We start from the raw sequence: 56,899 nt of genomic DNA, 5'->3' as shown, positions 1-56,899 counted from the left end.
TCTGGGCTCCTGTACCATGAAGCATAACCCGCGCCTCAACGAAAAGATGGCGCGTCTGCCGGGCTTTGCAGACATTCACCCACTGCAGCCTATCTCTACCGTTCCGGGTGCTTTCGAGCTGATCTCTGAACTCGCAGACTGGCTGATGGAACTCACCGGCACCAACGCTGTGGCAATGAGCCCGAAAGCGGGTGCCCATGGTGAGCAGTGCGGTATGATGGCCATTAAGCACGCAATCGCTGCCAAAGGTGAAGAGCGCTCCATCGTTCTGGTTCCGGAAAGTGCCCACGGCACCAACCCGGCAACCGCTGCACTCGTTGGCTACAAGGTTGTATCCATCCCGGCACGCGAAGACGGCACTGTGGCTGTTGAAGCTGTGATCGAAAAAATCGAAGCACACGCAGGTCAGGTGGCAGCTCTCATGCTGACCAACCCGAACACCTGTGGTCTGTTCGAACCGGAAGTGATTGAGATTGCTAACGCAATCCATGAAGCTGGTGGCTACTTCTACTGTGACGGTGCAAACTTCAACGCGATTGTTGGTAAGGCCAAGCCGGGTGACCTCGGCATCGACGCCATGCACATCAACCTGCACAAAACCTTCTCCACGCCACACGGTGGTGGTGGTCCAGGTTCTGGTCCGGTTGTTCTGTCTGATCGTCTGGCACCTTACGCTCCACTTCCATTCATCCGTAAGAATGGTGAGGAACTGGAAGTCGTAGAAACCAACGACCAGCTGAACGAAGGCGAACAGCCATTTGGCCGTATGACCGCGTTCTTCGGTCAGATGGGCATGTATGTACGTGCACTTTCCTACATGCAGTCCCATGGTTCCGATGGCCTGAAACAGGCATCTGAAGATGCAGTGCTGAACGCAAACTACGTGCGCGTTGGCCTGCAGGACCTGATGACCCTGCCATACGGCGTCAAACCTTGCATGCACGAAGTCCTCTTCGACGACAGCTTCCTCAAAGACACCGGCGTTTCCACGCTGGACTTTGCAAAAGCAATGATCGACGAAGGCTATCACCCGATGACCATGTACTTCCCACTGGTCGTAAGTGGTGCAATGCTCATCGAGCCAACCGAAAGCGAAAGCCGCGCGTCTCTGGACCTGTTCGTCGCAACCATGCGCGATCTGGTGATGAGTGCAAAAGCTGGCGAAAAAGACCGCTTCGAAGGTGCTCCATTCCTGGCTCCGCGCCGCCGCCTGGATGAAACCGGCGCTGCGCGTAAACCAATCCTAAAATGGGTGGCTCCAGAACCAACCAAGGTGGAACCAGAACTCGCGTAACAACGCGGTTTCTGTAAAACTTACAGCCCGGCTCTTGCAAAAGACGCCGGGCTTTTTCTTTGCCAGAACTCCAATGGCATCTCCCGGACCACATCCTCAAGAATTGATAGATCAGAATACGTGGATACTGAGCACTCCCCGGTCAGTATACGGTCATGCATGCTCCGCAAAGAATGGGTGAGGTGGGTATGCGTAAAGCACCAAAATGGCGCAGTTGGATGCCAACAAGCAGGCAGCTCAGGTTCAAACTGCAATCAACCCTCGCCAGAACCTTCCCCGCAATCGGCTACCGTTATAACTATTTTCCAGATAACGCCGCGCCGGGGCTGTCTCCGCACCAGCATCTGCTCACCATGGATGAGCGCAGCTCCCGGGATCTACCTCAGCAAGTGCAGGCATTCTTCACGGAACATGGGGCGCTTGAACAGAGTCGCTATCCTTTGCCAATCACACCATCAGGCCACACCCAGCTCAGACTGCATAAACTGGCTGACACGCTAGTCCTTGGCAGCACAGGCGCTACGGTCTTGAAAAGCCAGCACCGCCAGATAGAAGCAGCAGCACCCAACACCATGCGGTTTGCGCGCCTTAAAGATCGGACAATCCAATCTGCGGCGATCAACATGCTCGGCATGGCGACGGGGTATCGCCACTACTACCACTTCCTCTGTGATGTAGCGTTTCCGCTGTTGTTCCTGTTAGAGCATCTGGAACCACGCACATTTCCGCTCAAAATCCTTCAGAGAGAAGACCTGCCGGAGTTCCAGCGAGAGTTTTACGAATTTCTGGCTCAGGATACGCCGCTCCTCACATTGGAGGAGTGCAGAACAAACGAACGCATACACTGCAAAACCCTCTACCATTGCTCACCCGCCATGAACTGTGAGTTCCGGGCACCAGCCAGCGAGCAGGCGGCCTCCATGGTTGCGACGCACTATCTCGCAGCCTACGGGCTCGATATGCACAAGACGCCCACGCAAAAGCTCTACATTGCACGCGATGACGCAAAAACGCGGCGGATACTCAATGAGACAACACTCATCGAGCAACTGGAAGCACGCGGCTTCCAAAGCGTGGTGCCGGGCAAGCTGACACACAGAGAACAGGTAAAGCTTTTCAACAGCGCCAAGATCATCGTGGGTACGCACGGCGCAGGCCTCACAAACCTGCTCTTCACGCAGGCAGGCGGTAAGCTCGTGGAGATCTTTCCAGCAGACTACATCCAAAGTGCATATGCATGGCTCTCGCATGTCAGAGGTTTGGAATATGCCCCCGTGATTGGCGAGATGAGCGGGGCGCATCAGCACTTCACTCTGCCACAAACTGCGATCGGGCAGATCCTGCATGAAGTTGATGCCTTGGAGTTTGCTTAGCGATCTTACAGAGACCTAGACCTCACAACCGCTGCCAATGCGGCGGAACGATCAGGCTGTCATCCAGATTTGGATTTTTGAACCACTTGAGCGGTGCAATTACATGCTTGTCTTCATTGCCATTGAGGAACGCCGCCCACCAGCTGAATGTGCTATTCGCTGTCACGATATGATCGCATGAAGACATAACCATCAGATCTTCATGATCTTTTCCATCCTGCATCGGATCAGCAAAGTAGACGTTTTCTTGCTGAGGAACCACCTCGCGCGCCCGCTCAGGACTGTCTGAAAAAACATAAAACGTCAGCCCTGGCACGCGCTCAGTCAGGAAATCCATCGCGCCTTTGTAGTACCCCGCAGAACACAAACCAAAGTTCTGCAAGTTATGCGCCTGACTGTAATCACCATACCGCACATGCAGCGCAGCTGAGGGTCCGGACTTGATCCGCTGCAACAGCTTCAGGCGCTCCAGAACCATAGGCTTCTTCAGGGTGATCTCGTCGCGCAGCTGTTCCATGATCGAAAATGGAATCTCCCAGGTCTGCCAGTACCCATCCAGATAGGCACTTTGCTTCAGCGCTGGTGTTTCACCGTCTTGCAACAACTCATCCTCACGGATGTAACGCCGCTGATAAAACGGATAGAACTTACGGCACAGCTTAACCGTCTGCCCAAACGATTGCGCAGGCCAGAGGACCGCTGACATCTCGGATTCCGTGGCTGATAAGCCCTGTGTCTTGAACAGGTTAAGGCAATAGGAGCGATTGAAGTACTGGTCGTACTCACTGCGGTCGAAGCGCAGTTTCATCCCTGTTTCAAGCGCGATTTTTCGCCCAAGAGCATACTGAAAAAGCTGATTTCCAATGCCCCCGCGGATACGGACAATCAATGTTGGCTTGAGCTTGCGTCGCCGCGCAGCTCCCGATCTTCGCACCTGAGAAGCAACTGACATACGTCCCCCGCTACACAAATCAGCTTGTTTACCTGTCAGCCTAGCGGAGCTTTGGCAAAGGCTCACTACTAGGTTTTTGGGAGTAAATCTCTGAGGGGCACCCATTTACCGGCTTGGTCTACAGGGATAAGTTGCAATACCAAATCATGTCATCATCAAAACGCCATGCTTGCTGGCAACACTGCGCCCGATATAACCAACTGGATTTGTTTATGAACTACGATTTGCTCATTTGGGATTGTGATGGCTGTCTGATCGACAGCGAATGGATTGGGTGCCAGGTCGAGGCTGAAGGCTTCACCAAAGCTGGATACCCCATCACCACAGAAGACATGATCGCGCGTTTCTGCGGTGTGTCCGCCAACGAAGTTTTCAGTCAGGTGGAAGCTGAGATTGGACGGGATATCCGCAGCCATGAAGCGCTCGTAAATCAGGATGAAGCGCTAAAGGCAGCCTTTGAGAAAGACCTTCAACCAATTGCAGGCATCCACGAAGCATTGCATGAGTTGGACAAACTGTTCCCAAGCATGAAGATGTGCATTGCTTCCGGCAGCTCCATGGAACGACTGGAGTACACGCTCAAACTGACTAATCTTCATGAGCGTTTTGAACACAAATACTTCTCGGCAGATCTGGTCGCAAAGGGCAAACCGGCACCAGATGTGTTCCTCAAAGCAGCCAGTGAGATGGGTGTTGCTCCTGCCAAGTGCCTCGTCATCGAAGACAGTCATCTGGGTCTGAAAGCAGCCAACGCTGCCGGTATGGATGCCCTCGGCTTCACCGGTGCCACTCACGGCACCCAAAATTTGCACAGCCGACTAGACCAACAAAACCCTCTGGCAATCTTCAATGATATGAGAGAGTTAGCAGGTTTGATGCAAAAGCTGATTCTGCTCAAAAACACGGCTTGAGAATGCTTGCTCAGCACAATCTGCCAAAACTTTCTTGACAGCGGCGGTAGGTTGCGGTCATACACTTGGGCATGAGCAAGAACCTGACCATCATTTCTGCAGTTTATTATTATGCGACCGACATATCGGCGGCCGCGTTCCTATAAACTCATGTCAAATTGAGGTCAGAACCAAAAGCCGCCGCGTAGGCGGCTTTCGTGTTTTAGCTCTCCTGCGTGGCGTAGGAGAGAATTATGAAACACACTGTTGTCGATACCACTCGTTGCTTCCGCCCTAAATCCGAAGCTCTTCAGCTGCTGATCGATCGTGGCTTCCTGCATCAATGCACAGACCTTGAAGCGCTGGATGAGAAGCTGCAGGCAGGTCCTATCACCGCATACGCTGGATTTGATGCAACTGCAGACAGCCTGCATGTCGGTCACTTACTGCCGTTGATGGCCATGCGCTGGCTGCAGAAAACCGGCCACAAGCCAATCCTGCTGATTGGCGGCGGTACCACGCGTGTGGGTGATCCAAGCTTCCGCAGTGAAAGCCGTCCGCTGCTCGATGATGCTCAAATCTCCCACAACCTCGCTGGCATCCGCGCGACCGTAGAGCGTCTCTTTGATCTTTCAGAGGGGCAGGGGCAGATCGTCAACAACGCGGAATGGCTGGACGAGTTCCGCTTCCTCGAGTTCCTGCGCGACTTCGGTACCCACTTCACCGTCAACCGCATGATGACGTTCGACAGTGTTCGCTCCCGCCTGGAAGCGCAGCAGCCACTATCGGTCCTCGAGTTCTGCTACATGATGCTGCAAGCGGTTGACTTTGTTGAACTCAACCAGCGCTTCGACTGCACATTGCAGATCGGTGGTTCTGATCAATGGGGCAACATCGTCAACGGCGTGGACCTCGGTCGCCGCTCTGGCAGCCAGCTCTTCGGCTTCACGCTGCCACTGCTGACAACAGCCTCCGGCAGCAAAATGGGTAAGACGGCAGAAGGGGCGGTATGGCTCAACCCGTCCCGCCTTTCTAGTTTCGGTTTCTGGCAATTCTGGCGCAATGTCGATGATGCCGATGTCCCACGTTTCCTGAAGCTCTTCACCGATTTGCCATTGGGTGAGATTGACCGGTTGTCCACCCTCAAAGGTCAGGAATTGAATGAAGCCAAGAAGATACTGGCAACTCAGGTCACTGGCATTGTCCACGGTCTGGCTGCAGCAGAAGCCGCTCTTCAGCAAGGTGAGGCTCTGTTCAACGGTCAGGAAGACCTGACCGAGCCAACCCATGAACTGCCTTTGTCACTCCTAGCCAAACCACTCGGTCTGCTGGACCTGCTGGTTAAAACTGGCTTCGCCACCACCAACAGCGAAGCCCGCCGCCTCATCCGCGGCGGCGGCGTCCGCCTCAACACATCCATAGTTCTGGAGGAAACCCGGATGATCTCTGAGGGAGACCTAAAGCCAGGTGAGAGGCTGACACTTGCTGTCGGCAAGCGCCGTAAGGCATTGGTGGAGTTTGTATAAGTACATTGGGAGCGGTCAGCCCTGAGCTGGCCGCTGTGCCAAGGCCTACAGTTCTTCTCCATTCACCATCGACCAATGATGAGGTTGCAGTTCTCGCAGACTCTTGAAGATCAACTGATTGTCCGTGTTGGAAATGGCAGCGAGAACGTCTCCACCCCAATGGACAAGCCGTTCCTGACAGATCCCACAAGGCGTCAAAACAACAAAGGGGCTATTCTCGTCTTCTCGATAGATGCAAAGAGAATGAGTCACGGCCTCATTCAGCTTATGAGCCTCCAAAATAGCACCAACCTCCATACAGAGAGACAGCCCGTCATTTTTGGTGTCCGGCGCTATACTGGTGAGGATCTTTCCACTGTCAGTCCTGACTGATGCTGCCCCGCCCCAGCCAGTAGGATATCGACGCTCAATCAGCAGCTTGGCTTCATCAAATAATGTTTGCTCAATGGTCATTCTGCCACGCTAAAGCTTCTGCCCCTATCAATCAAATCATGTTCTACAGATCTTGATTAGGTCCTTATGATCTCACCGATTTTGTAGATTGCACTATGATGTCAGGGTGCAACTATTGCTCTGATTTTAAAGATATTTCACTGAGGGGATAGTATGAGCTTATTTCTTACATATTTGGCATTGGCACAGCCAATCGAGCTGACGGCAGCCGAGATGTGCCAGAGCACGGCGAGCACATACCTTGGCCAGCCGCTCCACATTGAGTGCCCCGTAGATGACAGTGATGGAAAAGATGCTAACTTCGTTTATGTAAATGGGCTTCCAGTTGCCATAATGAACATAGGATTCCCGCTGCCTGCTGATGCTTACGAAGAAGCTGTAGCAATTGACAAGCTTTGGCCGGAAGCTGGAGCAATTCTGGCTGAGAGCAAATCACATATCGTTTTATCTGCTCTTGGTTCCCCCAAGGAGCACCAAGAAGTTCTAAGCGCAGCGAAGACAATGACGCTCTTTGCAGCGTATCTGAGCGAAAAGCTACCTGTAACTGCGCAAATCGGCGTTGAGGGTAAAACAGTTATCTCACCGGAGAAGCTTAAAACCTATGCCCAATCACTTGCTCAGGGTGAAGTTCCTTTGTTTGCATGGACTTCGCTAATGTTCTTTAACGGAGGCATGACAAGCGATGGGAAGCAAAAAGCGATAATGGCAACAAATGGTTTTCGTCCATTTATTGGCAGGGAGATTGAAACCTCTGCATCTGCCAATCTGACACCTGACAAAGTTGATTTCGTTTTGAATCTCGGTGTTTACCTCATCAAAAACGGCCCGGTAATTAATCATGGCGATACAGTTGGTGGAACAGTTGAAGAGAAGATCAAGGTTGTTCATAAACCACAGGGATACCGACCGGAAACTCCATCGTTGCACGTCGTGTTACCTGATGCGGATGTGAGTGAGTTGGAAGGTGTTGGTGCCGAGGATCGGTCTGCGCCTCCTCCGTCTCGCAAATCTCTTTGGCCTTTTGGCAAACGCAAGGGGTAAAGCAGCTTTCTGCCAAGTGACAAAAAAAGCCCCCGCCGGTGAGGGCAGGGGCCAAGTCATATGGATATGAAGCAGGATCAATGATGAACCCTGTAAAACAGCCAGACCGTTTGCCTGGCTGAAAGAGCTGCAGCGTTAGCGAGGCATCTGAGAACGAACCACCTGACGCAGAGCGTCCACTGGTTCAAGAGCCTTACCACGCTTGACGTGCCAGAATGTCCAGCCATTACAGGCTTGCTGGCCTTGGACGAGCGCACCCACTTTGTGGATCGATCCTGAATGCTCGCCGCAAATCAAAGAACCATCAGCGCGAACTGTGGCTTTGAAACGTCCCCGGGCATCGGTCAGTTCCGCGCCCGGTGTCAACAATCCGGTTTCCAACAGGTTGCCAAACGGAACTCGTGGAAGAGCACGTTTGCCTTGTGTCATCGCCAGAAAATCGTCGTTGGCTGGTGTCACCCGGTCAATCCGTTCAGAAGCTGCCTTGATATAGGCATCTTCACGCTCGCAGCCCACAAAGTGGCGGCCAAGCTTTTTGGCAACAGCACCGGTGGTGCCGGTTCCAAAGAACGGATCAAGGATCACATCACCCTGATTAGAAGTGGAAAGCAGCACACGGTAGAGCAGGCTTTCCGGCTTCTGTGTTGGATGCACTTTGTCGCCGTTGTCGTCCTTCAAACGCTCATGACCAGTGCAGATAGGCAGCACCCAGTCAGACCGCATCTGAAGGTCGTCGTTAAACGTCTTCATTGCATCGTAGTTAAAGGTCGGCTTGCTCTCCTGTGAAGGGCAGGCCCAGATGAGCGTCTCATGAGCATTCGTAAAACGCTTGCCACGGAAGTTCGGCATCGGGTTTGTTTTCAGCCAAACCACATCATTGTTGATCCAGAACCCAAGGTCCTGCATCACCGCGCCAACACGGAAGATGTTGTGATAGGAACCGATAACCCAGATGGACCCGTTTGGCTTCAGCACGCGGCGAACCGCAGTGAGCCATGCACGAGTGAACTCATCGTAAGCTTTAAAGCTGGAGAACTGATCCCAGTGATCATCGCAGGCATCTACCTTTGAATGATCAGGTCTGTGCAGATCTCCGCCCAGCTGTAGGTTGTAAGGGGGATCGGCAAAAACCACATCCACGCTGTTGTCTGGAAGCTTGTTCAAAGCCTCGACACAGTCACCCTTAATAATCGTATCAAGCCACTCTGGCTTGGTGGAAGTATGGGGTGTCATCAGGGACACCCCTTCTTTACGCTTTACTCTCATTGCGACGCAGCACCTCACGCAATTTCTGAGTGCTATGGTTACCGGATATGGTAAACCACTGGTTAACGGTGGATATCTTTTATTCTTTTAGAATCAACGCTTTATTTACAGATTCGAATATTTGTCTCGAAGTTAACTCCCATTAATATTCGGTCGCGGATTCCCTTGGGGTAGAGGTTTATGAGGAGTTAAAATGGCGAAAATGGAGAGCTAAAATATTTTTTTGAGAGTCAAGCTTTTTTGCTGACTAAAACGAACAAGGTAAACGCACTGCGGGGACAGCGGGCAAATCGGTTAATCAGTATGGCAGAGCTCCCGTAACGGACAGCACAAAAAGAAAGCGCGCCATAATAGACGCGCTTCCCAAATTGCAAATCAGTGTGAGGAGAGGGGCTTACTCAATCCCCATGCAGTTGGCGTAGAAGGTCACAGTTGCTGGCCAGTCAGAGAACACACCGCTCACCTTCACATCCTGCGCCAGCACATCCAGCAGCTCGTAAACGCTGCCTTCGCTGGTGATCGCATCATTGATGCTGCGGTAATACCAGCCACCTTTATTGTGAGAGATGAGGCCGGAGCGCTCCAGAGTCCAGGCGAAGATCTTGATGCCAGCCTCATTGGCAGCCTTCGCATAAGCGGAAGGAACAATCTTCCCATCATCCAGAGTAACAAGCATCCAGAGAGGAGGAGAGATGTAGTTGACGCCCATCTCCTTCAGCTCAGCCATGGATGGCTTGAAGCTGGTTGGATCGGACGTATCAAAGCCCTGCATGCGGAAGCGCCCATCAAGGAACACCGCCTGCTTGCCATACTCTGGCTCATTCTTGATCCAGTAAAGCACATCATCAAGGAAGAAGGACTGAGGGTACACGTCAGAGGCTGGAACACCAGCTGCCTTGTACTCATCAATCAGCTTTTGGGCGTAATCTTCCTGACTAAACCCATCAAATGGCATCTTAACGCTCGGGCGCTTCAGCTCCGGCGTAAACTTGGCACCTTGAGCCTTGAACAGCTCGATGGATTGAGCATGGGTCATCAAAGTCCCGCCAGCACCAGCAGCTGCATAGAGGTCAGTGCGCCAGTCTGCTGTGCCCTTCAGGAAGTCCTCGACTGTTGTGGCGGTTGGATCAGAGGCATCCATCTTGCCCTTCAGGCCTTCAAACTCAGCCAGAGTGATCTCTGAGGTCCTACACTCAGCAGTCGCTTTCTCACCACCCGCAGCCGCCGTGAATGGCGTGACACAGGTGCCTGCCAGATCTGTTGCCAGAATATTTGTGGTGGTTGCCAGATCGTTCTGGGAGTGACGGCAAACCAGCTGCTTGTCTTTGGTAAAGGTAACATCACATTCCTGCACACCAGCGCCCATCACTGCAGCTGCTTGATAGGACTCTAAAGTATGCTCTGGAAACTGCAGCGGCGCACCGCGGTGGCCAATGGAGAAGTTGGAGGTGGTGGCAGGGTTGCCAATACAAGCCCGCAGTTTTTCCTTCAGCGGGCTCTCCTGCATCTGCTCAACGAGAAAAGCAGGGCGAGGGCCCAGCTGTGCAGCCTGCGCGCTTGCAGTAAAACAAGCGCCTGCCATCAGCCCAAGCGTGGCGGTTCGAACAAAGTGCATAAAAAAGATCCCTCCCGATCATTGAATGCTTTTGTGGTGTGGTGCTGAAAAGAGCGTTGCACTCTTCCTCTGAAATCACACCTTTTAATTGGGATGTAGTTTTACAGAATAAACTGAAGGAGATAAGGGTAAATATGTAGTCAGATATTGCAATTCTGTGCGCAGAACTGGATCTGACGCTGCGTGAAAATATCCTCACTCACTAAAAAATAAATCATATTTGTCTGCGGATTGTCTTGACCCTGTCGTAAACATCCCTCAGATATATAGTGACACGAAAGAGGAGAAACCGAACGTGTCGACTATATCCGATAGCGACGTTGTGATGGAAACCCGTTCCATCCGCACGCCTGAAACAATTCCCCCACGATCCTTTAAAGATGCCGCTGAAGCAGTTGAGCACCTGATCTTCCTGTTTGATCGGGCAACAGACTTTTTGCGCGAGAATTTTAAGTCTGCCGCTCAGGGCAGCATGCCGACAAACCGGGTCAGAGCTTTTTATCCGGAACTTCGTTTTGAAATGTCCAGCCACATCCGCGTGGACACTCGTTTGTCCTATGGATTTGTAGCAAGACCTGGCAAATACAAAACCACAATCACCCGGCCTGATTTGTTCAGACACTATCTGGAACATCAGATTGATCTGCTGATCAAGAACCACGGCCTAGAAGTCGAGATCGCTGAGAGTGATCAGCCAATCCCGCTGCACTTCGCATTCTATGATGGCGCCCACGTTGAAGGCGCTCTGCCTGACAGCGCAGAACGTACACTGCGTGATGTGTTTGATGTGCCGGATCTGGCGGTTATGGATGATGCCATCTCAAACGGCACTTACCGTGCTAAAGATGGCTTTGAGCCCCTGGCCCCGTTCACCGCGCCACGCGTAGATTACTCCCTGCATCGTTTGCAGCACTACACCGCAACGGCACCGCGCTACTTCCAGAACTTCGTGCTCTTCACAAACTATCAGTTCTACATTGATGGCTTTGCGCAGATGGCGAAGGAGCTGATCAACGATCCAAATAGCGGCTACGTTGCCTTTGTCGAGCCGGGCAATCTCATCACCTATGCTGGTGATAAAGAGCCACGTGAAGGTGTGGCACCTCCACGCTTGCCGCAGATGCCAGCCTATCACCTGCTGCGGGAAGATAACTCCGGTATCACTATGGTGAACATCGGTGTCGGTCCATCGAATGCGAAAACCATCACCGACCACATCGCGGTGCTTCGCCCACACGCCTGGTTGATGCTAGGTCACTGCGCTGGGCTCAGAAGCAGCCAGCAGCTCGGTGATTATGTGCTGGCACATGGTTACGTTCGCGAAGACAAGGTGCTCGACGCTGACTTGCCAACATGGGTTCCGATCCCACCACTGGCAGAAGTGCAGGTCGCACTGGAAGATGCAGTTGAGAAAACCACCGGCTACAGCGGGTATGACCTGAAGCGCGTCATGCGCACAGGCACCGTTGCCTCCATCGATAACCGCAACTGGGAACTGCGGGACCACCGCGAGCCTGTGCAGCGGTTCTCTCAGTCCCGCGCCATCGCGTTGGATATGGAGTCCGCAACCATAGCCGCCAACGGTTTCCGCTTCCGTGTTCCATACGGAACTTTGCTCTGCGTCTCAGACAAGCCACTGCATGGTGAGCTGAAACTGCCGGGTATGGCGACAGACTTCTACCGCAAACAGGTGGATCAGCATCTGGAAATCGGCGTGAAGACCATGGAGATCCTGAGGGAGATGCCACTAGAGCGCCTCCACTCTCGAAAACTCCGCAGCTTCATGGAAACCGCTTTCCAATAAGCACCATTTGGCAGCAACAAGAACAAGAAAAGCCGGGCCTCGACCCGGCTTTTTGCTGTAAAGAAGCGTTTGTTGCCCCTGAGGTCGTTTCTCCACTCTAGCTAATCAGATTGCTGACTTGGCCTCATATGTCCAGGCGCGATAACCTATGCCGATCTTACCAATCTAATTTTCAGTAGATTTCAATTCATCCTATCAAACAGCTGAGTGAGACTAATTATGCCTTTTAACAAGATCCACGTACCCAAAGCACTGCCTACCCAAATGTGTCGCTCAATCAGCGAGCAGCTGCATGAAAGTCTGGTGGCTACATGCGGTGTTAATCCCAGCGATGACTTCACTTTGGTTTCTCGATACGAACCTGAAGATATGATGTTTCACCCGACTTTCCTCGGAAACAGAGACCCCAAAGCAACCATCGTGATTGAGATCGCATTGCTAGGCGGGCGCTCTGATGAGCAGAAGGAACACCTTTACAAAGACATGCGCCAACGTCTTTCGAACATTGGCTTTGAGCCCGACAACTCCATCATGTTCTTGATCGAAAACAACTCGATTGATTGGTCTTTCAGTGGAGCTGGTTCCGTAAAAACAGTGCTGGGACTGTAAAGCCAATTAGCTGTACTTTCCGGCTAACTTGTTTTGGTCAATGCCTTCCTAAATCAACCCACCCGCCTTCAGCGCTTTCTTCATCACCGTTGGCAGAGCTTCGCCTTCAAGCTCATCGGGAGCAGACCACCAGTAGCCTTCTGGCTCTGCGTAGTTCGCTGGAGCCTCCGCCTGCCAGACACTCATTTCCAGATGGAAGTGCGTGAAGGTGTGCTTCACATCTTTTGCTGTCCGCACCCACTCCGCATGAATGGGGGCGGCTGTCAGATCTTCCAGCGCAGCGTCATCGGACCAGTGTGTGGTGATTGGCTCACTCATCCCGGCAAGCAGGCCTTTGTCCTCTCGCTTGCGGAGCAGAATGCGTCCTTTATCATCTCTCAGAAGGAAAGCCATGCCCCGCCGTGTCGGCTTCACCTTCTTCGGCGCTTTGCGGGGCAGCGTGTCTGCAATGCCTTGCTTGCGGCCTTCGCAAACTTCCATCCATGGACAGATGCCACAGGCCGGTGATTTGGGAGTACAGATGGTGGCGCCCAGATCCATCATGGCCTGTGCAAAGTCGCCGGGGCGGTCATGGGGCGTCACCTCAGCCATCAGCGGCTTCACTTCAGCCTTGAGGGCAGGGAGCTCTGTCAGCAACGCATGGCGGCGCGAAAGCACCCGCTCCACGTTGCCATCCACCACGGCTGCATGCCGTCCAAACGCAATGGTAGAGATCGCCGCAGCGGTGTAAGGACCCACGCCAGGCAGCTTCAAAAGCCGCTCTTCCTCCTCGGGAAAACGTCCATTGTGATGCAATTGGACATATTTTGCACACTTATACAGATTTCTTGCACGGGAATAATAACCAAGCCCAGCCCATGCTTTCAGGATATCTTCCTCCTCCGCATTGGCCATATCTGCAAGTGTTGGCCATGTCTTTATGAAGAGTTCGAAGTAACTTTTTACCGCCGCGACAGTAGTCTGCTGAAGCATGATTTCGGAGAGCCAGACGTGGTAAGGGTCTGGTTTTACACCGGAAAGTATATCAGCAGGGGCTGTTCGCCATGGCAGTTGGCGAGAATTTCTGTCATACCAGTAAAGAAGAACTAGATTATCTTGCATGGTTTTGTGGGTTAACCTTGGTTTTGATCCCTAAATAATTGGGGTTCCCTTGGTAATTCATGGTACCGCGAAAAACGGGACTAAATTAAAACTAATATAAAGCAATGGTCATATATGTGCCTTAATCTAATGGCGTGATGAAGACGATGAAAGCAACTGCGCAAAATCGGGTTCCCAAAAGATCGAGTCATCAGCTAAACGAGCTGATCGGTAAGACGATGCACCCTGTCGCGCGCAAACGCGGATTTGCCAGTGCTGATCTTCTCGCCGCTTGGCCCGAACTTGTCGGCAAGCAGTATCACGGAAAGGTACAGCCCGGTAGGCTTGTCTGGCCAAGAACCAAAAGCTCCGATGGTGAGCCGGTCGCCGAACCTGCAACCCTTCTTGTTCATGCTGATGGTCCCACTGCTTTGTTCTTCACCCATGAAGCGCCGCAACTGCGTGATCGTATAAATGCCTTTTTGGGCTGGAATGCGGTTGGCCGCATCAAGGTTGTGCAACGCCCAGCTCTCAGAACCAAGAAGATCACGCCCAAGCCATTGCGCAAACTCTCCGAGATCGAAAACCGCCGCATTGAGCAAAAGGTGGCGCATGTTTCCGATGAGCGTTTGAAGAACGCGCTAGAGAAGCTTGGCAAGAACCTCATTGCCCGCACACCTGCAGGCAACTCCTGATCCCTCAGCACATCTTCTATACGTTGGAAAGTGATTACTGGCTCACTACCAGATCATGACCCTTGGCTGTGTAACCCAGCAACAGGTCAGGGCGCTCCATCAAAAGATAGGCCGTGGTGGTTTCCTGCGCATTACGCAGCTCAATGGTGTCCCCATTCACCGCCCAGGCTGTCACACTGCTCAATTCTTCATTGGAACAACCGCTTGTCGCCGCCAGTCCTGAAGGCAGGCCATGGGCTGCCGCAGAAGGGGACGCTACAGCGCCCGCAGCGGATTTGCTAAACTGCACACGACACGGCGCAACGCTGTTTCCGTTGCCTTCGCTCACCACCCAGTTTGTAGAGGTAAGCGCGCCCAGATCTGCTGTGCCCGTATAGATAATGTTTTGTGCTGCAGGTATAGCTGTTGTTTCAATCGTCGTTTCTTGAGTAGTTGTAGGTATAGCTTCGACGAAATCTTCAGATACAGAGGCTTGGCAGGCTATCAGTGGAGTGCTGAGAAGCATTAAGGTAGTCAAGCGCTTCATGGTGTATCCGTATATCTTGTTAGTGAGTTTGGTAAATCTTTAATAACTCATTAATGAGGCAAAAACAAAACAACGCGAAAAATTATTGTTGTTTTCCATGCATAAATTCTGTGGGTATGTATTAGCAGTGCAAATTTAATCATGGCAGATATCTGGAGGCAGATTTCGCCAGTTTGCCGCGAAACAGCGGAAGTCCTTTGTTTTAAACGAAGAAAATCGATTTCTCCCCTGACGCATACGTCAAACTGGCTGCCTTACCAAAAATTAATATGACTACTCAGGATATTCAGTAGCTTCTGACAAGTATTTGCCATAGTTTCCTGAAAACCAATTGTTGCTGAAAAGCGAGTTGTGGGCAGGTGCCGCAAACGGCAGGTGTTCACCAGCTTGTGATCAGAGGTCTAAGGGCAGGAGAGGTTATACTCGCACCCGGCCTCTGGCTACCACTGCGATAAAACGTGGTGGGTTAGTAGACAGGGCAACACATAGATAACTTGGGATAGGAAAACGTGACACTCTCTCGCCGTAAGTTTCTCGAGCGCACCAGCGCTCTGACAGCAGCTTCTCTCGCATTTGCCGCTATGCCAACTGTTGCCTCTGCACAGAGCTACTCTGAATCAGACCTGAACCAGGTTGGCCCACTGGGCGAGAAAGTTATTGGCAGCCCGGACGCGCCAGTCACCATCATCGAGTACGCTTCTCTGACCTGTGGTCACTGTGCGAACTTCCACAACACCACATATAAAGAGCTGAAGAAGAAATACATCGACACCGGCAAGGTGCGTTTCATCTTCCGTGAATTCCCGCTGGATACAGTCGCTGCAGCTGGCTTTATGCTTGCGCGCTGTGCGCCGGAAGACAAATACTTCGACATTATGACCCTGATGTTCGAACAGCAGCGCAATTGGGCATTCACCAATGATCCGTACTCCGCCCTGTTGAATATGGGTAAGCAGATCGGTTTCACTGAAGATGCTGTAAAGGCTTGCTTGACGAATCAGGAAATACTAGACGGAGTAACCAAGGTTCGTGACTACGGTTCAGAGAAGCTGGGCGTAGATTCAACACCGACCTTCTTTATCAACGGTGAGAAAGTAAGCGGAGCACTCTCTATTGAGGAGTTCAGCAAGTACGTGGATAAGAATCTGTAAGCAAAGCGGGCAGCCCTCAGGGCTGAACAACCTGCTCGCAGATCTATGCGCGTATGATCGCTTACACCCTGTTGTAAGAGTAGGGGGCGCTCTGTGAAGTTCCAGCGCCTCCGCGTCCTTGGGTTCAAATCCTTTGTCGAGCCCATGGAGTTTGTCATTGAAGACGGCCTGACAGGCATTGTCGGGCCCAATGGCTGCGGTAAATCCAATCTCGTTGAAGCGCTGCGCTGGGTTATGGGAGAAAACTCCTATAAAAACATGCGCGCCTCCGGAATGGATGACGTGATCTTCTCCGGCTCTCTCAACCGCCCGGCACGAAACACCGCAGAAGTCACCCTGTTCCTCGACAATTCTGACCGAACAGCCCCATCCGGCTATAATGACAGTGACACGCTGGAGGTCACCCGCCGCATTGAGCGTGAAGCTGGTTCTGTCTACAAAATCAACGGCAAGGACGCCCGCGCCCGCGATGTGCAGCTGCTTTTTGCAGATGCTTCCACTGGTGCACGCTCCCCAGCCATGGTGCGACAGGGCCAGATCGGCGAGCTGATCTCATCCAAGCCAACCTCACGGCGCAAGATCCTGGAAGAAGCCGCTGGCATCTCCGGTCTGCACAGCCGCCGCAAAGAAGCAGAGATCCGTCTGCGCGCTGCTGAAACCAACCTGGAACGCCTGGAAGATGTGGTCGTACAGATTGAAGGGCAGCTCGACGGCCTGAAGCGTCAGGCCCGGCAGGCCACCCGTTATCGCAACCTGTCCTCCGAGATCCGTAAAGCAGAAGCGACCATCCTGTACCTGCGCTGGCATGAGGCCACGGCAGCACTGGATGCCGCTCGCAAGCAGTATGCTGAAGCGGAAATCGGAATGCGCGATATTGCCGGCCTGCAAGCCTCCACCGCCAAAGAACAGGCACTGGCCGCCCACGAAATCCCCAAGCTGCGTGAAGCCGCAGGCGGCGCCGCTGCCGCGCTCCAGCATCTCATCATCGCCAAGAACGATCTGGAATCTGAAGACCGCCGCATCAAGGAAAAGCTGGTCGACCTTCAGGCCCGCCTTGCTCAGATGGAGCAGGACATCGAACGCGAAGCCCAGCTCGCCAGCGAAAACGCCAGCCATCTGGAAGAGCTGGAAGAGGAAAAGCAGGAGCTGCTTGAAGCTGCTGAGACTATGGATGAGCGTGCTGCAGAAGCGGAAGAGCTGGTCCTGATCGCGGAAGATAATCTCGATGCCAGCGAGATGAAGCACTCGCGCATCACGCAGGACCACGCCAGTCTCCTCGCCAAGCACACGCAGCTGGAAAACCAGATCTCCGGCATCCGCCAGAAAACCGCACGCTTTAAAGAAGAGGCAGACCGCTTCAAAGGTCAGCTGGAAGCAGTCGAGGCAGATATCAAAGCCGCCAGCGGCCCAAGCGACAAACGCGAAGAGCTGGAAATGGCTCTGGAAGAGCTGGCCGAGGCGGAAGAAAGTGCTGTTGAAGCGGAAGAGCTTCTGGCAACAGCCCGCGAGACAGAGAACAACTGCCGCAACCCATTAAATGAAGCGCATTCAGCTCTCTCCAGATATGAGACGGAAGCCAAAACCCTTCAGGCCGTCCTGTCCGCTGGTCAAAGTGGCGATTGGACACCCGCCGTAGATAAGATGAGCGTCAGCCCAGGCTGGGAAACTGCGCTGGGAGCTGCACTGGGCGAAGACCTTGATGCGGCAATGGAAGATGCTGCGCCGGTTCATTGGAGCCTCAACGCAAAACAGGACAGCGACCCAAGCCTGCCTGCTGGAGCTGAACCACTCTCTGCTTATGTGGAAGCCCCGCAGGAACTGTCTCGCCGATTGGCTCAGGTCGGTCTCGTCGATGCTGAACACGGCTCAGCTTTGATGAAGCAGCTCAAAGTCGGCCAAAGGCTGGTGAGCAAGCAGGGCGACCTCTGGCGCTGGGATGGCTTGATCGTTGCAGCAGACGCCCCAACCCCAGCCGCACAGCGCCTCGCCCAAAGAAACCGCCTTGCCGAACTGGAAGATCTGGTGGAGCAGACACGGGATCTGGTGGAAGAGAAAAAGTCGGCTCTGGAAGAAGCAGCCGAACAACGCCGTCGGGCCGAAGTCGCCGAGCAGGACATGCGCCAGAAATTGCGATTGGAGCAGTCCCGCATCGTCGCTTTGCGTGAAGAGTTGGCCGCTGCTGAGCGTGCTCTGACAGAACTCTCCGTGCGCAAAACAACGCTGGAAGAGCAGCTCCGCCGCGCCAACGAAGATTACGAAGAGACTGCTGCTTCCCTCGAAGAGGCCGAAAGCGCGCTCGACGAGCTGCAGGACATTGAAGGTATTTCCGCCGAGCTGGAAAACGCTTCCAAAGACGTCTCCAACTGCCGCAGCAAACTGGCTGAAGCCAAAGGCGCAACCGATGCCCTGAAACGGGAAGGGGAGCTGCGCGCCAAGCGTCTGGAAACAATTGAGCGCGACCGCCAGAACTGGGTCCAGCGGGCTCAGAACGCGGACAAGCAAATCTCCGTTCTCCGTCAACGCCGCGATGATGCCGCCGAAGAACGCCTCATCCTGCTGGAAAGCCCGGAAGAGATCGAGCTCAAGCGTCAGGATCTGCTGAGCAATCTGGCAACAGCAGACGATGCCCGCAAGGCCGCCGACGACAAACTGGCTGAAGGCGAAAAGCGCCAACTGATCGCGGATCAAAAAGCCCGCGAAGCCATGGAAGGCCTCTCCGGTGCCCGCGAACGAAAAATCCGTGCGGAGGAACGCCTCGAAGCTGCCAAAGAACGCCGCGCTGAAATCGAGCGCCGCGTGGATGAAGCACTGGAAGTGAACGTCTCCCGCTTGCATGAAATGGCAGGCCTGTCGCCGGACGCACCTCTGCCAGATGCAGAAGCAGCGGAGCGCAAACTCGATCGCCTGAAAGCGGAGCGTGATCGACTGGGTGGTGTAAACCTGCGTGCCGATGAGGAAATGCAGGAAATCACGGAGCAAAGAGACACTCTGATCACCGAAAGAGACGACCTGATTGAGGCAATCAGGAAGTTGCGCACAGGAATCATGAATCTCAACAAGGAAGCTCGTGAGCGACTCCTGAGCTCATTTGACCAGGTCAACGACCACTTCAAGCGTTTATTCACACACTTGTTTGGTGGCGGCACCGCAGAGCTGAAACTGGTGGATGCGGAAGACCCTCTGGACGCTGGTCTGGAGATCTTCGCCCGCCCACCAGGCAAGAAGCCACAGACCATGACGCTGCTTTCAGGTGGGGAGCAGGCACTTACCGCCATGGCTCTCATATTCGCAGTTTTCCTTACGAATCCAGCCCCGATTTGCGTTCTGGACGAGGTTGACGCTCCGTTGGATGACGCCAACGTGGAGCGATATTGCGCTTTGCTGGAGAACATGGCGCAGAACACAGAGACCCGATTCACGGTCATTACACACAACCCGATCACCATGGCGCGCATGTCCAGATTGTTCGGTGTAACCATGGCTGAAAGAGGGGTTTCTCAGCTCGTATCAGTAGATCTTGAGACGGCTGAACGATTCACAGAAGAGGCCTAAAATAGGGTACAATACGGCCTTGAAAGTATCCTTTATACGTATTCTCTGTTAGAAACTCTGAAAAATACTTAAATATCAGTTATTTAGCTTAAGTAGCTCTAACCTTGACAGTGCAGATCACGAGCATTATGGTGCCCCCGACTTTCAGGGGCGTCCGTGTCTTTGAGCTATCTGCTGCTATGAAGGAAGAATGTTGATGTCTCCTGAAGAGAATAAGCAGAAGAAAAAAGACATGAAAGAAACTGATCGTCACCTGTCTGAGCGGCTAGAAAAGCTTGGCAAAACGCTGGATACACACTTGGACGAAGCCTCTGCTAAAGAGGAACCGAACAAGACCGGCGCGATGGCGGGCCTATCACAGGCTTGGAAGATGTCTTCCGAGTTTATTGCTGCGATCTTTGTCGGGGGGGCACTCGGCTGGATGGCGGATAGCTGGCTCGGGACCAAGCCGTGGGGGATGATTATTCTCCTGATGCTTGGCTTCGCAGCGGGAATATTAAACGTCCTTCGGGAGGCGGGCAAAGTCGCTCCACCTGAAAGGCGGATGAATTCCGGCAAGAAGCAGGACTAACTAATTCATCGCGCTCTTGCGCTCGTAAATTGGCACTTCAGGGGTACTACCTGTGGCTGGAAATTCAGGCAACGCGATCGATCCGATCCACCAGTTTCATATCTCCAAGATCTTTCCTGTGGAGATTGGCGGTGTTGATTTCTCCTTTACCAACGCTTCCTTGTTCATGGTTGTCACCGTCGCTGTAGCGACCTTGTTCCTCGTTCTGTCTACCAACAGACGTGGTCTGGTCCCTAGCCGCGCTCAACTCATGGCGGAAATGTCCTACGAGTTTGTTGCTGCCACATTGCGAGGATCAGCAGGCAATGACGGAATGCGGTTCTTCCCGCTCGTCTTCTCCCTGTTCATGTTCGTCTTCGTTGCAAACATGCTCGGGATGTTCCCATACTTCTTCACCGTTACAAGTCAGATCATCGTGACATTTGCACTCGCAATGCTCGTGATTGGCACTGTAACGATCTACGGTTTCTTCAAGCACGGTGTTGGCTTCCTTAAGCTGTTCGTCCCAAGCGGCGTTCCAGCAGGGGTTGTTCCTCTCGTCTCCGCGATTGAAGTAATCTCTTTCCTTTCCCGTCCAGTTAGCTTGTCCGTTCGTCTGTTCGCAAACATGCTAGCTGGTCACATCACTCTGAAGGTTTTCGCAGGCTTCGTGGTAATGCTCACTGGTGCAGGTGCTGTCGGCATCGCATCCGCGGTCTTGCCTCTGGCTCTCACAGTTGCCATCACGGCTCTTGAGTTCCTTGTGGCCTTCCTTCAGGCCTACGTCTTTACCGTTCTTACCTGCATGTATCTTGCAGACGCGCTTCATCCGAGCCACTAAGTAACGTGTAGAATCCGGGTATCAAACCCAAAACAAAGTCATAGACGAATTTGCTAGTTTAGGAGCACTTGTCATGGAAGCAGAAGCAGCAAAATACATTGGTGCCGGTATCGCCTGCCTTGGTATGGGTGGTGCAGCTCTCGGTCTTGGTAACATCTTCGGCAACTTCCTTGCCGGCGCACTGCGCAACCCATCTGCTGCAGATGGACAGTTCGGCCGCCTCATCCTCGGCTTTGCTGTGACCGAAGCTCTCGGCATCTTCTCCCTTCTCGTCGCACTTCTGCTGCTGTTCGCAGTATAATCGACAGAAAGATTAGAGCGTTTTATGCGTGACGGTTCTTAAGCCTTAAGAACCGTCTCCAAACCATAAAACGTTACGAAGAGCGTTCACGGAGAAGTTGATGTCGAATACTCAAGGCAACCTGAATACAACTGCCGAAGTTGGCATTGTAGAGGATGGCGGTAGCTTTCCTCCGTTCGACAGCACGACTTTCCCGTCTCAGCTGTTGTGGTTGGTTCTTTCCTTCGGCGTTTTCTACTGGGTAATGTCGAAAGTGGTCCTGCCACGCATCGGCGGTATCCTCGAAGATCGTCGCGATCGCATCGCAGGTGACATGGCTGAAGCATCCCGTCTCAAGCAAGAGACAGATGAAGCCATCGCATCCTACGAAAGTGCTCTTGCCGACGCGCGCAAAAAAGCCACCACCATGGCTCATGATGCACGCTCAAAGGTAAAAGCAGAAACAGAAGGCGCCCGCGCAGCAGCTGAAGAGCAGCTGGCAGCTAAGCTTTCCGAATCTGAACAGAGCATCTCCAAGATCAAAGCTGAAAGCCTGTCACATGTTGGCGAAATCGCCGCTGAGACAACAGGCGAGCTTGTGAAGGCACTTATCGGTGGCCGCGCTCCAGCAAAAGCTGAAGTTGCCAAAGCCGTTGATGCTGCACTTAAGTAAGGGGTGACAGAATGTTCGATGCAAGCCTTTGGGCACTCGTTGGTCTCATCCTCTTCTTTGTCCTGCTGTGGTACCTGAAAGTACCTGGCAAGATTGGTGCAATGCTTGACCAGCAAGCGGACAACATCAAGCAAGAGCTTGAAGGCGCCCGTAAGCTGCGTGAAGAAGCTCAGGCTCTGATGGCCGAGTACCAGCGCAAGCGCAAAGAGGCTGAAGCCGAAGCCGAGCAGATCGTTGCTGACGCAAAAGTCGAAGCTGATCGTCTGGCTGATGAAGCCAAGGCAGCTCTCGAAGAGATGATTGCACGTCGCACCAAAGCAGCTGAAGCGAAAATCGCTCAGGCTGAAGCAAATGCGATTGCAGAAGTTCGCTCCCGCGCTGCAGATGTTGCAGTTCAGGCAGCTGAAACCATTGTCGCTTCCAGCGCTGCAAAAGCAGAAGTTCAGGATAAGGTGCTCAAGCAGAGCATCAAACAGGTTTCTGATAGCCTGAATTAATCCTCAGAACTTCTGAAAAGAACACCAAAAAGGCTTCCGATCTTCGGGAGCCTTTTCTTTTTGTCTGGACACTGGTCCATCTCAGTGTGTCACGACAACGCCCTTAGACGTGCCAATCAGCCAGACCCAACCGTTCAGAACTATCAACCTTGATTGGCAGCGGGCTATCATCAGGTTGGTGCATCAAGACAACATCCGCTTCTGTACAATGCGTCAGCATCGCGATGATGTTGCCGGTGCTGAAAGCATCCGCATGAATGGTATTGCCCGGAACCAGAATGCCGCTGCCATGCGGTACAAGGAAGTTGGTCATGGCGAACTGATTTTCTTCAAGCTGCTTCCCGATTGTGATGACAATCTCGCTCTGCTCTGACGCTGGCATGAACACATGCGGAAAATCATGTGTCTCAATAAAGAAGCCATTGGCCACATCCAGTCTGTACTGCGGATAGGCTTTCCCAAACTCGTACTCGACGGCATTTAGGTTTCCATCAAACTTCAGCGGAATGGTCTGTCCTTCATCGAAGATCCTCACGCCGAACGCTGCTGCGATATCATCACGGTTTGGGCTTGCTGGCGTGACGAGAGGAATTTCCAGACTTGTCTCAGCAGATGCGAAGAGACCGCTTGCACCAAAAACGTTTCCAGGTGCTGGGACCTGTACCGTGGACGCATCTAGCCACCGCCCTTCGGTCTTCAGATAAGAACTGTCAGGAAGGGATTTGATGGCATTAGCACTCGAAGTAATGGACTTATGCGTATCAGCAGTTTCCTGAGCTGGACTAGCACTTGTAAGAAAAGGGGCACGCGCTGAGAGCACAGCATCTTTGCCGCTCTCGACGACGCTGTGCAACGCATGTGTGGTCATGCCGAGCTTGTCAGCCACCGTGCGATGAACAGAGACAGCAGCCAGACTTGAATCCACCTGATGCTCAGGGATCGCTGGGTTGTACTTGACCATGATACCCAGGTCCCCAAGATGACGCTCCTTATAGCTGTCTTGAATGTCAGCAGGCCTGTTCGCTTGCTGAACGGCTTGAGGCTGTATCGGTACATTCACCTGAGGGGGCGCACTCGTGATAGTAGGCATATCGCTCTCCTTAACTTAGAGTTGTAACCCTGTCAGAATGCGAGCAGCGACCAAAACCCGATGTGCTAAAATGAACATCAAAACGGGAAAGTGACCTTAGGGCATTCAACTCTGCGTTATTGGGAGGGAGTGCCGGCTTCTTACAGCGTCGCCAGATAGTCGGTGAACTCCTTGCCCCGCTCAAAGGCAAACGTGCTTTCCTGAGCAGCAACATCACTCATCAGATCCACCCGGAAGTTTCGAAAGTCCTCCCGCATCTCGCACCAGCCTGACAGAAGCCAGGAGCTCTCAAAGGCAGTGAGGCCCAGAGGCCGGACGCAGCGCTGTGACGTGTCTCCGGAAAGCGAGGTGTATGTGAACCCGACGAAAGTCCGTTCATGGATAGCAGAGCGCAGTACAGTCATCTGATCGCCGGACTTGGTATCAGTCTTCGTCTTCACAGCAAGAAGTGGCCTGTCGACGCTCTCAGGGCTTTCCTGGTGCGCTCCGCTGATCTTGCCCAGCACACGCTCTGCTGCGAGCCGGAGCGGTGTATCACCCCGTGCCGTGACCATCCGCAGTCCCAACACCACAGCGTCCATCTCATCCCGGTCAAAAGCGAGGGGAGGGAGGAAGTAACCATCCTCCACCTGATAGCCCAGCCCGCCTTCACCGCGGATCGGGGCACCCATGGACTGCAGCGTGGCAATATCCCGATAGATCGTGCGCACAGACGTGCCGAACCGCTCTGCAATCACCTCAGCAGAGACAGGCCGTGTCCGACCACGCATGAAATCCAGAATTTGAAACAGCCTGACACTGCGCATGAATGCCCCTGACAAAAAATGTCACTGGCCTATCTTAGTGTGCGGCTCGCAGTAAAGAAACACGGGCACTTACAAAAATGCTTTTAAAACAGAACTCCACCGCATCTGTCATGGGCTTCGCACGGTATTCCAGAAAAGCGGAGATCGAGCCTGCCGAGCTGGTCGCCGCAGCACGCAACTGGCAGAAGTCCTATCTGGCCAAACAGGATGGCATTCTCATGCACGCTTTTGTCGGTAATCTGGCCGGAGAGTTTGCGGATGTAATCCTGGCGAGCGACGCGGCAGCCTTTGCCAGCATGTCCCAAAACTTCAGTGGTGACGAAAGCTCCAGAACCTTTCACAGCATGCTGGATGAAAGCACCATCAAGCTCACCCAGATCCGGTTGCTGGATAACGCCTTTCAGGTTCCAACCGGCTTTTCCTCCATCGAGATCGGCAAACTCGCGTTAAGTGGCATTGCTGGAGAAGAGGAAATGCTGGCCTCTGCAGCACAGCTCAAGAGCAACTACCTCTCCCGCTTCTCAGAGGCGAAAGCCCACGTGATGGGCCACATCGGCGGTGATAACTATGCCGAGGTTGCTTTTGCCGAGAACATCGGCGTGGGCAGAGAGATTTGCTACGGCTATCTGCAGGATGAGAGCGGACAAAACTTCCTCAAACACTTCGATCAAACCAGTTTCGATCTTGATTTCTGGTTCGTGCTCGCCTGACCTCATCACCTCAGGAAGGCTCCCTCACCAGAGGGGGCTTTCATTTTGAGGTGATCACTCCTCGTAAATCATCTTCCGGGTCATGCCGCCGTCAATGGTCAGCGTCTGACCCGTCATGAACCCGGCCTCGCTCAAGTAAAGCACTGCCTCTGCAATGTCTGCGGGGCGACCAACCCGTCCCACCGGATGCTGCGCATGATCCCGCTCACTCAGGTCAGCGTCATCCGAGATCCATCCCGGCGCAATCGCGTTCACCCGCACCTTGGGGCCAAGCGACATCGCCAATGCCTGCGTCAGCGAAAGGATACCGCCCTTGGCAGTGGCATAGATGAAATCACCGGGCTCAGACATGAAAGCGCGGGTAGACGCCATATTCACGATGCTTGACCCTTCCGGCATCAGCGGCAAGGCCCGGCGGCTCATCAGAAACGTCGCTGTCAGATAGCTGTCCAAGGTTGAGCGCCAGTCATCCATGGTGGCTTCCTTCAGCCCCAACTGCAGACTTGTGGCATGACCGCCATTGTTGACCAGCAAATCCAGCTGCGGCCATCCAAGTGAGCTGAACGCTTCATCAACCGCGCTCTCATCGCTGATATCACAGAGCACATCCATCGCACCGGAGCTGCCCTCTTTAAGGTCAAAGCTCGCCACTTCCCAACCCTTCTTAAGAAGCGCTGCGCAGATACCAGTCCCAATTAACCCCGCACCACCAGTAACAATTGCTCGTTTCATAACGATGACCCCTTATCTCAACTCACTCAGCATACGCGCCAAGCTCTAAAGCGAACGCCTGAACGTTCCGTTCTAAGCCTCCGTTCCACTCAGAAAATTCAGCAGTTGCGCAAGAGTGTTTGCGCGTGCGTCAGAAGAAACTGCCGGGCTGCCAAATATCTCGGAAGTTTCTGCCGACTTCAACACGAAACAGCCATCAGGAGTCTTAGTTTTCTGCGGGTTCTAATGGCATGTAATTTGCATCTTTGATCTCAAATTATTGCTTGCTCAATGAGTTTCAGATCAAATGATGAATCCAATTAATTCTGCTGCGTCCACTCCAACACTGATGAACACGGCCCGGCAAAGTCAGGAAGCAAAACAGCCTGAAAAGCCAATGCCGGAAATCACGATGGACTTTAGCGAAACCCGCATTCTGAAGCACTTCTTCGCACCTCGCACGCCGAAGGAAGAAGCAGCCCACGCCGAAGTCAAAAGCGCCATTCTGGAACTTCAGGAATACGAGCGTTACCTGAAAGATTTCGAAAAAATCGTCGACCCGGAAACTAAACGCGCCTTCAAGGACGACCCTGCCGGAGCCGTCTCCGAAATAGTCTCCGACAGCCCGGGCACTGGCGGCTCCTACCAACAATACGGCGACCTGCAACTGCGTGTAGAGCTGACGATTTAACCGGCTGACGAACACCCTCTATCGGAGTCTGGTCAAATGATAGATCCCGCCAGTTTCCCGCTTACCAAGGCTTTGAGTTCACCGAATGCAAGTCATCGGACTACTGCTAAGGTGCAGTCCGTTGATGCTAATGAAACACGCAGTTTCATTGAACTGTCGAATACAGAGATGGAGAGATTCTACACAAAAGGTGCGCCTATCAAGCTATCCGAGAACTCAGCATCAGCTGAGATGATCGACGTTCAGCGACTGCTCCTGCAAACCCAGGAGATTTGGCAAAAGCATTTCGGATAGACAGCTGTAAGCAGATAACAATTTAATCCTCACGGATGCTCTTTGCGTGGCTTTAATCTCATTGCCTTGTAGAAGAACCAGATCACTTGCGCTCCCAGCAGAAATGCAAAAACTTTCATGAGTGCAAATGGGTAGAGAGACAGCGCAAGCAGGTCTGCAAAAATGTTTCTGCGGTTCAATGTTTTCAGGCCTGTTTCACTCGCTGCCTGAAGAGAATAACCAAAGCCATCAAACTGGAAGAAGACACCCAGATGTTCCAGTTTACTCGCGGGTGTTGGACGGTGATGACCGCTGCACGCTTCAGCAACGTCAGCTGATTGCGTTCTGCCCAGTGGTTCTCCGTTGAAGGTGTACTGTAGGTAACTGGAATCTGTTGGCCAGTTGGAGCCGCAATCGACAAGCCGTTGATTTGGAAAGACCTTAAACGCTCCGGTCGCTCTTTGATATTCCAGAAAGAAGCCGGAGACGAAACCACGCTCGCGATGATAGATCTGCACACGATTCCACATTGGCACGCGGGTCACGATGAAGTCGCCATCAACGGACAGCTTGCTATCCGAAATGAGCGGCAGATCAACATGGGTCAACTTACTACCACCATGAAACCAGGAAATGCCAGCAATGAGCATGGCGAGCATCACAGAAAGAATAGAGTAGAGAATGAAAAAGCGCGTGAGCTTGTTTGAGAGCAACTGATTTAGATCGCCGGATGTCATCATATCACTCTGCAAGCCTCACCTGTTTTCAGGCTGACCTGACTACCCCTCAATCAGCTCTCGGATAGGCCGGAAAGAGCAGCGGTGCAGGGGGGTGACGCCATGGGCGGCGAGGGCTTCCTGATGCTGTTTGGTGCCGTAGCCTTTGTGCTTGGCAAAGCCGTACTCTGGGAAGTACCTGTCCATCTTCACCATCAGCCGATCTCTGGTCACCTTGGCAACGATGGAGGCGGCGGAGATGGCGAGACAGCGGCCATCACCTTTGATCATCGCTTGCCCTTCCTGTGGCAGATGATGCGGAACATCCTTGCCATCAATAAAGAACCGCTTGACCGGAACGGAAAGGGAGCGCGCGCAGGTGCGCATGCCTTGCAGCGTTGCCTCACGAATGTTCAGGCGATCAATGGTCTGCGCACTTTGCACGCACACACTCACATCAGCCACCTCAAGGATCTGCTCAAAAAGCTCTTCGCGCTTGGCTTCTGTCAGCTTTTTGGAGTCGTTCAATCCCTCTGGCAGATTGTCGTAATTGAGGCTGGCGGCAGCCACCACCACAGGGCCAGCCCATGGTCCGCGTCCGGCCTCATCAATGCCAGCAAAGCGCCCTTGCAAGTCTTGCTCAACAGAGCGCTCAAAGCGCAGGTCCGGAGCATCAGGAAAGGCGATATCAAAGAGAGAATTTGCAAAATACGACATGCCCCTCTTTGCCATGCAGACCGGTCGCTTTCAACCGCAACAACAAGCCTCATCTACAGCAATGAGAGCTGCACACCGCCGCAGGTCGGTTTGATGAAGTGATCGCAGGAGAGCTTGAGGGATCGGGACGATAATCCCTTGCTCTTACAAGCCAGCTGAAACCGCTTCGCCAACTGATCCGCATAAGGCCCTTTTCCCTTGAAACGCTGCGTCCATTGCGCATCGTAGTCCTTGCCCCCGCGCATGGAACGCAGCAGGCTGAGTACGCGGCGATAACTGCCCGGAGCTTCCCGCAAAAGCCATTCCTTGAACAGCTCAGAAACCTCGCGCGGCAAGCGCAGCAAAATGTAGCTGGCCTCCGTTGCGCCATGCTCCTTGCAGATCTCCAGAATGCTCTCCAGCTCATGATCCGTAAGGCCGGGAATAACCGGCGCTGCCAACACAGCAGTCGGAATACCCGCATCAGACAGCGCTTTGATCGCTTGCAAACGCCGCGTTGGCGTAGACGCACGCGGCTCAAGACTGCGGGCAATCTTCCGGTCCAGTGTCGTCACTGAAATTGCCACCTTGGCCAGATTACGCTCGGCCATCTCCGCAAGGATATCGATATCCCGCATCACCAGAGCAGACTTGGTGACAATGGTCACCGGATGCCCGGTCTTGTTCAGCACTTCCAGAATACCGCGCATGATTTTCTGTGTGCGCTCAATCGGTTGATAGGGATCTGTGTTGGTGCCAATGGCGATTGGCTTAGGCTGATAGGAAGGTGCACCCAGCTCCCGTTCCAACACCTGCGCTGCATTGGGCTTGGCAAACAGGCGGCTTTCAAAATCCAGCCCCGGCGAAAGCCCCATATAGGCATGGGTTGGCCGCGCAAAGCAGTAGATGCAGCCATGCTCGCAGCCCCGATAGGGATTGATGGAACGGTCAAAAGGCAGGTCCGGCGAGGTGTTCTTGGTGATCACATGTCGCGCAGCTTCCGTCTGAACCTCGGTCTTGATCGGCGGAAGTTCATCAATTGTTCCCCAGCCATCATCCATCAGTTCCCGGCTTTCCGCCTCAAACCGCCCAGCCTTGTTGGAATGCGCAGCCCGTCCACGGCCTGTCATGTTGACCGGCAAAGCAGAACCCAGCGGATCTGTCGCGTCTGCCTCGACCCTGTGATTTTGTGCAGTTGACATGGGGCGTGCACTTTCATCTTCTTATGAGAACATAAGTGGAACATTGCTCAAAATATCTGGATTTGCAAGCCTTTACTTTCCCATACTCTGGCAAATCACTGTAAGCTGTTGGAATGATTAGCGCACTTATTCTCAGCAAGAACAGCGAGCACCAACTGGTGCACACCTTGTCCGCTCTGGTCCCGGCCTCGGCAGAAGGCATCCTGAAAGAAGTCGTCATCGCAGACGAAGGCTCTACTGATGGAACTGAAGTCGTCGCTGATGCCTCCGGCGCGCACTTCATCGATGCCAGCGCTGATCCCGCATCCGCTCTGGCAGAAGGGGCAAAGAAATGCGCACGGTCCGACTGGGTGCTGCTCATCCGCCCCGGCGCAATCCTGCAAACCGGCTGGCAAACAGAAGCAGCTGCCTTCATCGAGCGGGCTGAACGGGTCGGCAACGGGGATAACTTAATCGCGGTGTTTCCAAGCCGGACAGAAGAGTTCGGCACCGCGGCGCAATTCAAGCAGAAGTTGATCAACGCCAAGCATCGCACGCTCAAGTCGTCTGCACATGATCTGCCCATGCTCGTGCACAAAGAGCACCTGCATAAAGTGCTAAAGGGGAGCTCCGCCAAAACCCGGCAACAGCAGATCCAAAAAATCTTGAGGGCTAGCCGGGTCCATTGGTTGAACGGTACAGTGGTCTTTCAAAACAGCACGAGGTAACCCGGTACCAGCTCGGAGGTCTCATGGATTGGAACCAGCACCTGAACCAATACTGCGAAAGAACCTCCGCTGCCTTCTGGTCTGAGCCGCTCAATGCCGTCAGCAATGTGGCATTTATCATTGCCGCTCTGTTTGCCCTTCAAATCTGGCTCAATGCACGCAGCAACGCAAAAAACACGGCTTCAACGCAAACCAACGCACAAGATAACGCAGCGCTGGTTCTCATCGCTTTGCTGGCCATCATCGGCATCGGATCGTTCCTGTTCCACACCTTCGCAACCCTCTGGTCCATGCTCGCAGATGTGATCCCGATCGCGATCTTCATGCTGGTGTATTTTTATCTGGCCACACGGCGCTATATGGGCACCAACCTATTGATATCACTGGGCGCAACGCTGCTCTTCTTTGGGGCAATGGCATTCGGCCCAAGGATGGTAGAGGGCATCATCGGCCCCACTGCTGGTTACTTCCCAGCCCTCGTTGCCATCCTACTTTTTGCATGCCTCACCCGCAGCAAAAACCGGCAGACATCCAATGCATTGCTGCTGGCAGGCATCGTCTTCGCAATATCGATGGGATTCCGGATTCTGGACGAGCCAATCTGCTCAATTTTGCCAGTTGGGACACATTCCTTGTGGCATATTTTGAATGCTACCGTTTTGTTTATTCTAATTCGCGCATTTATACGCTTTAAGACGTACTTAGACGGTGCAGAATCCTAGGCAATGGTCTAGGTTTTGCCAAACTGCGACATCTGAACCGGAAGTCATAATGATTCCCGGTGGCGAGCCGCTCATTCACTAGGTCAGGCAAGAATAGACGATGACGGACAAAAAACGCCCTACCTCCGGCGAACTCGATGAACAAGCGCTCTTTTACCACGAGTATCCGCGCGCGGGTAAATTGGAAATTCAGGCAACTAAGCCTTTGGGCAACCAGCGAGATTTGGCGCTAGCCTACTCTCCGGGCGTAGCTGCTCCGTGTTTGGAAATCCATAAGGACGAGTCAAAAGCAGCCGACTACACTGCACGTCAAAACCTCGTTGGGGTGATCTCAAATGGGACTGCGGTACTGGGTCTGGGCTCGATTGGTCCTCTGGCATCCAAGCCGGTGATGGAAGGTAAAGCCGTCCTCTTCAAAAAGTTCGCAGGCATCGATGTATTCGACATCGAGGTTGATGAAACCAACGTTGATAAGTTCGTAGATGCAGTTGGCGTTCTGGAGCCAACCTTCGGCGGTATCAACCTGGAAGACATCAAGGCGCCAGAGTGTTTCCAGATCGAGAAACGCCTGCGCGAAAAGATGAATATCCCGGTTTTCCATGATGACCAGCACGGCACAGCGATTATCGTTGCAGCTGCTGTTCGCAACGGCATGGAACTGGCTGGCAAAAAACTGGATGAGATCAAAGTCGTCGCCTCTGGCGCAGGCGCAGCAGCACTGGCATGTCTCAACCTGCTCGTATCTTCAGGCGTAAAGCGCGAGAACATCTGGGTTTCTGACATTGAGGGTGTTGTTTATGAGGGCCGGGAAGCCCTTATGGATGAGTGGAAATCTGTCTTCGCGCAGAAAACTGACAAGCGCACGCTGGATGATATCATCGAAGATGCGGACGTTTTCATCGGTCTGTCCGCAGCTGGCGTTCTGAAGCCGGAGATGGTCGCCAAGATGGCGAAACGTCCTCTGGTGATGGGTCTTGCCAACCCGAACCCGGAAATCATGCCGGAAGATGCGCTGGCTGTTCGTGACGATGTTGTCATGTGCACAGGCCGTTCCGACTACCCGAACCAGGTGAATAACGTTCTCTGCTTCCCTTACATCTTCCGTGGCGCGCTGGATGTTGGCGCAACCGCCATCAACGAAGAAATGAAGCTGGCCGCAGTGGAAGCAATTGCAGGTCTGGCACGGGAAGAACCAACCGATGTGGTCGCCAAAGCATACGGCGGTGTCACCCACACATTCGGCCCGAATTACCTCATCCCATCTCCGTTCGATAACCGCCTGATCCTGCGCATTGCACCAGCTGTTGCAAAAGCTGCCATGGACACCGGTGTCGCAACTCGCCCGATTGAAGATCTAGACGCCTACATGGACAAGCTGAACCGCTTCGTGTTCCGCTCCGGTATGGTGATGAAGCCAATCATCGCGCAGGCAAAAGCTGACAAACAGCGCGTTATCTACGCTGACGGTGAAGACGAGCGCGTCCTGCGTGCCGCTCAGGTGGTGATCGAAGAAGGTCTGGCAACCCCGATCCTGATCGGTCGTCCGCAGGTTCTTGAAAACCGCTGTGAGCGCTTCGGCCTTCGCATTCGTCCGGGAACAGATTTTGAGTTCGTGAACCCGGAAGACGATCCACGCTACCGTTCTTACGTTGATACACTGGTGCAACTGGTTGGACGTAAAGGCGTAACTCCTGAAGCAGCCAGAACCATTGTGCGTACCAACACCACCGTGATTGGTGCATTGGCGTTGCATAGGGAAGAAGCGGATGCGCTTATCACCGGCCTTGAAGGCCGCTTCGATAAGCACCTGCGTGACATCAACAACATCATCGGATGTTCTGATGGCATCAGAGATTTCTCCACGCTCTCCCTGCTGATCAACACCAGCGGTGCATACTTCCTGGCAGACACTTACGTCACAGAATGCCCATCCGCGGAAGAGATCGCTGAGATCACTCATCTGGCATCCGAGCAGATCAAGCGTTTTGGTATCACCCCACGCGTTGCACTGCTCTCACACTCCAATTTCGGCTCCCGTCCGTCCGAGACCTCCAACAAAATGCGGGAAGCCCTGCAGATGGTCTGGAAGCAAATGCCTGATCTGGAAGCAGAAGGTGAGATGCACGGTGATGCTGCGCTGAAGCCGGAAATCCTGAAACGCTACATGCCAGATGCGCATATTTCTGGCCCTGCCAACCTGCTGGTGTTCCCAACTCTGGATGCTTCCAACATTGCACTGAACCTGATCAAAGCAATGACAGACGCACTCCATGTAGGTCCGATTTTGCTGGGCGCTAAGAAAACCGCGCACATCATCACACCATCCGTGACCTCGCGCGGTATCGTAAATATGACAGCGCTTTCAGCAGTTGATGCGCAATGTCGTAAGGAAAATGCTGGGGTTTGCCTGGCTCCGCATAGCTAAAACAACTCCTTCGGCGGGCAGTGGTTAATATGCCCGCCGAAGTTTTGTCAGCTTGATAATACCTTCCCTATACGGCATGCTATCTGCATTGATGCTGCTTGATATTACGGGGAGGGTAATATGAGCTTTTCAGAAGCGACCGGGCGTCGCATTGATCGCCTCTTGGGCGAGTATGGCGAAAGCCACCAAAATCATAAAAACAAAGCAATTCACTGGATCTGTGTGCCGATCATTTTCTGGACGGTCACAGCACTGTTGTGGTCTGTCCCAACACCAATCGGATTTTCAAACATCTCACCATGGCTAAATTGGTGCACGATCGGCTTGGGATTGTCGATCATCTACTACCTGTCACTGTCCATCACACTAGCCATCGGCATGGCCGTGTTCTCAGCGCTAATGGTCTGGATCAACATGACCTATCAGCAGTTTGGGCTTGGGATCCCACTCTGGCAGACGGCATTGGCAGTGTTTGTGATTGCTTGGATCGGCCAGTTTATCGGCCATCATATTGAGGGGAAAAAGCCATCCTTCTTCAAGGACTTGCAGTTCCTGTTGGTTGGGCCTGCCTGGCTGATGCATTTCATTTATAAAAAAGTTGGCATCCCGTACTGAGGGACAAAATAAAAAACGCTGCTTTTAAGGCAGCGTTTTTTCTGGGTTGATGTAAACATCACCAATTTCGCGGGTATCCATCCGCTGAAGGGCAGGGTGTGCAAGCGGATCAGCACAGTATGGTTTGGAGCCAGCTGGGGCTTTGGATTTACGCTGGGACTTTCCGCGCAACAGATCTTTTAAAAGATTTTTCATTGTCATTTCCTTTGTGACTTTATGGAGCGACAATGCGTCAATTGCGTTGCAAGTGCTATCTGGAATAACTAAACCCCGGTTTAGATTTACTGCTCGGAACTGTTCTCGATGAAAAATCTCAATCAGGTCAGCCTCGCCGGCCTCCGCGTTGTGGAAGCCGTTGGACGCCTGGGATCTCTTAAAAATGCTGCAGAAGAGCTGGGTATCACGTCCGGTGCTGTCAGCCAGCAATTGCACAAAACCGAGCACCAGCTGGGTCGTCCGCTGTTCACACGCGAGACTGGCGGACTGAAACTCACCAGCCTTGGCACTGAAATCTGCCGTGAACTCACATTAGGGCTGAAGCAGATCTCAGAAGCTGTCGCTCTGGCAGACCGGGATAGAGAAGAAAGCCTGTTCCTGTCTGTTGCACCACTCCTTGCCGAAAAGTGGCTCGTCTGGCGCCTGAGCAGCTTCATGAAGGCCAACCCGGACATCAATCTCCGACTGGATGCCAACGACCAACTCGTCAATCTCAACCATTCTGACGTTGATGCCTGTGTCCGCGTCCACAAACGCGCACCAGATGATGTCTACTCCGAACGCCTCTGCGAACACTTCATCTATCCTGTCTGCTCTCCGGAAGTCGCTGAACGTCTTAAAGAGCCCAAAGACTTGCTTAATGAAGTGATCATTCGCGACTACAACTCCTATTATCGCTGGAGCGACTGGCTCGCTCCCTTCGGCCTGAAGGAAAGCCAGCTGCCGAAAGGCCATGGCTTCTCTAACGCCTCATTGTGCATGGACGCTGCTATCGCCGGTCACGGTGTCTTCTTGGGTTGGGATACTCTGGTCGCCAATGCCGTGAAGCAAGGTCAGCTCAAGATCCCGTTTGACCACCGCTGTTCAACCGGCAGGTCCTACTGGTTCATTTGCAGGGAAGGGGCGCTTCGCAGCCCAAGCGTTCGGAAACTGCGGGACTGGCTTAAAGAAGAGATCGCGCAAACGGCCGTTGAGTACGACAAAGCCGTCAAAACATAGTCCACAAAAAAGCCCGGTAACTCAACTGAGTTCCGGGCTTTTGAATGTCTTATGAAGTGTGCTTAGTGCGTATCTCCGAAAAGTGGCCACCGGTTTTCGGACAAAGATACGCAAACACAAAAGCTAAAGCAGTTCAAATAGTCCAGCTTAAATGCGAACTGCTTTAGCCAGCGATCTTCGAGAAATCTGCCACCTGATGAACGGCTGCACGGATTTCAGAGAGGATCTTCAAGCGGTTCTCACGAACCTCAGGCTTCTCAGCATTCACGTGGATGTTGTCGAAGAAGCCGTCAACCGGACCGCGCAGCTTGGCAAGAGCAGCCATCGCGCCGGAAAAGTCAGCCGAATCAAGCAGAGGCTTGATCTCAACCAGAACGCTATCCAGCGCTGCAGCAAGGTCTTTTTCTGCCTGCTCTTCCAGCAAAGCAGCGTCAGGCTTGCCTTCAAAGGTCTTGCCGTCTTTCTTCTCTTCCGCACGCAGAATGTTGGCTGCACGCTTGTAACCAGCCAGAAGGTTTGCACCATCTTCGCTGCCCAGCAGTCCAGCCAGAGCTTCAGCCTGCTTCACGATCAATGCAATATCGTCCTGACCACCACGTGCCAGCACAGCGTCGATCAGATCGTGACGCACACCCTTGTCCTTCAGAACCACCTTCATGCGATCTGCAAAGAAGCCGAGCAGATCATCAATCAGGCCGGTTTCCAGAGAAGTCTCAGGGATCTTGTCGGAAACGTTCGCCAGAACAACATCAGCAGCTTTGGAAACCATGGAGAAGATGTCTTTGACAACGCCTTCACCGGTTTTGCCTTTGCCGATAAATGGAAGATCAGAAAGAGCGCTCTCACCACGAGCAGCAGCAATGTCAGCCAGATTACGACGCAGGCTCTGAACCAGCACATCACGCAGTGGCAGACGAAGATCGTTTTCCAGCACAAGGCGGATAACACCCAGAGCAGCACGGCGCAGGGCAAACGGATCTTTGGAGCCGGTTGGCTTCTCATCGATCGCCCAGAAACCAGCCAAAATGTCCAGCTTGTCAGCCAGTGCAACAGCGATGGAAACTGGTGATGTTGGAACATCATCCGAAGCGCCCGCTGGCTTGTAGTGGTCTTCAATCGCCTGTGCGACAGCAGCATCTTCGCCCTGTGCTTCAGCGTAGTAACGGCCCATCAGACCCTGCAGTTCAGGGAACTCAAAGACCATCGCGGAAACAAGATCAGCCTTTGCAAGACGTGCGGCACGCTTGGTCTGCTCAATGTCAGCGCCAACAAGTGGAGCGATTTCAGCAGCAAGGCGCTCAAGACGATCAACGCGAGCTGCCACACTGCCCAGCTTCTCGTGGAACACGATGTCCTGAAGCTTGGAAACGTTGCTTTCCAGCTTGGTCTTCAGGTCGGTTTCCCAGAAGAACTTCGCATCAGACAGACGAGCAGAAACAACCTTCTCGTTACCGGCGATGATCTTGGTGCCACCGTCTTTCGCAACTATGTTTGCAGTCAACGCAAACTTGTTGGAGAGGTTGGAGGTTGCCGGATCACGCAGAACGAAGTTCTTCTGGTTCACTTTAATGGTGAGCTGGATCACTTCGTCAGGCAGCTGAAGGAAACTCTCGTCGTAAGAACCGATGAGAACAGTTGGCCACTCGTTGAGGCCAGCCACTTCTTCAAGAAGGCCAGCATCCTCAACCAGTTCCAGGCCAAGCGCCATAGCAGCGTTTTTCGCATCTGTATCGATGATGTCTTTACGGCGATCCGCATCCAGCACAACTTTGGCGGCTTCCAGCTTGGACATATAGTCTTCCAGGCGGCGCACTTCGATTGCCTCAGGTGCCATAAAGCGGTGACCGTAAGTGGTCTGACCGGATGTGATGCCATCAACTTCAAACGGAATGACTTCCGGCTCTTCGGTCTCAGGACCAAAGGTGCAGACGATGGAATGCAGCGGACGCACCCAGCGCAAGTTGCCGGAGCCCCAACGCTGAGACTTAGGCCAAGGGAAATTGCGAATGATGTCAGGCATCACGTCAGCAACAATGTCCTCGGTCTTGCGGCCAGGCTTTTCGATAACAGCGACGTAAAAATCACCCTTCTTAGGGTCATTGTGAACTTCAGCTTCTTCGATAGAAGTAAGACCTGCGCCGCGCAGGAAACCAGCCAGTGCTTTTTCAGGCGCGCCAACGCGCGGGCCTTTACGCTCTTCACGGGTTGCTTTGGAGCCAGCAGGCAAGCCGGCAATGTGCAGGGCCAGGCGGCGAGGAGTGGCATAAGCCTTCGCGCCTTCATAGGTCACACCTGCTTCAACAAGAGCATTGGTCAGGAGGGATTTCAAATCCTCAGCCGCACGACGCTGCATGCGGGCAGGAATTTCCTCGCTAAAGAGTTCGAGGAGAAGATCTGGCATTGGTGAACGACGCCTTTAACTGGTCAATCAATCGCAAATTTCTAGAGTGCGTAGTGCCTAGCAATACTAAAGGGCATTGTCACCCCCAATAGCCAGCGCACCACGGGAATTGAGCAAAAAACTGCAGAGGAGGACCACCCATCAACAGGGGTGTGTACAGCTCTCCGTCACCAGAGGCGTGTGCAGCGAGGACGAACCTGTGGGTTTACGCAGGTTCTTCAGCAACTTCATCAAGTTCGCCAAACAATTTCAGCTCTTGTCTCAGGCTATTGGGATCCTGACTGGAGGCACCCACAATCACGTCGTAAAGGATGCGCTCAACCACCATCTGGTTCCGGTCACCATCAAAGATAGCCAGCTCCTCAATGGGGACTGTGATCGTCACGCGTCGGCTCTCACCTGCTGGTATAGGAACCCGCTGAAACCCTTTCAGTTCCTGCTTCGCTCGTTCCACCGCAGAGCCCTTGGGCGCAATGTAGACCTGCACAACTTCCTCAGCATTCACCTGACCGATATTGGCAACAGAGACCTGCACCTGAATGCTTCCGCCCATCAGCTCTTCTGGCCGGGAAACCTCAAGCTCAGAGTAGTGGAACTGGGAGTAGCTCAAACCAAAACCAAATGGATACGCCGGTGTTACATCATCCTTGTCTAGTTTCCTGTAGCCGTGCCAAAGATCATAGATCACTTTGCGCGCATTGCGGTCAAAGTCGGGGAGGTCGCTTTCGCGGCGGGGGACCACAAAGGGCAAGCGGCCGCTCGGTGAGATTTCGCCGGACAGAATGCGAGCAAGAGCAGTTCCACCCTCCATGCCGGGATACCAATGCAACAAGATAGCAGCAGGTTTGTCTTCCCATTCATTCATCAAAATCGTGCCGCCACCCATAACAACAACAACGCAGTTTGGATTGACGGCGCACACCTGTTTGATCAACTCCACATCATGCGGCGGCAAGCGTAAGCTGGAGCGATCACCGGCACCGTAACCGTCCTTAACCCCGCTGGAACCCTCAGACTTCCCTGTTGATCCTCCACTGCCAAACGATCGCAGGAATTGCGAAGCAATCTGCGCTTCTTCGCGATTACGTGGCTGCGGCAAAACCCCATGGAACTGAGCCGCCAAACCGGCAGAAACCCATTCTCCCTCACTGCTGTGATCGTTCCCAACGACAAGCACCACAGCATCAGCGCGCCTGGCAATTTGCAAAGCGCGATTGATGTTCTGGCCCCGGTCCTGCCAGATGTCTACCTTGTGTTTGTAATAGGCCCGCAGACCGGCAAGTGGGGTAATGACATGTGTCGGCTGTGTATCACTGGTGCCTTTGTCTCCTGTGTTCGCCACACTTGCCAAACGACCAATAACACCAATGCTTTCAATGTCTTTCAGGGGAAGGAAACCGCCTTCGTTTTTCAGCAGAACAATCGACTTTTCTGCCGCTTCCTGTGCAACAGCCCGGAACTCAGCACATCCAACGCGCTTCTTCTCGTAGTTCCCTTTTCGCAGAACACGCAGCTGCTGCAAGATAAGCCGATAGCATGCATCATCCAGCGTGGCTTCACTCACCTCGCCAGTTTCAATCAGCTCTGGCAAGCTCTGGTGGTAATGAAGCTGGAAGGGCATCTCCAGATCAACACCAGCGTTCGCTGCTTCTTTGGCATTGCGAATACCGAAGATGAAATCACTCAGCACAAAACCTTTAAAACCCCAGTCGGATTTCAAGAGCTGTGTCAGCAGCTCCTTGTTATGACCGCACAGTTCTCCATTGATAGAACTGTAAGAGGTCATCATCGCCGCTGCGCCAGCCTCGACAGCCTTTCGGAAATGAGGGAGGTACATTTCAAAGAGGGCACGCTGCCCAATTGTCACGTTCAGTGAAAGTTTGGACTGCTCCATGGAAGCCAAAGCAAAGTTCTTCACGCAAGCCATACCATGCTGCTGAACACCGCGAACAAGCGCTGTCCCCATGGCACCAATCAGGAAGCTGTCTTCTCCATAAGACTCCTGCGCACGCCCCCAAGCTGGATGGCGCATCAGGTTCAGAGGGATGCCGCCAAACAGCGTTCCCCCAAAAGCACGCATCTCATAGCCTATGACCGCACCAATCCGCTGCTCTAGCTCAGGGTCAAAAGTCGCTGCGCGGGCTATCGTTGCCGGAAAGGTCGTTGCCCCCTTCATGACAATCCCGCGCGAACCCTCCGTATAATGGATTCCGGGCAAATGATGCTCTGGCAAAACGCCTGCAGCCCACGGACCTGACTGAGAACCGCTCTTCATCATCTCGCGAATGCCTGGCCAGAAAGCTTTGTCGCCATCACGCATAGCCAGTTTATCGTCTCTGCTTAGGCGAGATACGATCGCTCTGGCAATCTGCTCGTCAGAAAGGTTTTGCGTAGAAGACGGTTGCTCTACTGGCTTGGGAGGAGATTGAGAGGGAACAGCAGTGTTGCCGTCTTGAAGCACCTCGGTACTTTCAACAGTCATGGAAGTCAGAACTCCGCGAATACACCCCAATTTAGGTCAGCGGCTAAAGATACGCGGTGAAACAAACATCAAGTAGCTTGAGACTTCAGAACTTTAACAAGCAACTCTGGAACTCAGGCCTCTGGCAACAGGGGAGTCGATTTGCAAATCAAACAGGATATTTCTTTGAAAATATCCAATTGGTAGCGGTTCTGAAAACCTACAGATTTTCAGCAGTCATCTTTCAAGGAGTCATAGGTGAAAGAGGGCTGACAACGAAAAATGCCGAGGCATTTCTGCCCCGGCATTCGAAAATTCATCAGGTTGACTAGGATCAGCCTGTGTAGCCAACACCGCCAGCTTCGGTCTGCAGGAAAGCAGCACCACACGCTTTGGAAAGCTCGCGAACACGCAGAATGTAGCTCTGGCGCTCGGTCACGGAAATCACACCGCGGGCATCCAGCAGGTTGAACACGTGAGAGCATTTGAGAGCTTGGTCATATGCAGGCAGAACGACCTTCTGCAGGCCATCGCCAGCTTTTTCCATGGCTTCAGCACTTGCTGCCAGCAGACGCTTGCACTCGCGCTCATGGTCCGCAAAGTGACGGAACAGCATTTCAGTGTCGGAATGCTCGAAGTTGTGACGGGAATATTCCTGCTCGGCCTGAAGAAACACATCGCCATAAGTGACTTTTTCGTCGCCTTCCAGACCGTTGAAGTTCAGGTCATAAACGTTGTCGACGCCCTGAACGTACATTGCGATACGCTCCAGACCGTAAGTTAGCTCACCGGAAACCGGTTTACACTCAAAACCTGCAACCTGCTGGAAGTAGGTGAACTGAGAAACTTCCATGCCGTCACACCAGCATTCCCAACCAAGGCCCCATGCGCCCAGTGTTGGGTTTTCCCAGTCATCCTCAACAAAGCGAACGTCATGGATGTCTGTGTCGATGCCGATTGCGCGCAGAGAAGCCAGATACAGTTCCTGAAGGTTTTCTGGAGATGGCTTCAGCAGAACCTGAAACTGGTAGTAGTGCTGCAGACGGTTTGGGTTTTCACCATAACGACCATCGGTAGGACGGCGGGATGGCTGAACATAAGCAGCCTTCCATGGACGTGGGCCAAGAGAACGCAGTGTCGTCGCTGGGTGAGAAGTACCCGCGCCAACTTCCATGTCGTAAGGCTGCAAGATAACGCAGCCCTGATCGGCCCAGAATCTCTGGAGGGTCATCAAAAGACCCTGAAAGGACTTGGTTGGCTGCATATGTGCCGGAACGGCTTCACTAGACATGGGAGTGTTTCCTGAAAATCCAAAATGTACTGCGCTAAAACCACGCAAAATCCAAGTTGGGGCACAGGTGCCACGTCAAACAGGGAAGGTCAAGCATTCCAGAGGGATGTTTCTCTGTTTACCGCGTATTTAACAGGCTGAACGCCAGTTGTGCCCAATGATGTCGCAGCAGCGACAAATCTCGCGGTGGCAGCGCAAAAAGAAAGGGGAGAGTGGTCGATAACGACCGTTAGCCCGCAGACCAGATGTCATGCGGGCACAAGGGGTGCAACTACAGAGCTGGTGCTCTTAGTAGTTGCTTGTAGGGCGGTATTTGCCTGTGACCGGATCCTGAACCAGGCGTGTGTAAGCTGGGTCAACCGGACGCTTGCGAGCAGTTGCATAGGCAGGCTGTTTCTTGAATGCCATGTTGGAAATTTCCTTCTTTACGGCTTTGTAAAGAGCATATCCACCTGCAATCAAAGCAACAGTTCCCAATACCTCAGTCATCTGCATTTTCCTTCCATCACTTATGTGAAGCATTGTTATTTATGGCAATTTTGGCAATCCTATGGAGATTGCTCAAAGGCCAAACTTTGCCCAAAGGCTTTTTTCTTCCAGAGTAGCTAGTGCAGCAGCCGGCAGTGTGCCTGCTGCTTCATTCAAACCACCCTTAAGGCTTGCGCCCGGGATAAAGCGGCCAAGAAAACGCTTCTTGGTGCCAACAACTTTCACTTTCGTTTCCTTGCCGTACCGCTCATGGATTGTGGAGTGAAGATCACCCAGCCCATCTACAAGGCCAAGGTCACGTGCCTTCGCTCCAGTCCAGAACAGACCGGAAAACAGGTTGTCATCATCGCTCAACACGTCACCGCGGCGGCTTTTCACCATGTCGATGAACATCTCGTGGATCTCGTGCTGCAAGGTCTTGAGGTGCTCAATGTCCTCTTTGACCTCTGGTGCAAACGGATCCAGCGTCACTTTCTTCTCACCGCTGGTGTAAACGCGGCGCTGAACGCCAGCTTTTTCCAGAAGCTCGGTGAAACCGAAACCGGCGGAAACAACGCCGATTGAGCCGATGATAGAAGCTGGATCAACGATGATATCATCACCAGCCAAAGCAATCATATAGCCACCAGAGGCGGCAACATCTTCAACGAAAACAAGAACCTGCTTGTTGTTCTCATCGGCCAGCTGGCGAATGCGTTTGAAGATGAGGTGTGACTGTACAGGAGAACCACCAGGTGAGTTGATGGATAAAGCAACAGCCGGAGCTTCTTTAAAGCTAAAGGCCGTTTCCAGCGCGTCTTCGACACTGCTCAGGTTCAAACCTGATTTCAATGGAGACGCAGCTCCGATAGCACCACTCATACGGACGACGGGAACAACAGGTCTTACTTTTCCCCACTTGCCCGGAAGGTAGCTGCGCAGCTTCTTCAACAACTCAAAATTCTCCTTTGCGTCGATAACTTGTCTGTCGCTGGGTGACCCAGTTCCATCCAATATAGGCAGCAATCGTCAGGAGAGAAGAGCAATAGCCAAAAGAAATGGCAATTTACGCAATAAAACGCAACTGTGTGATCTCTATAACAAAACTACACCTCAAGAACTCAGAGAGTTCATGTGCAGCACTGGGGATTATTCGGTTGTTTCAAGCTCAGCACGAATCTGGAGCATGTCCCGCCATGCATAGCGTTTTTCCGCTGGGCTGCGCAGCAGATAGGCAGGATGGTAGGTCGCAATGGCCTTCCGCTGAGTGCCTTCACCGTTATAAGTCAGCCACTTACCGCGCAACTTACGAATACCATCACGGGCACCGCTCAGCGTCTTGGCCGAGGCTGCTCCCAGGAACACCACGATCTCAGGATCCACCAGCTCAATCTGTCGCTGAATAAACGGACGGCAGATCTCGGTTTCATGCGGAGTAGGGGTGCGGTTCCCTGGAGGGCGCCAAGGAACAACGTTGGCAATATAAACGTTGGAGCGATCAAGCCCGACAGCCTTGAGCATACGGTCCAGCAGATGGCCGGAACGCCCAACAAATGGAACACCCTGAATATCCTCTTCACGTCCCGGCGCCTCGCCAACAAACATGACGCGGGCTTTGGAGCTGCCATCACCAAACACAAGGTTCTTGGCGGTCAGGCGCAGATTACAGCCCTCAAAACCGGAAAGGATCTTGCGCAACTCATCCAGTGACTGAGCAGAACTCGCAGCACTTCTGGCAGAGCCAACCGTTTCAGCATTGGGCACAACAGCATTATCTGCAGCGTTTGGCATGACGGTCTGCACGGCAGACTCTTTGGCCGCCCGCTGGCGCTCCAGAATCTGCCTTGCTTTCATCTTGTCATCAGCCGAAACGCCGTTCTCACGCAGATTGCGCGCCATCTCAGCAGGAGAAACGCTAAGGTTCTTCGGCTGGGACTGGGTTGGCTCTGGTGAAGCAAAGGAGTTGGTCGGTGCAAAGTTCTGCTGCGGAGCCGGGCGTGCCTGTGCCTGTTTCTCCATCTGAGCCTGCGTTTGCGCAAAGCGATCAATCGGAGCATCTTCCATCGCGCAGTCGACACCGACAGCACTCAGGAACTCCAGATAAGCCTCCAGCTCGGCGGCATTTGCGACAGGAACTTCAGACATAGCCATTTTCTAGTTGTGGCACACAGGAAGGTGCAGATGAAAGGGAGTAACTCTTTTGCAATGCACCATAGTTGGGCAGCAGCCCGTTTAGCCCTATATTCTATATGAGAGCGCACGTGTCCAATAGAAAAACGTAAATGCGCTAACTCAATTGGGAACAGTGTAAAGTCATGCACGTAGATTTGGGGAAATCACAATAAATCCTTGCGGTGTAGGAAGCTTTTTTTATTGGGGTACGCCACGTAATGCACCTTAAAACGCATTGCGCTATAGTATCCGGTCAATTACACAGAGACTAAATAAAGTTTTGACACTTGAGGGGCGTGGAATTAATGCGCTGCCACATCATTTGACGCGAAATGAAGTGGATAAAGTGTAGAGGGAGAATAATATGTCTGAAGGGGAAACTCTGGCAGAACGCGAATCCATGGAGTTCGACGTTGTAATTGTGGGTGGTGGTCCTGCAGGTCTGTCAGCAGCAATCCGGATCAAACAGCAGGCTGCGGAAAAGGGAGAGGACGTCTCCGTTGTTGTGTTGGAAAAAGGATCTGAGATTGGTGCGCACATCCTGTCTGGTGCTGTGATCGATCCAATCGGTATTGATCGCCTGATCCCTGACTGGCGCGAAGACGAAAGCGCTCCAATCAAGACACCGGTAACCGCAGACCACTTCAACCTGCTTGGCCCTGCTGGTTCCCTTCGCCTGCCAAACTTCCTGATGCCAAAGCTCATGAACAACCATGGCAACTACATTGTGTCTCTGGGCAATGTATGTCGCTGGCTGGCGGAAAAAGCAGAAGCGCTCGGCGTGGAAATCTATCCAGGCTTCGCAGCAGCTGAAGTGCTTTACGATGATGCAGGCAAGGTGATCGGTGTTGCAACGGGTGATATGGGTGTTGCTCGTGATGGCTCTCACAAAGATGGCTACATGCGCGGCATGGCTCTGCTCGGCAAATACACGCTGATCTCTGAAGGTGTTCGTGGCTCTCTGGCAAAGACCCTGATCGACAAGTTCGATCTGGATCGTGACAGCGATCACCCGAAATACGGTATTGGTATCAAGGAACTGTGGGAAGTTGACCCAGCCAAGCACAAAGCTGGTCTGGTGCAGCACTCCATGGGTTGGCCGCTGGATGGCAAAACTCAAGGTGGTTCCTTCCTTTACCATCTGGAAGACAATCAGGTAGCCGTTGGGTTCGTTGTGAACCTCAACTACCAGAACCCATACATGTCTCCGTTTGACGAGTTCCAGCGCTTCAAAACCCACCCTGCTGTGAAGGACGTTTTTGAAGGCGGCAAGCGCATCTCATACGGCGCTCGCGCGATCTCCGAAGGGGGATATCAGTCCGTACCGAAGCTGTCCTTCCCGGGCGGTCTCATCCTCGGATGTTCCGCTGGCTTCGTGAACGTGCCACGCATCAAAGGCTCCCACAACGCAGTGCTCTCCGGCATTCTGGCTGCTGACATCGTCGTGGAATCTCTGGGCCGTGGTGAAGCAAACGAAGAGCTGGACCAGTACGATATCGCATGGCGCAATTCCGAAATCGGTAAGGATCTCTGGAAGGTACGCAATGTTAAGCCGCTGCAGTCCAAGTTCGGCAGCTTGATGGGCATGGTCTTCGGTGGTCTGGACATGTGGACCAACGAGCTGTTCGGCTTCTCCTTCTTCGGCACCGTAAAACACGGCAAGACCGACGCTGCGAGCCTGAAGCCAGCCAAAGACTGCAAGAAGATCAACTATCCGAAACCAGACGGGAAGATCTCCTTCGACAAACTGTCCTCTGTTTTCCTCTCTAACACCAACCACGAGGAAGATCAGCCGATCCATCTGAAACTGCGCGACGAAACCTTGCAGAAGCTTTCTGAGCACGATGTTTATGATGGACCGTCGAACCGTTATTGTCCCGCTGGCGTGTATGAGTGGGTGGAAGAAAACGGCGAGCCACCACGCTTCCAGATCAACGCGCAAAACTGCGTGCATTGTAAGACCTGTGACATCAAAGACCCGAACGGCAACATCACCTGGACCGTTCCGGAAGGCACTGGCGGACCGAACTATCCAAACATGTAAGCTGTTGGATAACATCAGAACAAGAAAAGGGCCCGGTCATCAGATCGGGCCTTTTTCAATTCAACTTATCAAACGCTCTGGCGCTCTAACCAATCTCGATATCGAGACCCAGATCCAAAATAGGCGCAGAGTGCGTAATCCAGCCGGAAGAGATGATATCAACGCCAGCCTCGGCGATCTCCTGAACGGTAGAAAGCGTAACTGTTCCAGACGCTTCCAGCACAGCCTGACCATTGTTGATCTCAACGGCCTGTTTCAGCAGATCAGGGCCCATATTGTCCAACATCACCACATCAGGTTTGGCTGTCAGGGCTTCCTTCAGCTGCTCCAGCGTATCCACCTCAACCTCGATGCGCACAAGGTGGCCAGCAAAGGCACGTGCGCTCTCAATTGCGGGAGTAACACCGCCAGCAACCGCGATGTGATTGTCCTTGATCAAGATCGCATCATCCAGACCGAAACGGTGGTTCATACCGCCGCCACACCGCACCGCATACTTCTCAAAGCTACGCAGACCCGGAGTGGTTTTTCGGGTGCACACAATCGTTGCGTTGGTATGCGAAATTTTGCGTTGAAATGCGTTTGTGGCCGTTGCTATGCCGGAAAGGTGGCTCAAAAAGTTCAGCGCCACACGCTCAGCTGTCAAAAGCGCACGAGCAGGACCATGAATGCGGGCAATGATGGTGCCCGGCACTAACTTATCCCCGTCCTGCGCCAGCACGGTAACATTGAGGTTCGGGTCCACCTGACGAAATGCAGAAAGAGCCAGATCAATGCCAGCCAGCACGCCGTCTTTACGAGCCGCGATAACACCAGTCGCCATGGCCTCAGCCGGAATGGTCGCTTGCGAGGTGATGTCACCTGCGCGGCCAAAATCTTCCAGCAAAGCGGCCTTAACAGCGTCATCGACCATGATCAGGGAGAGTTCAGGTAAGGTAGAAACGCTCATAGCATGTCTTCCTCTGCAACAGCCTTCTTGCCAAGGTCGCTGGCCACAGCATCAGCAGCAAGTTTCTCGATCTGAGCAAGCTTCACATAAGAGCGCTTGGCAGCCTCTGCCTTCTGTGGGAAGTCAGAGCGGTAGTGTCCGCCACGGCTTTCTTTACGAAGCAGAGCAGAGCCAGTAATCAGCTTGGCCGCAATCACCATGTTGAGGATGGAGTCACGACGACACAGCTTCTCGGCATTGTGCAGGCGGGCAAGCGTTGTGGTCAGGCCTTCCGCATCACGCACAACACCAACATTGCGGGACATAAGAGAGCGAACCAGAGACACCACTGCACGCTCCTGAGGATTGCGCTTGGATGCCTGATCTTCGCTGTCATCAATCTCCGCCCAGGCATGGACGCGGTGATGTGGCATGAGCGCCTGAATGTCTTCTGCAATGCGCGCGGCAAACACAACAGCTTCCAGCAGAGAGTTGGAGGCAAGACGGTTTGCACCATGTGCGCCTGTCGCAGCAACTTCACCAGCAGCCCATAGGTTGTCAACGGAGGTGCGGCCAGAGGCATCCGTCAGCACACCGCCCATGTGGTAGTGCGCAGCTGGAGCAACCGGGATCAGACCGTTGATCGGATCAATGCCAGCTTTCTGACAAGCTGCATAAACGCGGGTGAAATGCTCAGTGAAGCTTGCGCCGATAGCTTCGCGGCAATCAAGGAACGCACCGCGACCAGCAGCAATCTCTGTGTGGATCGCACGAGCCACAATATCACGTGGTGCCAGTTCCAGATCCGGATGAAGGCCTTCCATAAAGCGGCGGCCATCGTTGTTGACGAGGATCGCGCCATCACCGCGGATTGCCTCACTGGCAAGCGGGGCAGGATCCAGATCAACATCCAGAGCGGTTGGGTGGAACTGAACAAACTCAGCATCAGAAACCAGTGCACCGGCACGGGCCGCCATGGCAAGACCATGACCGTTTGCCTCACCCGGATTGGTGGTGGTGGAATAAAGATGGCCAACACCGCCGGATGCCAGCACAACAGCCTTTGCCGGAATGGTGATGCGCTGCGTACCGCCACGACGACGGGCGGTGATGCCGGTTACATAACGACCTTCGGTGATCAGCTGACAGCCAATGTAACCTTCGATGATGCGGATAGACGGTGTCTTGTAAGCCGCATCAACAAGCGCCTGCATGATCGCTTCACCAGCCATGTCGCCGCGCACACGCACAACACGGTGGCTGGAGTGAGCAGCTTCGCGGGAAAGCGCCAGCTTGCCTGCAAGGTCTTTATCAAACGGAACGCCATAATCCAGCAGATCGTGAATACGGTCAGACGCTTCACGGGTCATGCCTTCAACAACAGCTTCTTCGCAGATGCCATCACCGGCAGTCAGCGTGTCCTGTGTGTGGGCAGAGTGGTGGTCACCCTCAGCCACAGCAGCAGCAATGCCACCTTGAGCCCACGCAGAAGATGTGCCGCCGCCGATTGGAGCGTTGGTCACAATGGTCACTGGCCGCGGCGCAAGTTTAAGCGCACAAAACAGGCCAGCAAGGCCACCACCTAAGATAACAACATCATCCACGCCGTTCAGAGCAACAGCAGGGGCGAGAGAAGAACCGAACTGAGACATTTCAGAGATTATTCCAGACTATGGGGACCTGATCTAAAAGGCCCGCTGCCGTTAAAGGCAGCAGGGTGCACTGAAGATTTTCAATAAGCCAGCTACACGAAAGCCTCTAGTTCTTCAAGTTGATCATGCGTTCTACGGAGGCGCGGGCGCGATCGGCCACACTTTCATCAACAATCACCTCACCGGACATGTCGAGCAGACAATCCAAAATCTTGGTCAGGGTGATGCGCTTCATGTGTGGGCACAGGTTGCACGGGCGAATGTAATTTACGCCCGGAGTGGACGCGGCCACATTGTCTGCCATGGAGCACTCGGTGATCATCATCACCTTCTCAGGGCTGTTGTCCTTCACCCAGTCGATCATGTGCGAGGTGGAACCTGCAAAGTCAGCTTCAGCCACAACTTCCGGCGGACATTCTGGGTGTGCGATGATCTTCACGTCCGGATCAATCGCGCGGTAGTCGCGCAGCTCATCAGCCGTAAAGCGCTCATGCACCTCGCAGGACCCTGCATAAGTCAGCACGTCAACATCAGTCTGATTGTTCACGTTGGCAGCAAGATACTGATCCGGGATCAGCAGAACCTTGTCCGTGCCCATGGCCTCAACAACCTGAACAGCGTTGGAAGAGGTGCAGCAGATATCGCACTCAGCCTTCACATCAGCAGAGGTGTTCACATAGGTGATGATCGGAACGCCCGGATTGGCTTCGCGCAGCTTGCGCACATCTGCACCGGTGATGGATTCAGCAAGCGAGCAACCCGCATCCATATCCGGGATCAAAACGGTTTTCTCAGGGGAGAGGATCTTGGAGGTCTCTGCCATAAAGTGCACGCCGCACTGAACAATAACCTGAGACTCAGTCTTTGCAGCTTCTTTCGCCAGCTGCAGGCTGTCGCCAACAATGTCAGCCACACCGTGGAAGATGTCCGGTGTCATGTAGTTGTGCGCCAGAATGACAGCGTTGCGCTCTTTCTTCACCTTGTTGATCGCAAAGATGAGCGGTGCAAGCGCAGCCCATTCGATGGCTGGAATAAAGTCCTTCACCTTCTCATAGGCTTCAGCGGTCGCTGCAGCCACTTCAGGAGTATAGGCAAGGTCTGGACGTTCTAAGGGCGCATAGCGCTCGCTTGCTGGCATGCCAGCCTGAACAGCAGCACCATCAATGCCGGCAGCAATGTCTTTGACAGCAAGGCTGTCTGTTTCAGCGAATGAAGTCGTGGCGGACATGCGCTATCCCTTGTTCTGCCGGTCTTTAGCCGGATTATACTCAGTATGAGTATAAGGGGTCTATAAAAAAACACGGCTAGAAAGCCGATGCTAACCCTTATGCTCATTTTGAGTTTTTATAGACCTCTTGCCCACCAACGACAACCTATTCTTTTGCCGAATGCATATGGTCCCTGCGTTTAAGCTGGAAATAAGCTTACAAAATAGCCACTTAATTTGTTAAATTTGCAGGGTACAAACAACAAAAGCCCGGCAGTTCTGCTCTTTTGCAAGAACCGCCGGGCTTTAAAATGCACGTTAGAGCAGGGGACTGCTCTTACTTGGCAGGGACATAGCTGGATGGATTGCCATCAGCGCCCTGATTGACCATGTAGTACTGGTTTTCGCCGGTGTCGAACACGAGGAAACCATCCTGATCAGCAGGCTTGGTCTGAGTGCCCCATGGAGACTGGATGGTCACTTCAGCAGCTGGCTCATAACCAATCGCGGACATACGAACCATCTCAACAGGAACAGTCTTCAGCGCACCGGTCAGGCCAGCGTCTTTTGCGTTAAACAGTGCCAGCACTTCCGGAGCCATGTCCAGACGCTTCACAAGGCGGGTGTTCTTCGCAGCAACTTCTTCCAGACCAACTATTTCATACTTGGAATCGAAGGTCTCTTTGCCGATCACGTAAAAATCAGGGCCGGTCTTGCTCATCTGCAGCGCAACAACAGAGCCAACATTCTTCGCGATGTAAGCATCGTCGTAGCTGGTGGAATCAACAGAGCCCAAAGGGCCGCGGATCGCTTCTGGCAGGTCAGCCAGCTTGTTACCAGTGATCTTCCAGCCAAGGATCGGACGGTCCTTGATGTAAAGCTCTTTGGATGGTGCATGCTTTTCAACGCGTGCGGTCAGCTCTTCCTGGCTCTGAACATCGTCCTGAGCAGATGCAGCCAGAGGTGCGCTTACAGCAAAAGCAAGCAGGCCTGCTGCGAGTGTTTTTCCGAAAGAAAATGAGTAGGTCATGGTCGGCCCCTAAATGTAGATGGGGGAATTAGGTCAGGAGCCAAATCAAAGTCAAGCGTCTCTGCGAGTTTCGCTAGGAAATTGAAATATATTAGTATTCTCACATATGCGCTTGTTTACATCTGTGGTTGTATCTCGCTAAAATACCTTAGGGTCAAAAACTCATTCCAATTACTGATGGATGACCTAAGTAATTTCAATTATTGCAGAGTGTGATTTTGGATTACACCTGATTACTCCCCCGCTGCTCAGCGAAAATACCGACCTCATTGATCCGGCAACCAGTCGTACACCCGTCTGGAGGCAGGAAAGGAAGCTGCAATGTCCCAAGCGACCCAAGCTGGCACCAACGCCTCTGTCCGACGTGGACCAAACGTCCCGCTCATCATCATCAGCGGATGTATCATCGGGATTCTGTCCTTTGGACCGCGCGCGACACTGGGCCTGTTTCTGACACCTATGTCCTCTGAGTTCGGCTGGGGCAGGGATGTCTTCGCTTTTGCTTTGGCGCTTCAGAACTTGATTTGGGGAGCAGCGCAGCCTTTCGCTGGTATGATGGCAGACAAGTTCGGCACTGGTAGAACACTGGTGCTTGGCGCGATCATCTACGCCATTGGCCTCTACCTCATGAGCCTGTCAGACACGCCGCTCCTGCTGCAGGTGTCTGCCGGTGTCCTTATCGGCCTTGGGGTTGCCTTCACCTCGTTCTCTCTGGTGCTGGCAGCCTTCGCGCGCTCGGTTCAGCCCAAGTACCACGGCATTGCCTTTGGTATGGGCACAGCAGCAAGCTCCTTCGGTCAGTTCCTCTTTGCGCCACTTGGCCTTGGTCTGATTGAAAACTTCGGATGGTCAAGTGCATTGGTCTATATGGCGGTACTCATCGCTATCGTACCGCTCTTCGCCTACATCCTGCGCGGACGCTCCGCTGCCCCTGCTGCTGGCAGCTCCGCAAACCCGCAGGATAACCTGACCCTGTCTCAGACCTTGGGTCTGGCCTTTAAAACCAGAGACTACATCCTGCTGGTTTTCGGCTTCTTCGTCTGCGGTTTCCACGTGGCCTTCATCACCGTGCATATGCCAACCTTCATCGTGGATCAGGGCTTTGATGTTTCTGTCGGCGCATGGGCACTGGCACTGATCGGCCTGTTCAACATCGTGGGCTCCATGTCCTCAGGCATTCTGGGTGCACGCTTCCCGAAGCAATATCTGCTCTCCTTCATCTATCTGGCCCGCGCCATCGCCATCACGCTCTACATCACCCTGCCGATCTCCGAGATGTCGACGCTGATCTTCGCAGCCACCATGGGTATTCTGTGGCTCTCCACCGTGCCACCTACATCTGGCCTTGTGGCAGTGATGTTCGGCCCACGCTACATGGCAACCCTGTTCGGCATCGTGTTCTTCTCCCACCAGATCGGCTCCTTCCTGGGCGTCTATCTGGGCGGTGTGCTTTATGAGCAAAGCGGCAACTACGATGCCATCTGGTGGTTGGGAATTGCATTGGGCATTTTCGCGGCAATCGTGCATTGGCCAATCCGTGAACAATCCGCCACCGCAGGGCGACTTGTCGCCAAGCCTGCGTAAGGCCCCCATTAGTCGAACTAGCTAGGTTTCTCAGCGTGTTACACCGCAATATTGCCTAGCGTTATTTTCTTGCCTTATGGCCCTCCTTCTGCCAGCTTTCATGCAACATGATTTGGCGAGAAGGATTGGCCATGAGCGAGTTTGATGCCCTCTGGATTGAAGCAGACGAAAGCGGTCGTAAACCGCTGCCTGCCAAGTGGAACAAGGTCACTGTTGACCAGCTCTCTGAAGGCGACGTGACAGTCAAAGTCACGCACACCACCATCAACTACAAGGATGGTCTGGCACTGGCAGGCGCACCGGGCATCACCCGCAAATTCCCGATGGTGCCGGGCATCGATGTGGTTGGCGAAGTGCTCACCAGTGAAAGCGATCGTTTTAAACCGGGCGATCAGGTCATCCTCAACGGCTATGGCGTTGGCGAAGTCCACACTGGTGCCTACGCACAGGTCGCCCGCCTGAAGTCAGAATGGCTGCTGCACCGCCCGGAGGAACTTTCCGCCGCCCGCGCCGCTGCAATCGGCACCGCTGGCTACACAGCCATGCTCTGCGTGATGGCGCTGGAGAAATACGGCCTCACACCTGACCACGGCCCGATCGCTGTCTCCGGTGCATCCGGCGGCGTTGGCTCTGTTGCCATCAGCCTGCTGTCCAAGCTCGGTTTTGAAACTATCGCCTTCACCGGCCGCACAGAAGAAGCCGATTTCCTCAAAGGCCTCGGCGCAACGCAAGTGCTCGACCGTGCCGAGCTGGTGGAGAAGGGCAAGCCATTCGGCAAAGAACGCTGGGCAGGCGCAGTTGATGTAGCTGGCAGCCACACACTGGCAAACCTGCTGGCGCAGACCAACTATGGCGGTGCAGTTGCAGCCTGCGGTCTGGCACAGGGCATGGATCTGCCAGCATCCGTTATGCCGTTCATCCTGCGCGGTGTCGCGCTGCTGGGCGTGGATTCCGTGATGGCGCCAATGGCTCTGCGGGAGCAAGCTTATCGCCGTCTGGTGCAGGATCTCGACCTGACCAAGCTGGACACCCTTTCCGAGACAATCAAGCTGGCAGACGTTGAAGAACGCGCCGCCAAGCTGCTCAAAGGGCAAGTCCGCGGTCGTACCATCGTGGAAGTCGAATAGCGTTCAATCGCTGCGTATCGCCGAAAAGTGGGGACCGGTTTTCGGATAAAAATACGCAAATACAAGAGCTTGAAGCAAAGAGAAACCCCGCATCAGTGGTTGCTGATGCGGGGTTTTTAATTGGTGCGGTCAGGCTACCAAACTTATCAAGACCAAGAGGAGGGGATTAGCTCCACCCGCCTTTGTAGGTCTTGTAAAAGATGTGCTTACCAATGCGCTTTTTACGCTGCATGGTTGGAGCCCAGTTCGGACGAACATAAGTCGCATGATAGTGGGTAGACGCATCCACGGCTGGGATGCTCACTTCACCATTCACGATCTGCTGCGCGATCTTCTTCGCTTTGGCCCATGGGCCAGCCTCAGTCACGCGCTCAGGAATGCCGTCACAGGCAAAGGAGAACTGACAAGCGTTCTTCATGCTCTTGTTCTGATAAACCACACCACAAACCGTGTTCGGGTAAGCAGGGTTCTTCAGACGGTTGAGAACAACCTGTGCCACCGCAATCTGGCCGTCACGCGGCTCACTGCGGGCTTCAAAGTAAATCGCTTCCGCCAGACAGCGCATTTCGGTCTTGGAGTTCTTCACCGAGCTCGGCAGCTGGCGCATGTACCACCAGTGCGGATTGGTCTCGGAGTAAGACGCCAGCTCCTTGTCAGAAAGCTGCGGCTTGCCGGAAGGCGTAATGGACACCTGCGGCTTGTTCAGCAGCGCATCAAACGGAGCTTTGTCTGTCTGCGGTGTTGCTGGCGCATAAGCGGTTGCCAGCGCAATTTCATTCTGCTTGGCAATGGAAAGCGTCTCAGGCTGCTTCGGAGCGGCCTTGGCCATCGCAATCTGCTTGCGCGCTGCCAGTGCAGCCCGGCGCGCGGCTTTGCCAAGTGGAGAGTTGTCGGTCTGATCCTGTTCAGGAAGACCTGCCAGCGCATCCCCGCCATAATGACCGTTGAAGGCCATCTGAGGAAGCTGGGAAACAAATCGATCCGTGCTTTTTGGTTTACCTGCGTTCTGGATGAAGGCAACAACGCGGCTCGGCAGGTTGGTGATTTGCATATCACCCTTGCCGGTGCGGTTCACCGCATAACGTTGCGGTGCTTTCTCCTCAGCAGGCACGAAGTACTTCGCGAACTTCTGGCTGTCTCCTGCAGAAACAGACTGAAGCCACCGCGGTGTATCTTCGTCGAGGGTTCCGGTAAGTGCCGGAATATCCTGCAACGCAACTGGAGATGCAGCAAAGGTTCCAACTGCAAGCCCTGCAGCTAGAATAGGGTACTTAAAGTACATGAGGACAGCACGGCGTCCTTCATTCTTCTTCATCCCATGGCCCGACATACGCAATCTACTCCAAATCAACGCCCAAAACTCAGCGCTTCTCAGTCCCTGAAAAGGGAACCCCAAACTCTGAGATCGACAGGATGAAGAAGCCCGATAAAATCACTCCCACCCGTCAATTTTCCGGATGAGCGCATTTTTCGCTTTTAACCTTGATATAAAGTTAAGCCCGCCAAAACCCCAGTTATTCTGCCACAGTTCACGCCGCTGACAGTCAGCATATGGTTAATATGCAGGGGCAGTACTCACCAAAAAACTAGGGCTATTTCATGTCTGGGTGGATTTTTCAGCGGGCCAAAAATCATAGGAAACAAAAGGCGTCATGCAGAAAATGACACCTGTGATATCTTGGATCGGCTGTAGGATATCAACACAATCAAAATCTTAACAAGATTAACCATAAGGCCTCTCGTTGAATCCACAACTCCGTTTTTCCTATGAAATTCTGCCGAGAAAAAATTCAAAAAAATTGTAGATAACGTAACGTCATTTAAGGCAAAAATGTGAATCAGAGCAAGCTGACCCGCAAACCGGGAGCAGGGCGCTCCTTCAAAATGTCTCGCCGGAACCTGTAAAGTGCTGCCGGACGTCCGCCCGTAGCAGTTGAAGTTCCTCCAGTTTGCTCAACCAGTTGTCCTGTTTCAACAAGTCGGCGGAAGTTCTGTTTATGCAAATGCCGGCCGGAAATCGCCTCTACAGTCTGCTGCAAATCAGTCAGCGTGAACTCCGGCGGCATCAGCTCGAAAACAACCGGACGATACTTCAGCTTGGCACGCAAACGGGAAAGGGCCGTTGCCAGAATGCGCCGATGGTCATGAGCAAGGCCTTCACCAAGGTCGGGCAGGGTGCCACGCTCTAATGCTGTCGGTTGTTTGTCACGCAGGGCTTCATAGATCAGCCCGGAGCCGTAAAGCAGCTCATAGCGATCCAGCACGCGCTCCTCATCCCATTTCAGCGAGCCAACACCAAACGCCAGCTGATAGCGATCTTTCCGGCTCAGTTCCTGATAGGTGCGGGCATCATCATCCGGTGCCTTACTGAAGGCTTCCATGCTGGGGTGGATGATCTCCTCCAGCATCTTCGGTTGCCCACCGCGCCAGTCTTCCCATGGAAAGAAGTCATACCAAGGGCGCCACCGCGCCCCTTGCTTGGCCAGCAGCTTCTCCGAACCAGGTGTTTGCCGTGTCAAAGCCAGATAGCCAACGGAGACCATATGCGGCTCACCCGCTTTTGCCAGTGAGTAACGTCCCCGGTCTCCAAATGTATAAAGCTGCTCAACGTGACCAATATGAAGAGCCGTCTGCTCCTCAACAAAAGCCCGCAGACCCAGTTCAAAGGTGCGGTGAACCCGTGGATCAAACGGACCAGAAGGTAAACCGGAACGTTCGTCCTGCACTTTCTGCGGCACCGTTAGAACGAATGGGACTTTGTCTTTCACGGAAACGATGACAGCATTCAGACCAATGCCAAGCTGAACAGGCTCCATGCCAGCACCCGGGCGGGCTGCATCTCCTGTTTCCATCGCATTGCTCATCAAAGTCTGCTCCGTGTTCATTAGGCAAGTTCAGCAAGGGCAGCTGGTTCAAGGCAGAACTGGTTGCCCTCAAAGGTTTCCGCTCCGCGGCCAATCTCTTTGATAGATTGTATCATGCGCCCATTTCGCTGCAAAAGAGTGTCTGCCAAGGAGATAAGCAACGGATTGGGTGTCGCTACAGGAGAAACCTTGCGCAAATGCTGCGCCAATGCGCGCTCATCAGCCTCCGGCAATGCTGCACAGGTGATGATGTAGGCAGCAGCTGTCGACCGGCTCACCCCAGCCCAGCAATGCACCAGTAAGGAACCATTTGCTTGAGCCTGCTCTGCAAAGGCCAGCAAGCGCTCCACATGCTCCATCTGAGGTGCAATCAGCCCATCGCGTTCCTCTGCAATGTCATTGAACTCCAAAACCAGATGATGT

General features: G+C 53.4%; 51 protein-coding genes (2 of these 51 only partly in view). 25 read left to right on the top strand and 26 right to left on the bottom strand.

The annotated features are described in order from the left end of the window. A protein-coding gene (gcvPB, locus tag PJE062_RS14510; RefSeq protein ID WP_008550097.1) for an aminomethyl-transferring glycine dehydrogenase subunit GcvPB crosses the window boundary here: on the top strand, positions 1-1,294 show its 3' portion. It extends 296 nt beyond the left edge of the window; the window shows 1,294 of its 1,590 coding nt (coding positions 297-1,590); its start codon lies beyond the left edge, outside the window; its stop codon occupies positions 1,292-1,294. A gap of 188 nt (positions 1,295-1,482) precedes the next feature. After that, positions 1,483-2,667: a DUF563 domain-containing protein gene (locus PJE062_RS14505; RefSeq protein ID WP_208982317.1), complete on the top strand. Its 1,185-nt coding sequence runs from the start codon at positions 1,483-1,485 to the stop codon at positions 2,665-2,667. A gap of 22 nt (positions 2,668-2,689) precedes the next feature. Here PJE062_RS14505 and PJE062_RS14500 read toward each other — a convergent pair whose 3' ends face one another. Then, positions 2,690-3,619, bottom strand: coding sequence for an alpha-1,2-fucosyltransferase (locus PJE062_RS14500; RefSeq protein WP_008549962.1), 930 nt, complete (start codon positions 3,617-3,619; stop codon positions 2,690-2,692). Positions 3,620-3,831: 212 nt separating this feature from the next. On the opposite strand from PJE062_RS14500, the gene PJE062_RS14495 reads away from it, so the two are divergent. Both PJE062_RS14495 and tyrS read left to right on the top strand, forming a co-directional pair. Continuing rightward, positions 3,832-4,530: an HAD family phosphatase gene (locus PJE062_RS14495; protein WP_008549814.1), complete on the top strand. Its 699-nt coding sequence runs from the start codon at positions 3,832-3,834 to the stop codon at positions 4,528-4,530. Between the two features lie 233 nt (positions 4,531-4,763). Continuing rightward, a complete protein-coding gene (tyrS, locus tag PJE062_RS14490; RefSeq protein WP_008549772.1) occupies positions 4,764-6,035 on the top strand; it encodes a tyrosine--tRNA ligase in 1,272 nt (423 codons plus the stop codon). Between the two features lie 45 nt (positions 6,036-6,080). Here tyrS and PJE062_RS14485 read toward each other — a convergent pair whose 3' ends face one another. Further along, entirely contained in the window at positions 6,081-6,488 is a 408-nt protein-coding gene (locus PJE062_RS14485) for a cytidine deaminase (protein ID WP_008550058.1), read from the bottom strand. Between the two features lie 153 nt (positions 6,489-6,641). Between PJE062_RS14485 and PJE062_RS14480 the strand changes: the two genes are divergently transcribed. After that, positions 6,642-7,529 carry a DUF4261 domain-containing protein gene (locus PJE062_RS14480; RefSeq protein ID WP_008549584.1) on the top strand — a complete coding sequence of 296 codons (888 nt, stop codon included), beginning with the start codon at positions 6,642-6,644 and terminating at the stop codon, positions 7,527-7,529. 135 nt (positions 7,530-7,664) lie between these two features. On the opposite strand, the gene PJE062_RS14475 is transcribed toward PJE062_RS14480, so the two are convergent. Then, entirely contained in the window at positions 7,665-8,762 is a 1,098-nt protein-coding gene (locus tag PJE062_RS14475; protein ID WP_008549896.1) for a site-specific DNA-methyltransferase, read from the bottom strand. Positions 8,763-9,189: 427 nt separating this feature from the next. Next, positions 9,190-10,410: a glycerophosphodiester phosphodiesterase family protein gene (locus PJE062_RS14470; RefSeq protein WP_008550024.1), complete on the bottom strand. Its 1,221-nt coding sequence runs from the start codon at positions 10,408-10,410 to the stop codon at positions 9,190-9,192. A 325-nt stretch (positions 10,411-10,735) separates the two neighbouring features. On the opposite strand from PJE062_RS14470, the gene PJE062_RS14465 reads away from it, so the two are divergent. Together PJE062_RS14465 and PJE062_RS14460 are read left to right on the top strand one after the other, a co-directional pair. Next, complete coding sequence (locus PJE062_RS14465) at positions 10,736-12,214, top strand: AMP nucleosidase (RefSeq protein ID WP_037037111.1); 1,479 nt, start codon at positions 10,736-10,738, stop codon at positions 12,212-12,214. A gap of 219 nt (positions 12,215-12,433) precedes the next feature. After that, positions 12,434-12,823, top strand: a complete 390-nt coding sequence (locus PJE062_RS14460) for a tautomerase family protein (RefSeq protein ID WP_008550006.1) — start codon at positions 12,434-12,436, stop codon at positions 12,821-12,823. Positions 12,824-12,871: 48 nt separating this feature from the next. On the opposite strand, the gene mutY is transcribed toward PJE062_RS14460, so the two are convergent. Beyond that, positions 12,872-13,924: an A/G-specific adenine glycosylase gene (gene mutY, locus PJE062_RS14455; RefSeq protein ID WP_008549668.1), complete on the bottom strand. Its 1,053-nt coding sequence runs from the start codon at positions 13,922-13,924 to the stop codon at positions 12,872-12,874. Positions 13,925-14,061: 137 nt separating this feature from the next. Between mutY and PJE062_RS14450 the strand changes: the two genes are divergently transcribed. Beyond that, positions 14,062-14,598 (top strand): DUF721 domain-containing protein, encoded by a 537-nt coding sequence (locus tag PJE062_RS14450; protein ID WP_014284340.1) that lies wholly within the window; start codon positions 14,062-14,064, stop codon positions 14,596-14,598. Positions 14,599-14,632: 34 nt separating this feature from the next. Here PJE062_RS14450 and PJE062_RS14445 read toward each other — a convergent pair whose 3' ends face one another. Beyond that, on the bottom strand, positions 14,633-15,124 hold the full coding sequence (locus PJE062_RS14445; protein ID WP_157039167.1) for a hypothetical protein: 492 nt from the start codon (positions 15,122-15,124) through the stop codon (positions 14,633-14,635). 509 nt (positions 15,125-15,633) lie between these two features. Here PJE062_RS14445 and PJE062_RS14440 point away from each other — a divergent pair. The 7 genes from PJE062_RS14440 to PJE062_RS14410 all read left to right on the top strand — a co-directional run bounded on the left by PJE062_RS14440 (position 15,634) and on the right by PJE062_RS14410 (position 22,668). Next, positions 15,634-16,275, top strand: coding sequence for a DsbA family protein (locus tag PJE062_RS14440; RefSeq protein ID WP_008550064.1), 642 nt, complete (start codon positions 15,634-15,636; stop codon positions 16,273-16,275). Between the two features lie 93 nt (positions 16,276-16,368). Further along, on the top strand, positions 16,369-19,827 hold the full coding sequence (smc, locus tag PJE062_RS14435; RefSeq protein WP_008549575.1) for a chromosome segregation protein SMC: 3,459 nt from the start codon (positions 16,369-16,371) through the stop codon (positions 19,825-19,827). Positions 19,828-20,023: 196 nt separating this feature from the next. Then, a complete protein-coding gene (locus tag PJE062_RS14430) occupies positions 20,024-20,398 on the top strand; it encodes an AtpZ/AtpI family protein (RefSeq protein WP_008549670.1) in 375 nt (124 codons plus the stop codon). 52 nt (positions 20,399-20,450) lie between these two features. After that, on the top strand, positions 20,451-21,218 hold the full coding sequence (locus tag PJE062_RS14425) for a F0F1 ATP synthase subunit A (protein ID WP_008549614.1): 768 nt from the start codon (positions 20,451-20,453) through the stop codon (positions 21,216-21,218). A gap of 73 nt (positions 21,219-21,291) precedes the next feature. Next, positions 21,292-21,519, top strand: coding sequence for a F0F1 ATP synthase subunit C (locus tag PJE062_RS14420; protein WP_008549639.1), 228 nt, complete (start codon positions 21,292-21,294; stop codon positions 21,517-21,519). Positions 21,520-21,619: 100 nt separating this feature from the next. Next, positions 21,620-22,171: a F0F1 ATP synthase subunit B gene (locus tag PJE062_RS14415; protein WP_014284344.1), complete on the top strand. Its 552-nt coding sequence runs from the start codon at positions 21,620-21,622 to the stop codon at positions 22,169-22,171. Positions 22,172-22,182: 11 nt separating this feature from the next. Further along, a complete protein-coding gene (locus PJE062_RS14410) occupies positions 22,183-22,668 on the top strand; it encodes a F0F1 ATP synthase subunit B (protein WP_008549616.1) in 486 nt (161 codons plus the stop codon). A gap of 103 nt (positions 22,669-22,771) precedes the next feature. On the opposite strand, the gene PJE062_RS14405 is transcribed toward PJE062_RS14410, so the two are convergent. Next, positions 22,772-23,758, bottom strand: a complete 987-nt coding sequence (locus PJE062_RS14405) for a hypothetical protein (protein ID WP_037036987.1) — start codon at positions 23,756-23,758, stop codon at positions 22,772-22,774. Positions 23,759-23,898: 140 nt separating this feature from the next. Next, a complete protein-coding gene (locus PJE062_RS14400; protein WP_008549634.1) occupies positions 23,899-24,564 on the bottom strand; it encodes a YafY family protein in 666 nt (221 codons plus the stop codon). Between the two features lie 77 nt (positions 24,565-24,641). Here PJE062_RS14400 and PJE062_RS14395 point away from each other — a divergent pair, with 77 nt between their 5' ends. Continuing rightward, entirely contained in the window at positions 24,642-25,274 is a 633-nt protein-coding gene (locus PJE062_RS14395) for a hypothetical protein (RefSeq protein ID WP_008550061.1), read from the top strand. Between the two features lie 54 nt (positions 25,275-25,328). Here PJE062_RS14395 and PJE062_RS14390 read toward each other — a convergent pair whose 3' ends face one another. Then, on the bottom strand, positions 25,329-26,006 hold the full coding sequence (locus tag PJE062_RS14390) for an SDR family NAD(P)-dependent oxidoreductase (protein WP_008549969.1): 678 nt from the start codon (positions 26,004-26,006) through the stop codon (positions 25,329-25,331). A 286-nt stretch (positions 26,007-26,292) separates the two neighbouring features. On the opposite strand from PJE062_RS14390, the gene PJE062_RS14385 reads away from it, so the two are divergent. Further along, positions 26,293-26,676 (top strand): hypothetical protein, encoded by a 384-nt coding sequence (locus PJE062_RS14385; RefSeq protein WP_008549906.1) that lies wholly within the window; start codon positions 26,293-26,295, stop codon positions 26,674-26,676. Positions 26,677-26,999: 323 nt separating this feature from the next. Here the strand turns inward: PJE062_RS14385 and PJE062_RS14375 are convergent, their stop codons facing one another. From PJE062_RS14375 to PJE062_RS14365, 3 genes are read right to left on the bottom strand one after another with little or no spacing between them, the layout of a single operon-like run. Continuing rightward, a complete protein-coding gene (locus tag PJE062_RS14375; protein WP_008549786.1) occupies positions 27,000-27,689 on the bottom strand; it encodes a hypothetical protein in 690 nt (229 codons plus the stop codon). 39 nt (positions 27,690-27,728) lie between these two features. After that, the gene (locus PJE062_RS14370) at positions 27,729-28,382 is read right to left on the bottom strand and encodes a ribonuclease HII (protein WP_008549992.1); all 654 of its coding nucleotides are present in this window, start codon (positions 28,380-28,382) and stop codon (positions 27,729-27,731) included. A 53-nt stretch (positions 28,383-28,435) separates the two neighbouring features. Beyond that, positions 28,436-29,563: a PA0069 family radical SAM protein gene (locus tag PJE062_RS14365; RefSeq protein WP_008550013.1), complete on the bottom strand. Its 1,128-nt coding sequence runs from the start codon at positions 29,561-29,563 to the stop codon at positions 28,436-28,438. Positions 29,564-29,676: 113 nt separating this feature from the next. On the opposite strand from PJE062_RS14365, the gene PJE062_RS14360 reads away from it, so the two are divergent. From PJE062_RS14360 to PJE062_RS14345, 4 genes are all read left to right on the top strand, one after another. Further along, positions 29,677-30,270, top strand: a complete 594-nt coding sequence (locus PJE062_RS14360) for a glycosyltransferase (protein WP_008550028.1) — start codon at positions 29,677-29,679, stop codon at positions 30,268-30,270. Positions 30,271-30,293: 23 nt separating this feature from the next. Beyond that, a complete protein-coding gene (locus tag PJE062_RS14355; RefSeq protein WP_008549722.1) occupies positions 30,294-30,992 on the top strand; it encodes a ceramidase domain-containing protein in 699 nt (232 codons plus the stop codon). Between the two features lie 100 nt (positions 30,993-31,092). After that, positions 31,093-33,417 carry an NADP-dependent malic enzyme gene (locus tag PJE062_RS14350; protein WP_008549927.1) on the top strand — a complete coding sequence of 775 codons (2,325 nt, stop codon included), beginning with the start codon at positions 31,093-31,095 and terminating at the stop codon, positions 33,415-33,417. Between the two features lie 120 nt (positions 33,418-33,537). Beyond that, positions 33,538-34,032: a DUF962 domain-containing protein gene (locus tag PJE062_RS14345; RefSeq protein WP_008549640.1), complete on the top strand. Its 495-nt coding sequence runs from the start codon at positions 33,538-33,540 to the stop codon at positions 34,030-34,032. 24 nt (positions 34,033-34,056) lie between these two features. Here PJE062_RS14345 and PJE062_RS26375 read toward each other — a convergent pair whose 3' ends face one another. Next, positions 34,057-34,227 (bottom strand): hypothetical protein, encoded by a 171-nt coding sequence (locus tag PJE062_RS26375; RefSeq protein WP_008549495.1) that lies wholly within the window; start codon positions 34,225-34,227, stop codon positions 34,057-34,059. Positions 34,228-34,335: 108 nt separating this feature from the next. Between PJE062_RS26375 and PJE062_RS14340 the strand changes: the two genes are divergently transcribed. Then, complete coding sequence (locus PJE062_RS14340) at positions 34,336-35,247, top strand: LysR substrate-binding domain-containing protein (RefSeq protein ID WP_008549492.1); 912 nt, start codon at positions 34,336-34,338, stop codon at positions 35,245-35,247. A 163-nt stretch (positions 35,248-35,410) separates the two neighbouring features. Here the strand turns inward: PJE062_RS14340 and glyS are convergent, their stop codons facing one another. From glyS to PJE062_RS14305, 6 genes are all read right to left on the bottom strand, one after another. Continuing rightward, complete coding sequence (gene glyS / locus PJE062_RS14335) at positions 35,411-37,648, bottom strand: glycine--tRNA ligase subunit beta (protein WP_008549587.1); 2,238 nt, start codon at positions 37,646-37,648, stop codon at positions 35,411-35,413. A 205-nt stretch (positions 37,649-37,853) separates the two neighbouring features. Next, positions 37,854-40,130 (bottom strand): glycoside hydrolase family 3 C-terminal domain-containing protein, encoded by a 2,277-nt coding sequence (locus tag PJE062_RS14330; RefSeq protein ID WP_008549709.1) that lies wholly within the window; start codon positions 40,128-40,130, stop codon positions 37,854-37,856. 313 nt (positions 40,131-40,443) lie between these two features. Next, on the bottom strand, positions 40,444-41,400 hold the full coding sequence (locus tag PJE062_RS14320; protein ID WP_008549653.1) for a glycine--tRNA ligase subunit alpha: 957 nt from the start codon (positions 41,398-41,400) through the stop codon (positions 40,444-40,446). A 288-nt stretch (positions 41,401-41,688) separates the two neighbouring features. Next, positions 41,689-41,889: a hypothetical protein gene (locus PJE062_RS14315; RefSeq protein WP_008549797.1), complete on the bottom strand. Its 201-nt coding sequence runs from the start codon at positions 41,887-41,889 to the stop codon at positions 41,689-41,691. A 72-nt stretch (positions 41,890-41,961) separates the two neighbouring features. Next, positions 41,962-42,822 (bottom strand): S49 family peptidase, encoded by an 861-nt coding sequence (locus PJE062_RS14310; protein ID WP_008549600.1) that lies wholly within the window; start codon positions 42,820-42,822, stop codon positions 41,962-41,964. 195 nt (positions 42,823-43,017) lie between these two features. Beyond that, positions 43,018-44,013 (bottom strand): uracil-DNA glycosylase, encoded by a 996-nt coding sequence (locus PJE062_RS14305; protein WP_008549542.1) that lies wholly within the window; start codon positions 44,011-44,013, stop codon positions 43,018-43,020. A 391-nt stretch (positions 44,014-44,404) separates the two neighbouring features. Here PJE062_RS14305 and PJE062_RS14300 point away from each other — a divergent pair, with 391 nt between their 5' ends. Further along, positions 44,405-46,084 carry an electron transfer flavoprotein-ubiquinone oxidoreductase gene (locus PJE062_RS14300; protein WP_008549800.1) on the top strand — a complete coding sequence of 560 codons (1,680 nt, stop codon included), beginning with the start codon at positions 44,405-44,407 and terminating at the stop codon, positions 46,082-46,084. A gap of 85 nt (positions 46,085-46,169) precedes the next feature. Here the strand turns inward: PJE062_RS14300 and nadC are convergent, their stop codons facing one another. The 4 genes from nadC to PJE062_RS14280 form a co-directional block, all read right to left on the bottom strand. After that, positions 46,170-47,033, bottom strand: a complete 864-nt coding sequence (nadC, locus tag PJE062_RS14295) for a carboxylating nicotinate-nucleotide diphosphorylase (protein ID WP_008549510.1) — start codon at positions 47,031-47,033, stop codon at positions 46,170-46,172. After that, positions 47,030-48,664, bottom strand: a complete 1,635-nt coding sequence (locus tag PJE062_RS14290; RefSeq protein ID WP_008549806.1) for an L-aspartate oxidase — start codon at positions 48,662-48,664, stop codon at positions 47,030-47,032. The genes nadC and PJE062_RS14290 overlap by 4 nt, the downstream gene beginning before the upstream one ends. Before the next feature lie 106 nt (positions 48,665-48,770). Next, on the bottom strand, positions 48,771-49,892 hold the full coding sequence (gene nadA, locus PJE062_RS14285; RefSeq protein WP_008549924.1) for a quinolinate synthase NadA: 1,122 nt from the start codon (positions 49,890-49,892) through the stop codon (positions 48,771-48,773). A 316-nt stretch (positions 49,893-50,208) separates the two neighbouring features. Beyond that, positions 50,209-50,901, bottom strand: a complete 693-nt coding sequence (locus PJE062_RS14280; RefSeq protein WP_008549554.1) for a hypothetical protein — start codon at positions 50,899-50,901, stop codon at positions 50,209-50,211. 321 nt (positions 50,902-51,222) lie between these two features. Here PJE062_RS14280 and PJE062_RS14275 point away from each other — a divergent pair, with 321 nt between their 5' ends. Both PJE062_RS14275 and PJE062_RS14270 read left to right on the top strand, forming a co-directional pair. Continuing rightward, positions 51,223-52,485 (top strand): MFS transporter, encoded by a 1,263-nt coding sequence (locus tag PJE062_RS14275; RefSeq protein WP_008549943.1) that lies wholly within the window; start codon positions 51,223-51,225, stop codon positions 52,483-52,485. Between the two features lie 107 nt (positions 52,486-52,592). Next, positions 52,593-53,612, top strand: a complete 1,020-nt coding sequence (locus tag PJE062_RS14270) for an MDR family oxidoreductase (protein WP_008549687.1) — start codon at positions 52,593-52,595, stop codon at positions 53,610-53,612. A gap of 166 nt (positions 53,613-53,778) precedes the next feature. Here PJE062_RS14270 and PJE062_RS14265 read toward each other — a convergent pair whose 3' ends face one another. From PJE062_RS14265 to PJE062_RS14255, 3 genes are all read right to left on the bottom strand, one after another. Beyond that, complete coding sequence (locus PJE062_RS14265) at positions 53,779-54,942, bottom strand: cell wall hydrolase (RefSeq protein WP_008549839.1); 1,164 nt, start codon at positions 54,940-54,942, stop codon at positions 53,779-53,781. A 508-nt stretch (positions 54,943-55,450) separates the two neighbouring features. Next, positions 55,451-56,476 carry an NAD regulator gene (locus PJE062_RS14260; protein WP_008549565.1) on the bottom strand — a complete coding sequence of 342 codons (1,026 nt, stop codon included), beginning with the start codon at positions 56,474-56,476 and terminating at the stop codon, positions 55,451-55,453. Between the two features lie 20 nt (positions 56,477-56,496). Next, positions 56,497-56,899, bottom strand: partial view of a tyrosine phosphatase family protein gene (locus PJE062_RS14255; protein WP_008549723.1) — the 3' portion only. Its footprint extends 122 nt past the window's final position; only the last 403 of its 525 coding nucleotides appear in the window; its start codon lies beyond the right edge, outside the window; the stop codon is at positions 56,497-56,499.

Source organism: Pseudovibrio sp. JE062 (assembly GCF_000156235.1).
Lineage (GTDB): Bacteria > Pseudomonadota > Alphaproteobacteria > Rhizobiales > Stappiaceae > Pseudovibrio.
The sequence above is the reverse complement of the archived record's forward strand: the minus strand, read 5'-3'. Positions and strand labels throughout refer to the sequence as shown.

Excerpts from the sequence above, each read along its gene's own strand:
- PJE062_RS14505 (WP_208982317.1), top strand. The coding sequence starts at position 1,483 with ATGCGTAAAGCACCAAAATGGCGCAGTTGGATGCCAACAAGCAGGCAG.
- PJE062_RS14500 (WP_008549962.1), bottom strand. The coding sequence starts at position 3,619 with ATGTCAGTTGCTTCTCAGGTGCGAAGATCGGGAGCTGCGCGGCGACGC.
- PJE062_RS14495 (WP_008549814.1), top strand. The coding sequence starts at position 3,832 with ATGAACTACGATTTGCTCATTTGGGATTGTGATGGCTGTCTGATCGAC.
- tyrS (WP_008549772.1), top strand. The coding sequence starts at position 4,764 with ATGAAACACACTGTTGTCGATACCACTCGTTGCTTCCGCCCTAAATCC.
- PJE062_RS14485 (WP_008550058.1), bottom strand. The coding sequence starts at position 6,488 with ATGACCATTGAGCAAACATTATTTGATGAAGCCAAGCTGCTGATTGAG.
- PJE062_RS14480 (WP_008549584.1), top strand. The coding sequence starts at position 6,642 with ATGAGCTTATTTCTTACATATTTGGCATTGGCACAGCCAATCGAGCTG.
- PJE062_RS14475 (WP_008549896.1), bottom strand. The coding sequence starts at position 8,762 with ATGACACCCCATACTTCCACCAAGCCAGAGTGGCTTGATACGATTATT.
- PJE062_RS14470 (WP_008550024.1), bottom strand. The coding sequence starts at position 10,410 with ATGCACTTTGTTCGAACCGCCACGCTTGGGCTGATGGCAGGCGCTTGT.
- PJE062_RS14465 (WP_037037111.1), top strand. The coding sequence starts at position 10,736 with ATGGAAACCCGTTCCATCCGCACGCCTGAAACAATTCCCCCACGATCC.
- PJE062_RS14460 (WP_008550006.1), top strand. The coding sequence starts at position 12,434 with ATGCCTTTTAACAAGATCCACGTACCCAAAGCACTGCCTACCCAAATG.
- mutY (WP_008549668.1), bottom strand. The coding sequence starts at position 13,924 with ATGCAAGATAATCTAGTTCTTCTTTACTGGTATGACAGAAATTCTCGC.
- PJE062_RS14450 (WP_014284340.1), top strand. The coding sequence starts at position 14,062 with ATGAAGACGATGAAAGCAACTGCGCAAAATCGGGTTCCCAAAAGATCG.
- PJE062_RS14445 (WP_157039167.1), bottom strand. The coding sequence starts at position 15,124 with ATGAAGCGCTTGACTACCTTAATGCTTCTCAGCACTCCACTGATAGCC.
- PJE062_RS14430 (WP_008549670.1), top strand. The coding sequence starts at position 20,024 with ATGTCTCCTGAAGAGAATAAGCAGAAGAAAAAAGACATGAAAGAAACT.
- PJE062_RS14420 (WP_008549639.1), top strand. The coding sequence starts at position 21,292 with ATGGAAGCAGAAGCAGCAAAATACATTGGTGCCGGTATCGCCTGCCTT.
- PJE062_RS14415 (WP_014284344.1), top strand. The coding sequence starts at position 21,620 with ATGTCGAATACTCAAGGCAACCTGAATACAACTGCCGAAGTTGGCATT.
- PJE062_RS14410 (WP_008549616.1), top strand. The coding sequence starts at position 22,183 with ATGTTCGATGCAAGCCTTTGGGCACTCGTTGGTCTCATCCTCTTCTTT.
- PJE062_RS14405 (WP_037036987.1), bottom strand. The coding sequence starts at position 23,758 with ATGCCTACTATCACGAGTGCGCCCCCTCAGGTGAATGTACCGATACAG.
- PJE062_RS14400 (WP_008549634.1), bottom strand. The coding sequence starts at position 24,564 with ATGCGCAGTGTCAGGCTGTTTCAAATTCTGGATTTCATGCGTGGTCGG.
- PJE062_RS14395 (WP_008550061.1), top strand. The coding sequence starts at position 24,642 with ATGCTTTTAAAACAGAACTCCACCGCATCTGTCATGGGCTTCGCACGG.
- PJE062_RS14390 (WP_008549969.1), bottom strand. The coding sequence starts at position 26,006 with ATGAAACGAGCAATTGTTACTGGTGGTGCGGGGTTAATTGGGACTGGT.
- PJE062_RS14385 (WP_008549906.1), top strand. The coding sequence starts at position 26,293 with ATGATGAATCCAATTAATTCTGCTGCGTCCACTCCAACACTGATGAAC.
- PJE062_RS14375 (WP_008549786.1), bottom strand. The coding sequence starts at position 27,689 with ATGATGACATCCGGCGATCTAAATCAGTTGCTCTCAAACAAGCTCACG.
- PJE062_RS14370 (WP_008549992.1), bottom strand. The coding sequence starts at position 28,382 with ATGTCGTATTTTGCAAATTCTCTCTTTGATATCGCCTTTCCTGATGCT.
- PJE062_RS14365 (WP_008550013.1), bottom strand. The coding sequence starts at position 29,563 with ATGTCAACTGCACAAAATCACAGGGTCGAGGCAGACGCGACAGATCCG.
- PJE062_RS14360 (WP_008550028.1), top strand. The coding sequence starts at position 29,677 with ATGATTAGCGCACTTATTCTCAGCAAGAACAGCGAGCACCAACTGGTG.
- PJE062_RS14355 (WP_008549722.1), top strand. The coding sequence starts at position 30,294 with ATGGATTGGAACCAGCACCTGAACCAATACTGCGAAAGAACCTCCGCT.
- PJE062_RS14350 (WP_008549927.1), top strand. The coding sequence starts at position 31,093 with ATGACGGACAAAAAACGCCCTACCTCCGGCGAACTCGATGAACAAGCG.
- PJE062_RS14345 (WP_008549640.1), top strand. The coding sequence starts at position 33,538 with ATGAGCTTTTCAGAAGCGACCGGGCGTCGCATTGATCGCCTCTTGGGC.
- PJE062_RS26375 (WP_008549495.1), bottom strand. The coding sequence starts at position 34,227 with ATGAAAAATCTTTTAAAAGATCTGTTGCGCGGAAAGTCCCAGCGTAAA.
- PJE062_RS14340 (WP_008549492.1), top strand. The coding sequence starts at position 34,336 with ATGAAAAATCTCAATCAGGTCAGCCTCGCCGGCCTCCGCGTTGTGGAA.
- glyS (WP_008549587.1), bottom strand. The coding sequence starts at position 37,648 with ATGCCAGATCTTCTCCTCGAACTCTTTAGCGAGGAAATTCCTGCCCGC.
- PJE062_RS14330 (WP_008549709.1), bottom strand. The coding sequence starts at position 40,130 with ATGACTGTTGAAAGTACCGAGGTGCTTCAAGACGGCAACACTGCTGTT.
- PJE062_RS14320 (WP_008549653.1), bottom strand. The coding sequence starts at position 41,400 with ATGTCTAGTGAAGCCGTTCCGGCACATATGCAGCCAACCAAGTCCTTT.
- PJE062_RS14315 (WP_008549797.1), bottom strand. The coding sequence starts at position 41,889 with ATGACTGAGGTATTGGGAACTGTTGCTTTGATTGCAGGTGGATATGCT.
- PJE062_RS14305 (WP_008549542.1), bottom strand. The coding sequence starts at position 44,013 with ATGTCTGAAGTTCCTGTCGCAAATGCCGCCGAGCTGGAGGCTTATCTG.
- PJE062_RS14300 (WP_008549800.1), top strand. The coding sequence starts at position 44,405 with ATGTCTGAAGGGGAAACTCTGGCAGAACGCGAATCCATGGAGTTCGAC.
- nadC (WP_008549510.1), bottom strand. The coding sequence starts at position 47,033 with ATGAGCGTTTCTACCTTACCTGAACTCTCCCTGATCATGGTCGATGAC.
- PJE062_RS14290 (WP_008549806.1), bottom strand. The coding sequence starts at position 48,664 with ATGTCTCAGTTCGGTTCTTCTCTCGCCCCTGCTGTTGCTCTGAACGGC.
- nadA (WP_008549924.1), bottom strand. The coding sequence starts at position 49,892 with ATGTCCGCCACGACTTCATTCGCTGAAACAGACAGCCTTGCTGTCAAA.
- PJE062_RS14280 (WP_008549554.1), bottom strand. The coding sequence starts at position 50,901 with ATGACCTACTCATTTTCTTTCGGAAAAACACTCGCAGCAGGCCTGCTT.
- PJE062_RS14275 (WP_008549943.1), top strand. The coding sequence starts at position 51,223 with ATGTCCCAAGCGACCCAAGCTGGCACCAACGCCTCTGTCCGACGTGGA.
- PJE062_RS14270 (WP_008549687.1), top strand. The coding sequence starts at position 52,593 with ATGATTTGGCGAGAAGGATTGGCCATGAGCGAGTTTGATGCCCTCTGG.
- PJE062_RS14265 (WP_008549839.1), bottom strand. The coding sequence starts at position 54,942 with ATGTCGGGCCATGGGATGAAGAAGAATGAAGGACGCCGTGCTGTCCTC.
- PJE062_RS14260 (WP_008549565.1), bottom strand. The coding sequence starts at position 56,476 with ATGAGCAATGCGATGGAAACAGGAGATGCAGCCCGCCCGGGTGCTGGC.